Source organism: Nonomuraea deserti (genome assembly GCF_004348685.1).
Taxonomy (GTDB): Bacteria; Actinomycetota; Actinomycetes; order Streptosporangiales; family Streptosporangiaceae; genus Nonomuraea; species Nonomuraea deserti.
Genome location: NZ_SMKO01000031.1, coordinates 1 through 57,671 on the forward strand (window position 1 = coordinate 1; position 57,671 = coordinate 57,671).

Sequence of the window (57,671 nt, forward strand, 5' to 3'; positions counted from 1 at the left end):
CTCTCCCGCAGCCCGTCCGTCGGCCCGTCCAGCGCTTCCTCCCGCAGCCCGTCCATCGGCTCGTTCAGCGGCTCGTCCATCGGCTCGTCCAGCGGCTCGTCCAGCGGTCCGTTGAGCGGCTCGACCCGGCGTCCGGCGGGCAGTTCGACGGCCGTGACGGCCGGGCCGTGCGCCAGCTCGTCCACGACGAGGCCGGGCATGGTCAGCTCGCGCTCCCGCGCCTCCTCGCCGGCCAGGCGGCCGGGGCCGCCGGCGACCGGCTCGCGGGTGACGACGTGCAGGAACCGTACGCACACGTCGACGGTGTCGCCGGGCTCCGCTTCGACGAGGCATTCCATACGCATCCGCCAGCGGTTGCCGTCGTGGGCCCGGCCGTACGCCTCGGGGTGCACGCCGCCGATCGTCCAGCGGTGCCGGTTCTTCAGCGACGACTCGCGGTACGGCCACAGCAGGTAGCCCTCATACAGCACGGCCCGGGCGATCTGCCGTACCTGATCCGTCTGCGGGTCCATGCGCGGTCAGCCTCCGCTCGTTTCCAACAGTGACCTGACCGTGTCGTCCCATCCGAGCAGGGTGTGCCGCACCCGGTGCGCGTACAGGCGGTCGAACGTGTCGCGATCCAGCCGGATCCAGGCCGTGCGCGGGAAGTGGCGGTCCATGAGCTCCTTCCACGCCAGCACCGGCATGCGGTGGCCCGCCTCGGTGTCCCACGGCAGGCAGGCCGCCTGCAGACGGCCGTCGTCGAGGTAGAAGACGGTCCCGGTGAACAGGAACCGCAGCGGCACCTCCCCGCCGGGCAGGCCGTGCAGGTAGGTGGCCGCGGCCACGTCGAAGTCGTACGTGCACGGGACGGTGAGCGTCGCCGGGGCGCTGCCGGTGAAGGCGGGCACGTGGGTGACGGTCCGGGCCCACAGCAGGCTGGACACGTTGCGCCCCCACGTCTCGGGCGGGCCGAACAGCCCTTCGAGCCGCCTCCGCGCGTCCTCGTCGTAGTCGCGCGCGTCGGCGTCGATGCGCAGCTGCGTGGCCAGCGTGAGCGCGCGGACCGGCGCGTCGGCGTGCACGCGCAGCCGGAAGTCGAGGGCGGGCGCGGCGGCCGGAGCGGCCGCCTCGACGCCGAGGACTTCGATCCGCACGGCCGGTGCTGTCGGTGGCATCGTGATCAGGCGGGCGACAGGTTGGGCATGTCGGGGTCGATGGGATCGTGTTTGCGGGGATTGATGCCGGTCGAGCGCCGGGCTGTGGAGCTGCCGTCGGGCAGGTGGCCCTCCTGCTTGTCGTAGTTGCCGCGGCTGTTGCCCTCCTTGACGCCCTTCACGTGCGAGGGGGCGTCGGGGTGCACGTCCGGGCGACCCGTCCTGATCGGGTGTTTCCTGCTCACGCTGGGCTCCTGGTGTCGTCGTTGGCCGGTACGGTGACGGACCGGTCGTCGAGGTCGGTGAAGAATCTGGCGAGGTGCGCGCGCACGTCCTGGCCGCCGGTCAGCCCGCGCCAGCGGGCCCGGATCGTCCCGACGAGCGCGTAACAGTCGTCCAGCGGCACGATCCACGCGCCGCGGTCGCGGTCGACGAGCAGGGCCTCCACGTCCTGGCGCAGCTCCGCGAGCACCGGGTTGTCCCGCACCAGAAGGTCCCAGGCCGCCGGGTCGGCGGGCGCCCGCACCGCGCCGGCCGGGCTGGGGTAGAACTGGACGATCCCGCCGGAAGCCGAGTCGCGCACCAAACACACCATGCGCACCGGGGCGCCCAGCCGCGCCCACACCGGCTCGGGAAGGACGAAGCCGCTCAGCCGCCGGCGCCGGTCCGGCACCAGGACGTGGTGCCCGCCACCGGCCGCCACGTGGTCGAACAGCACCTGGCAGGCCCGGCACGCGCAGCGCAGCTCACGGGACGGCAGCTCCAGCAGGTGGCGGTGCACGTCCGGCAGCGCCTCGCCGCACAGCTCGCACACCTCCGCCTGACGGGCCGGCCCCCGCTCACGCGCCTGCGCGGCGAGCCGGCGCAGCAGCCCGGTCACGGTGTCCGCGGGCGGGTGCGCGCGGCCGGGTTCTCGGCTCACGGTGTCCGCGGGCGGGTGCGCGCGGCCGGATTCACGGCTCACGGTGTGCGCGGGCCGGAGCGCACGGCCAGGCTCTCGATCGGGATCAGCGGCGCCTTCTCGCGTTCGACCTCGATGTCGACGTGCTCGATCTCCGGGGCGGCGGCGCGTACCGCCTCCCGCAGGGCCGACGTCGCCGCCGCGGACGAGGAGCGGCAGCCGGCGGGCCGCACGCGCAGCCGTACCAGGTCGTCCTCGACGGCGAGCACCTCGGCTGCGCCGCCGATCACCGCCTCGACGCGGGCCCGCACGTCCAGCGGATGCAGGTCGTGCAGCAGCAGGAGCGGCGCGACCGACTCGTCGGCGGCCAGCCGCGCCGCCTGCTCGTCCTCCAGGATCGCCATGACACGTGCCAGGCCCTCGCCGTACAGGTCGAGCAGCTCCTTGACGAGCTCGACCGCGTCAGGGCCGGCCTCGTCGAGCATGACCTCGATCCTCGCGATGCGATCGTCCATCCGCCCGCCCCTAACCGGAGAGACTCGCGCCGAAGGTGGGGGAGTGCACCTGTTTGAGCTCCTTGCCGCCGCCCAGGTACATGTGCACGCCGCACGGCAGGCAGGGGTCGAAGCTGCGCACCGTACGCATGATGTCGATGCCCTTGAACTCGTCGGGCCCGTTCTCCTCGAAGATCGGCAGCCCCTGCACGGCGTCCTCGTACGGTCCCGGCGTGCCGTACATGTCGCGCGGGCTGGCGTTCCACGGCGTCGGCGGGTACGGATGGTAGTTGGCGATCTTGCCGTCGCGGATCACCATGTGGTGCGACAGCACGCCGCGCACCGCCTCGTGGAAGCCGCAGCCGATCGCGTCGTCCGGCACGTCGAAGTCGGTGAACACCTGCGTGCGGCCGGCCCGCACCTCGCCCAGCGCCTGCTCCAGGAAGTGCACCGCCATCGCCGCCGCGTACGCGACGAAGTACGCGCGGGCCCGGTTGCGCTCGATGGTGTTGGCCCAGCGCGGCACCTTCCACTCCAGCCGCATCTCCGGCAGGGAGCCGCTCTTGGGCAGGTTGATCTCCACGCTGCGGCCCGTGGCGCGCACCGTGCCGGTGTCGACCAGGCCCGCGAGCGCCGTCGACCACAGCCGCGCCAGCGGGCCGCCGCCGGTGTCGAGCGCCAGGTGGTCGCCGGTGCGCTGGTCGTACCAGCGCGGGCTCATCACCCAGCTGTAGTTGCCGTGCTCCAGGTCGCGTTTCTGCGGCTTGGGCAGCGTCGTCTGGTTCCACGGGTGGCGCTGGTCCACCGGGTTGCCGAGCGGGTCGTGGGTGACGAACGTCTCCTCGGACTGCCAGTCGTCGTAGTAGGAGCTGCCCAGCAGGATCCGGATGCCGAGGTTGATGTCCACCAGGTTGGTGGTCAGCAGCTCGCCGTCCAGGACGATGCCCGGCGTGACGAACATGTTCCTGCCCCACGCGTTCATGGTGCGGTAGTCGTAGTCGACCACGGCCGGATCCTGGAAGGCGCCCCAGCAGCCGAGCATCACCCGCCGGCGGCCGACCTCCTCGTAGCCGGGCAGCGCCTCGTAGAAGAAGTCGAACAGGTCGTCGTTCATCGGGACGGCCTTCTTCACGAAGTCGAGCACCCGCAGCAGCCGCACCAGGTAGTCGGTGAACACCTGGGGCGTCGCCACCGTGCCCACGCCGCCCGGGTAGAGCGTCGACGGGTGCACGTGCCTGCCCTCCATCAGGCAGCACATCTCCCTGGTCACCCGGCTGACGTGCAGCGCCTCCTTGTAGACCGCACCGCTGAACGGGTTGAACGCGCGCATGATGTCGGCGATCGTGCGGAAGCCGTGCACCCCGGCGTTCGGCGCCTCCGCGGTCTCCGCCCGGCGCAGCAGGCTGGGGTTGGTCTCCTTGACCATCTGCTCGCAGTAGTCGACGAAGACGAGGTTGTCCTGGAAGAGGGTGTGGTCGAACATGTACTCGGCCGCTTCGCCCAGGTTGATGATCCACTCGGCCAGCGGCGGGGGCTTGACCCCGTACGCCATGTTCTGGGCGTAGATCGAGCAGACCGCGTGGTTGTCACCGCAGATGCCGCAGATCCGGCTCGTGATGAAGTGCGCGTCGCGCGGATCCTTGCCCTTCATGAACACGCTGTAGCCGCGGAACAGCGACGAGGTGCTCTTGCACTCGACGACCTCGCGGTTCTTGAAGTCGATCTTGGTGTAGATGCCCAGGTTGCCGATGATTCTGGTGATCGGGTCCCACGACATCTCCACCAGCTCGCGGGACTCGCCCGCTTGCTGCTTGGCGCCCGCTGTACGGGTTGTCACCTCGCCACTCTCCCTTTAGCCGTTTCCCCAGCGCGCGTCGTACCCGCTCGTCAGCCTGCGGCGGTTGTGACGCCACTTCGGTTCCTTGTTGGCCGTGTTGTTCGTGATCGAGCGCATCCTGCGGATCAGCGAGCCGTACGCGCCGCTGAGTGCCGCCGACACCGATCCGCCGGGGGGTTCGTCCATGAACGGCATGAACTTGTCGGGGAAGCCGGGCATGGTGCAGGCGATGCAGATGCCGCCCACGTTGGGGCAGCCGCCGACGCCGTCCATCCAGCCGCGCTTGGTGACGTTGCAGTTGACCACCGGGCCCCAGCAGCCGACGCGCACCAGGCACTTGGGAGAGTTGTAGTCGTGGGCGAAGTCGCCCTGCTCGTAGTAGCCGCCCCGGTCGCAGCCCTCGTGCACGGTCTTGCCGAACAACCAGGTGGGCCGGAGCATCTCGTCGAGCGGGATGGTGGGGGCCATCCCCGCCGCCTGGTAGAGCAGCCAGGTCAGCGTCTCCATGAAGTTGTCCGGCTGCACGGGGCAGCCGGGCACGTTGACGATGGGCAGGCCGCCGGCCGAGCGGAAGTCCTTGCCGAGGTAGTCGGCCAGCCCCATGCAGCCGGTCGGGTTGCCGGCCATGGCGTGGATGCCGCCGTAGGTGGCGCAGGTGCCGATGGCGACGACGGCCCAGGCCTTGGGAGCCAGCCGGTCGATCCACTCGTTCACCGTGATGGGCTCGCCGGTGGCCGGGTCGTTGCCCATGGACGTCCAGTAGCCGTCGCCGTTGATCCTCTCGTTGGGGATCGACCCCTCGACCACGAGGATGAACGGGCCGAGCTCGTCGTGGTGGGCCTGGTGGAAGGCGGCCATGAAGGCGTCGCCCACCTCGGTCGCCAGGACCTTGTTGTGCAGGTGCACCTTGGGCAGTCCCGGCACGAGCCCCAGCAGCACGTCCTCCAGGCTCGGCAGCGAGGCCGCGGTGACGGAGACGGTGTCGCCGTCGCAGCTCATCCCCTCCGAGGTCCACAGGATGTGAAGCTCGTCCAGACCTGTTGGCGTCTGCGTGGTCGTCATGGCCCAAGCCCCTTTCGTGGCCGGATGCAGAGTTGCTGGTCCGGTGTCGTGATGTGCCCGGACAGTAGCTCTACGTAGCGGACATACCGCCCCGGAAGCCGGCCGAAACCTCGCTGACCTGCGCGGAGGCGGAACCCGCCCGGCTAACGGAAGAGGTCGCGGGCGGCGGCGACGGCTGCCTGGCCGAGGCTGATGCCGCCGTCGCCGGCTGGGACGCCCGCATGGGTGAGCACCCTGAACCCGGCGCACTCCAGCCGCTCCACCGTGCGCTCCGCCAGCAGCACGTTCTGGAAGACGCCGCCGGACAGCGCCACCGTCGTCAGCCCCGTCTTCTCGCGCAGCGCCGTGCAGCACCGCACAATGAGCTCGCGGACGCCGTTGTGGAAGCGGGCGGACACGACCGGCGGGCCGGCGCCCCTGGTCAGGTCCTCCAGCGCCGCCCGCACCAGGTCCGCGCCGGCCACCACGAGCACCCCGTCGTGCCGCGCGATGCCCGCCGGATAGGCGCCGCGTTCCCCGGGGTCGGCGAGCTGCTCCAGCTCGATCGCGGCCTGCCCCTCGTACGTGATCGTGTCGCGCACGCCGGCCAGCGCCGCCACGGCGTCGAACAGACGTCCGGCGCTCGAGGTCGGCGGCGCCGCCGCCCCGCCGCGCCGGGCCAGCGCGGTCACGCTCTCCCACCGGGCCCCAGCGCGCCGTGCCACGGCCGTCGCGCCCGCCGCGTCGTCTTCCGGGCCGTCCAGGCCCGCCAGGTAGGCGGCGGCCATCCGCCACGGCTGCCTGATCGCCACCTCGCCGCCCGGCATCGGAACGGGCGCCAGATGCCCGGCCCGCTCGAACGAGACCAGGTCGGCGAGGAGGAACTCGCCGCCCCACAACGTGCCGTCGGCGCCGTAGCCGAGGCCGTCGAACGCGACGCCGATCACCCGGCCGTGCTCGCCGTTGTCGGCCAGGCACGAGGCGATGTGGGCGTGGTGGTGCTGCACCGGGACCGGTTCGGCGTCCGGCAGGCCCAGCGCGTACCGGGTGGACGGGTAGTCCGGATGGAGGTCGTGCGCGACCACCTCGGGGCGCACGCCGAGCAGGGCCGAGAAGTGCTCGATCCCCGCCGCGTACGCCCGCAGCGTCTCGTAGCCCTCCAGGTCGCCGAGGTGCGGGGACACGAACGCGTGCCGTCCGCGCGCCAGGCAGAACGTGTTCTTCAGCGCCGCGCCGCAGCCGAGGACCGGCCGGGGCGCCTCCCACGCCAGCGTGAACGGGGCAGGGGCGTGGCCGCGCGAGCGCCGCAGGAGCGTGCCCCTGCCCCGGACCACACGCGCCACCGAGTCGTCGGCCCGCAGGTGGATGGGCCGGTCGTGGGTCAGGAACGCGTCCGCCATGCCGCCGAGCCGGTCGAGGGCGGCGCGGTCGTCGTACTCGATCGGCTCGCCGGCGAGGTTCGCGCTCGTCAGCACGATGGGCGCGCCCGTCTCCGCGAGCAGCAGGTGGTGCAGCGGCGTGTACGGCAGCATCAGCCCGAGGAGACGCCGCCCCGGGGCGACCGCGACCGCCACGGCCCCGGAGACGTCCGCGCGGCGCGGCAGCAGCACGACGGGGCGCTCGCGGCCGGTCAGGAGCGCCTCCGCCACCGCGTCCACCTCGCACAGCCTCCTGGCCTGCGCCAGGTCGGCCACCATGACGGCGAACGGCTTGTCCTGCCGCCGCTTGCGCCGCCGCAGCTCCGCGGCGGCCCGCTCGTCGGAGGCCACGACCGCCAGGTGGTAGCCGCCGAGGCCCTTCACCGCCAGCACCCCGCCTCCGCGCAGCACCCCGGCGGCTCCGGCCAGCGGGTCGCCGCCGGCCTGCGGGGTGTCCCGCGCGTCCACCAGCCTGAGCGTGGGGCCGCAGGCCGGGCAGCAGACGGGCTGGGCGTGGAAGCGGCGGTCGGCCGGGTCGTGGTACTCGGCCAGGCAGGCGTCGCACATGGCGAAGCCCGCCATCGTGGTCAGCGGCCGGTCGTACGGCAGGGCCCGGGTGATCGTCAGCCGTGGCCCGCAGTTGACGCAGTTGACGAAGGGGTAGCGGTAGCGCCGATCGGCGGGGTCGGCCAGCTCCGCCAGGCAGTCGGCGCACGTCGCGATGTCGGGCGAGACCAGCGTGCGCGGCGTTCCCGACCGCTCGCTCGGCACGATCTGGAACCGGCCGTCGGACGCGCGGCCACCCCGGGTGACCGTGACACGCTCGATCGCGGCCAGCGGGGGCGCGTCGCGTTCGAGCCGTGTCAGGAACTCGGCGATCCGGTCGCGCTCGCCGTCCAGTTCGACGAACACGCCGCGGGCGTCGTTGCCGACCCGGCCCGCCAGCCCCAGCCGGGTGGCGAGCCCGTGCACGAACGGGCGGAACCCCACCCCCTGGACCACGCCTTCGACCCGGACCCGCACTCCCATCGGGCCAGTGTGCACCTGAAGGCGGCGGGATCCGGGCAGCCCCGCCGACACGTGGCACGCCATGCCGGGGAAGGCGGGGTTCGTACCGCTGGATCGGGGGGAGGGACGGCTGGATCGGGGGAGAGACGGCGGCGCGCCGTGGGTAGGGACAGCGCGACGTCGGAGAGAGGTTGCGATGGCCGGACAATTGGATCAGGCGGGCCACTGCGGGCCCGCCCGTTACCTGCCGATCGCCGAGCACGGCCTGATCGGCGACCTGCGCACCGTGGCGCTGGTGGGCACCGACGGCACCATCGACTGGTACTGCTGCCCGACCTTCGATTCGCCCAGCGTCTTCGGCTCGATCCTCGACGCCGACAAGGGCGGGGCGTTCGAGCTGGCAGCGAGCGTGCCCGCGAAGACCAAGCAGTTCTACTTCCCCGACACCAACGTCCTGATCACCCGGTTCTTCACCGAGGGCGGGGTGGGCGAGATCCAGGACTTCATGCCGGTGTCCAGCGACTCGGGCGAGGCCCGGCGCCACCGGCTGATGCGGCGGGTGATCTGCGTGCGCGGGTCGATCCCGTTCCACGCGCGGGTCGCGCCCCGGTTCGGCTACGGCGCGCAGCCGCACCGCGTTCGCGAGCACGACGGGGTGGTGCTGTTCGAGTCGGAGGACCTGTCGCTGGCGCTGACCGCCACGGTGCCGGTCGAATGCGACGACCTGGACGCCAGAGCGGCCTTCACCCTCGAGGAGGGCGAGTCGGAGGTGTTCGCGCTCGACCAGGTCGGCGGCGACGTGATGCCGCGCGGGTGCGCGTACTCCGAGGCCGAGGACGAGTTCGCCGCCACGGTGACGTTCTGGCGGCGGTGGTTGTCCGCCTCCCGCTACCGCGGCCGGTGGCGGGAGATGGTGCACCGGTCCGCGCTGACCCTCAAGCTGCTCACGTACGCGCCGACGGGCGCGATCGTGGCCGCGCCGACGACGAGCCTGCCCGAGCAGATCGGCGGCGAGCGCAACTGGGACTACCGCTACCTGTGGGTGCGCGACGCCGCCTTCGCCGTCTACGCCCTGCTCCGGCTGGGGTTCACCGGCGAGGCCGAGGCGTTCATGAACTTCCTGACCCGGCGCGTCACCCAGTGCGTCGACGGGCCCTCAGGGCCACTGCAGATCATGTACGGCATCGACGGGCGTACCGACCTGCCCGAACGCGAGCTCGACCACCTGGAAGGACACCAGGGCTCCGCCCCCGTGCGGGTCGGCAACGCCGCCGCGGGCCAGCTCCAGCTCGACATCTACGGAGCGCTCATCGACTCCATCTACCTCTACGACAAGTGGGGGCAGCCCATCTCCAGCGACCACTGGGACGAGGTCTGCGGCCTGGTGGACTGGGTTTGCGACCACTGGGACCAGCCCGACGAGGGCGTCTGGGAGACCCGCGGCGGGCGCAAGAAGTTCGCCTATTCGCGGCTGATGTGCTGGGTGGCGATCGAGCGGGCCATGCGGATGGCCAACCGGCGCGGCCTGCCCGCCGACATCCCGCGCTGGCGGCTCGCCCGCGACGCGATCTACCGCAAGCTCATGCGCCGCGGCTGGTCAAAGGAGCTCAAGGCGTTCGTGCAGTACGAGGACGGCGACGTGCTCGACGCCGCCGTCCTCATGATGCCGCTGGTGAAGTTCATCTCGCCCACCGACCCGAAGTGGCTGGCCACCCTCGACGCGCTCACCGCCGAGCTGGTGTCCGACTCGCTGGTCTACCGCTACGACCCGCAGGCCAGCCCGGACGGCCTGCGCGGGGAGGAGGGCACGTTCTCCATCTGCTCGTTCTGGTACGTCGAGGCGCTCGTGCGCGCGGGCCGCGTGGAGGAGGGCAGGCTGGCGTTCGAGAAGATGCTGACCTACGCCAACCACGTGGGCCTGTACGCCGAGGAGATCAGCCGCAGCGGCGAGCAGCAGGGCAACTTCCCGCAGGCCTTCACCCACCTGGCGCTGATCAGCGCGGCGTTCAACCTCGACCGCGCGCTCGGTTGAGGCTCAGCCCTCGGCCAGGTGGGTCCTGGGCACGTCGGCGAGCGGCTCGCGCCGGTCGCACGCGTCGAACGCGAAGCAGCCGGCCAGCCGGTCCCCGCGGACGCTGATCCACTGCATGTGCTCTCCTCTAGGACGGCGCGGGCCCCGTGCTGTCGCGGATGAGCAGCCGGGGCTGGAAGCGCACGTTGTAGCCGCCGCTCTCGCCGTTCATCAGCGCCCACAGCCGGTCCCACGCCTGCCGGCCCAGCTCGTTCTTGGGGATCGACACCGTGGTCAGCGGGGGAGTGGTGTAGCGGGCGAACGGGATGTCGTCGAACCCGGTGACGGACACGTCGCCGGGCACCCGAACGCCGAGCTCGTGCAGGCCGGTCAGCGCGCCGGAGGCCACCATGTCGTTGAACGCCACCACCGCGCTCGCGCCGCACTCCAGCACCGGGCCGGCCGCGGCGTGGCCGTCGTCGAACATCGAGCCGCACGGCAGCTCCGTCAGCGTGAACCCCGGGGTGCCGGCCGCCGCGGCGCGCAGCGCGGCGAGCCGCAGCGCGTGGGAGGAGCTGGCGTCGGGACCGCTCAGGTAGGCCAGGTGGCGGTGGCCGAGACCGGTGAGGTGGGAGACCAGGTCGTTGATGCCCGCGACGTTGTCGACCGACAGCGACGGGGCGGCCAGGCCGGGGACGTCCCGGTAGACGAGCACGAAAGGCGCCAGGCGGTCGCTGAGCTCGCGCAGCCGCTCGTCGGGGGCGCGGGGCGAGGCCAGCACGATCCCGTCGGAGTTGCGCCGCGCCTCGATCGCCAGGATCGTCTCCTCCTCGGCGTCCTCGTTGGACTCGGCCACCAGCAGCTGGCGCCCTGCCTTGCCCGCGGCCTGGCTGAGCCCGCGCAGCACGCCCTGGAACAGCGGGTTGGCCAGGTCGGGGACGACGAGGGAGATCGTGCCCGTGCGGCCGAGCGCGAGGCTGCGGGCGGCCACGCTCGGCTCGTAGTCGAGCGCCTGCGCGGCCGCGCGCACGCGGGCGGCGAGCTCAGGTTTGACGGTGGTGGAGCCGTTCATCACCCGGGACACGGTGGCGCGGGAAACGCCCGCGGCCTCGGCGACCCGGCTGATGGTCGCCGCGCCCGCCGGCCGTGGCCCGCGCCTCCCCGCCGGTCCCGGCTGGGATGCCGGCTCTTCCCGGTCCTCTGCACGCTCTCCCGTGCCTGCCCTCATCCGCTCCCCCTGCACGCTCCGGCCGTTCCGCCTGCATGCATTAAATCGCCGAGCCGTGACGAGCGCGCCCGCGGCCGGGCGCGCTCGCAAGATACCGGTTTCTCAATACCGCTGCAACCGGTTGCCGCATGGGTCGGAAGGAAAATGTTGTCCGGCGTTGCCGCAGCTCAGTGCTTCGCTCGACAAGCGTTGACACCCTCTTCCGGCTCTGTTAGAAACTGGTTACTCACAGGCCGGACGGCACCTTGGCCCCGGTCGCCCTGACACGCGCAACCCCCGCGCGATTGGCAAAGGGTGGTCTATGAGCAACCGTTTGACCCCGGCCATCGCCCCGCCCGAGCGAGAGCCCCCTCTCGCGCGCGGGAGGCGGCGGCGACGGCGGTCCTCGCCGAGCGGCCCCGCGCGCGACCGCATCGGCTACCTCTTCCTGACGCCGTGGTTCATCGGCATGGCGCTGTTCACCGTGGGGCCGATCCTGGCCTCCCTCTACCTGTCGTTCACCGAATACACCCTGCTCAAGCCGCCCGAGTGGCTGGGGCTGGACAACTACCGGCAGATGCTGGAGGATCCGCGGCTGCACAAGTCGCTCGCGGTCACGTTCGTCTACGTGTTCGTGTCGGTGCCCGTCCAGCTGGTCCTGGCGCTGGCGCTGGCGCTGCTGCTCAACCGGGGCGTGCGCGGGCTGGGCTTCTACCGCTCGGTCTACTACCTGCCGTCGCTGCTCGCGGGCAGCGTGTCCGTCGCGATCCTGTGGCGGCAGATCTTCGGCAAGGAGGGCCTGGTCAACCAGGTGCTCGCGACCGCCGGCATCGAGGGCGTCAGCTGGGTCGCCCACCCCGACTTCGCCCTGGGCACGCTCATCGTGCTCAACGCGTGGACGTTCGGCGCGCCGATGGTGATCTTCCTGGCCGGGCTGCGCCAGATCCCGCACTCCTATTACGAGGCGGCGGAGGTCGACGGCGCGGGCCCGGTGTCGAGGTTCTTCCGCATCACGCTCCCGCTGCTGACGCCGATCATCTTCTTCAATCTCGTGCTGCAGCTGATCGGCGCCTTCCAGAGCTTCACCCAGGCGTTCGTGATCAGCGGGGGTCGGGGCGGCCCGTCCGACGCCACCCTGCTCTACACGCTCTACCTCTACGAGCGCGGCTTCGGCTCCTTCGACATGGGCTACGCCTCCGCGATGGCGTGGGTGCTGCTGGCCATCATCGCCGTCCTGACCGGACTCAACTTCCTCTTCGCCAAGCGGTGGGTGTTCTATGGCAACTGAGCTGAGGCCTTCGCGCCGCCGGTCGTGGCGGCTGCCGAAGCACGTGCTGCTCATCGGCTTCGGGCTGGTGATGCTCTATCCGCTGCTGTGGATGGTGTCGAGCTCCGTCAAGCCCACGGAGACGATCTTCCGGGACCCCTCGATCTGGCCGACCGAGCTCGACCTGGCCAACTACATCGACGGCTGGGGGGCGCTGAGCCACCCGTTCCACTTCTACCTGCTGAACTCCGCGGTGATCGCGATCCTGGCGGTGGCCGGCAACCTGCTGTCGTGCTCGCTGGCGGCCTATGCGTTCGCCCGGCTGGAGTTCCGGGGCCGCAACCTCTTCTTCGCCGCGATGCTGGCGACCCTGATGCTGCCCATCCACGTGCTCATCGTCCCCCAGTACGTGCTGTTCTCCCAGCTCGACTGGATCAACACCAACCTGCCGCTGGTCGTGCCGAAGTTCCTGGCGCACGACGCGTTCTTCATCTTCCTGATGGTGCAGTTCATCCGTGGCCTGCCCCGCGAGCTCGACGAGGCGGCCCGCATCGACGGCTGCGGCCACATCAGGATCTACTGGCGCATCATCATCCCGCTGTCGGTTCCCGCGCTGGCGACCTCGGCGCTGTTCACGTTCATCTGGACCTGGAACGACTTCTTCAGCCAGCTCATCTTCCTGACCGATCCCGAGCTGTGGACGATGCCGGTGGCGCTGCGGTCGTTCATGGACGGCCAGGGTGAGACGGCCTGGGGCGAGCTGTTCGCCATGTCCATCGTCGGGCTGATGCCCATCTTCGGGTTCTTCCTCGCCGGTCAGCGTTACCTGACCCAGGGCATCGCGACCACGGGCTTCAAGTGATCCCGGCGCGGCGTGTCCCGCGGGCACCCCTCCACGGGCGATTAAAACGTTCTATCTCAGGAGAAAGGAAAGGGCCGATGTCACGAAGGTCCACAAGGCTCGCGGCGCTCTGCCTGGCCGGCGTCATGCTGGCGGCCTCCGCCTGCGGCGGCGGGTCGTCGGAGAGCGACGACGGCACCGTCGAGCTGCGCTTCGGCTGGTGGGGCAACAACGACCGCGCCGATGCCACCCAGAAGGTCATCGACGCGTTCCAGGCCAGGAACCCCGGCATCAAGGTCAAGGGCTCGTACACCGACTTCAACTCCTACTTCGACCGGCTGGCCACCGAGGTGGCCGCCGGGCGCGCGCCCGACGTCATCACGCTCGGCGGCGCCTACCCGCGCGAATACGGCGACCGCGGCGCCCTGCTCGACCTGTCCAAGGTGAACCTCAAGATGGACAAGATCGGCGCGGCGGCGCTGGGCAACGGCAAGTTCGGCGGCGTCCAGTACGGCGTGCCCTCCGGGGTCAACGCGATCGCCACCGTGATCAACCCGGCCGTGTTCGAGAAGGCGGGCGTGGAGGTGCCCGACGGCGACACCTGGACCTGGGACGACTTCGAGCGCATCACCAAGGAACTCGCCGGCAAGCTGCCCAAGGGCACGTTCGCGCTGGCCGACCCCACCAGGACCGACATGCTGGACGTGTACTCACGCCAGCGCGGCGAGGCCCTCTACACCGCCGACGGCAAGGTCGCCATCAGCGCCAAGACGCTGGTCGACTGGTGGACGATGACGCTCGGACTGCGTGACGCCGGCGCGACCCCGCCCGCCTCGCAGACGGCCGAGCTCATCACCCAGCCCGCCCCGGAGCAGTCGCTGATGGGCCGCGGCCTGGCCGCGATGCAGTTCGACTGGAGCAACCAGCTCACCGCGCTGACCAAGGCCGCGGGGGCGCCGCTGAAGCTCATCCGGGTGCCAGGCGAGACCGGGGCCACCCAGCCCGGCATGTGGCTCCAGGCGTCGCAGATCTACAGCATCAACGCCAGGAGCGAGCACCCCGAGGAGGCGGCCAAGTTCGTGGACTTCCTGGTGAACAGCGCCGACGCCGGGAAGATCATACTCGCCGACCGCGGCATCCCGGCCAACTCCGACGTGCGGGAGGGCATCGCCAGCGTGCTCGGCGAGGAGGAGAAGGCCCAGGCCGAGTTCATCGACGGCCTGACGCCCAAGGCGGGCCCGCCGCTGGTGATCGGGCCCGCGGGCTCCACCGACACGCCCAAGATCCTCGACCGGGTCAACGCCGAGGTGTTGTTCGACCGGCAGAAGCCGGCCGAGGCGGCCGCCGACTTCCTCCAGCAGGTCGGGACGGCGATCCAGCAATGACCGGGGCCGGGATCGACCGCCGTGCGCTCGTCGGCCGGCACGCGGTCGAGGTGACGCGGATCGTGCCGGAGTCGCCGCTGTCGGTGGGCAACGGGGAGTTCTGCTGCACGGTCGACGTCACCGGGTTGCAGACCTTCCCGGACAGCCACCCGGTCGAGGACCGCACCGCCGCCGGGCCGGGGACGCTGCTGGCCACCATGTCCGCGTGGGGCTGGCACAGCGTTCCCGGCGCGTACGACCTGTCGGAGACGACGCGCGCGTACGACACGCCGCGCGGGCCGGTGCCGTACGTGGACATGGCAGGCGATCTGAGCGGCTCGGGCGAGTCGCCCGCCTCGGCCGCCGAGGCGTGGCTGCGGGCCAACCCGCACCGGCTGGACCTCGGCCGGATCGGGTTCGTCGCGACCGGCGGCCCGCCGCTGACCTCCGGCGACCTCACCGGGATCCACCAGCGGCTCGACCTGTGGACCGGCGTGATCACCAGCCGTTACCTGCTGCGTGGCGCGCCGGTCCGGGTCACCACCGCCTGCCATCCCGAGCGCGACGTGCTCGCCGTGCGGGTCGAGTCGCCGCTGCTGGCGAGCGGTCTCGCGGTGCGGCTGGCCTTCCCGTACGGGTCGCAGGCGTGGGGGAACGCGGCCGACTGGTCGCGTCCCGGCGCGCACGCCTCGAAGGTGCGCCCCTCTCCGGGCGGGTGCACGGTGGAGCGGGTGCTCGACGGCACCGCGTACGACGTGGCGGTGGCCATGACCGGCGGAGGCAGGGCCGCGCCCGGCGGGCCGCACGAGGTGCTGCTCACCTTCACCGAGCCGGCCGCCGAGCTGGTGGTCGCCTTCACGCCCGCCGCCGGCGGCGAGCTCCCCGGCTTCGGCGAGGTCGTCGCGGCGTCCGGCCGCCACTGGGCGCGCTTCTGGAGCACGGGCGGCGCGCTGGACCTGTCGGGCGGCGACGACGCGCGGGCTCCCGAGCTGGAACGCCGCGTCGTGCTGTCGCAGTACCTCACCGCGATCCACTGCGCCGGCTCCACCCCTCCGGCGGAGACCGGGCTGATGGCCAACAGCTGGCGGGGCCGCTTCCATCTGGAGATGCACTGGTGGCACGCGGCGCACTTCCCCTTGTGGGGGCGGGCAGGGCTGCTCGAACGCAGCCTCGGCTGGTACGCCTCCATCCTGCCGCGGGCCCGCGAGACGGCCAGGGCACAGGGCTGCCCGGGGGCGCGCTGGCCCAAGCAGGTCGGCCCCGACGGGCGGGAGAGTCCCAGCCCGATCGGGCCGTTCCTGCTCTGGCAGCAGCCGCATCCGATCTTCCTGGCCGAGATGGTGCGCCGCGCGGAGGGCCCCCGGGCAGTGGCCGAGTACGCCGGCATCGTGCTGGACACGGCCGCGTTCATGGCCGCCTTCGCGACCGGGGGACCCGGCGGGCACGGGCTGGGGCCGCCGCTGGTGCCGGCCCAGGAGTCGTACGCGGACGTGCGGGCGAGCGCCGCCAACCCGACGTTCGAGCTCGCGTACTGGTCGTGGGCGCTGGAGGTGGCCCAGCGCTGGCGGCGGCTGCTGGGCCTGGCGCCCGAGCCGGTGTGGGCGCATGTCGCCGCCGGCATGGCCCGCCCGCTGGTGCGCGACGGGCTCTACGCCGCGATGGACGCCCCGCCGTACACGGTGCGGGACGACCACCCGTCGATGTTGTACGCCCTGGGCTTCGTCCCGCCCACCCGGCTCATCGACCCGGAGATCATGCGCGCGACGCTGCGCGACGTGCTCGCCACCTGGGACTGGGAGAGCACGTGGGGCTGGGACTACCCCGCCATCGCGATGACGGCGACCCGGCTCGGCGAGCCGCGGACGGCGGTGGACGCCCTGCTGATGCCCGTGGCCAAGAACGCCCACCTGCCGAACGGCCACAACCGGCAGACCGCGTCCCTGCCCGTCTACCTGCCCGGCAACGGCGGCCTGCTGGCGGCGGTCGCTCTCATGGCCAGGGGCTGGGACGGCGGCCCGCCCGCTCCCGGCTTTCCCGCCTCCTGGCAGATCCGCCACGAGGGACTGCTGCCGCTGCCCTGACCCTGCCTGGTCCTCATGAAAAGGGGCAACGGACGGCCCTGATCGGGGAAAGGAGGGTTGAAGCGCCTCCGCCCGGCCAGATGGCAGGGCACGGGGGTGGAGATGGCGAAGCCGAGAGTCGTGGTCGTGGGTGCGGGGTTCGGCGGGTTCTCCTGCCTGCGGGGCCTGGAACGGAGGCTGCCTCCGGGAGCCGCGGAGCTCGTCCTCGTCAACCCTTCCGACTACCACCTCTACACCCCGCTGCTTCCGCAGGTCGCGGCCGGCGTCGTCAACCCGGCGGACGCGGCGGTCCCGCTGCGGGGCCTGCGGCGCACCCGGCTCAAGCCGGGGGAGGCGATCGGGGTCGACCTGGACGCGCGCACGGTGACGGTGCGCGACCGCGACGGGAACGTCAGCGGCATCGGATGGGACCGGCTGGTGCTCGCCCCCGGCAGCGTCACCCGCGCCGTGGACGTCCCTGGCCTCAAGGAGCACGCGCACGGCTTCAAGACCATCATGGAGGCGGTCTACCTGCGCGAGCGAGTCCTGGCGCAGCTCGAACTGGCCGACGGGCTGCGCGACGGGGCCGAGCGCGCGGCGTACACCACCTTCGTGGTGGTCGGTGCGGGGCTGGCGGGCACGGAGTACGTCGCGCAGATGCGGATGTTCGTGCGCTCGGCGCTGGCCGCCTACCCCCGGCTGCGGGCCGAGCACATCCGCTGGATCATCGTCGACCCCGGCCATCGGATCCTCTCGCACCTGGACCCCAGGCTGTCCGAGCGCGCGCTGGCCATCCTGCGTTCCCGGGACGTCGAGGTACGGCTCGGCGCCGCCGTCGACCGGTTGACCGCTGACACGGTCCATCTGAGCGACGGCACCACGGTGGCGTGCCGGCTGCTCGTGTGGACGGCGGGGGTCGCCGCCGACCCGCTGGTGGGCGAGCTCGGCCTGCCGACGGAGAAGGGCCGGCTCGTCGTGGGCGCCGACCTGGCCGTACCAGGACGGCCCGACGTCGTCGCCCTCGGGGACGCGGCGGCGGTGCCCGACCTGACCCGCCCGGGATCGGTGTGCCCGCAGACCGCCCAGCACGCGATGCGGCAGGGCCACGCCGCCGCCCGCAACGTCGCCGCCGGTCTCGGCCACGGGCGGGCCCGGCCGTACCGGCACCGCGACCTGGGCGCCGTGGCCGATCTGGGCGGCGGGCAGGCCGTCGCCGCGCCGTTCAACCTGCGGGTGACGGGCCGGGCGGCGTCGGCGATCACCGGCGCGTACCATCTGTTCGCCCTGCCCGCCGCCGGCAACCGGCTCCGCGTCGCCGCCGACTGGGCGCTGGCGGGCCTGCTCAGCCGCCAGACCGTCAGCCTCGGGCTGGTGCCGGACGCCGCCGCCGAGCTCTCCCGGGCCGAGCAGCTGAGCATTCGGCCTCCCGCTGAGCGGAAGCCCGCCGGGTGAAACTTTCACCCCTTCCTTGACGCTCCCGGCGGAAGCGCTGACAATCACCACGCTCACCGCCACCGGACCCGCGCCTTCTCCCTACCGGGATGTTAGCGATAACAAATCTCCTCGAAAGGACCCCCATGCGACCCCCCAAACGCTCATGGCACCTCGCCGGGCTGGTCACGGCGCTCGTCATGGCAGGCGCCGCGGTGAACCCGGTGACCGCGCACGCGGCGGACATCGACACCAGCGCGTACTACCAGCTCGTCTCCCGGCACAGCGGCAAGGCGATCGACGTGGAGGGCCGGTCCACCGCGAACGGCGCGGCCATCGTCCAGTGGGCCCCCGGCGACGGCACGAACCAGCAGTTCCAGTTCGTCGACTCGGGCGGCGGCTTCTACCGGATCAAGGCGCGGCACAGCGGCAAGGTCATCGACGTGTCCGGCGCCTCCACCGCCGACGGCGCCGAGGTCGTGCAGTGGACCGACACCAACGCCGCCAACCAGCAGTTCAGGATCGCCGACTCCGACGGCGGCCACGTCCGGCTGATCAACCGCAACAGCGGCAAGGCCCTCGACGTGTGGGAGTGGTCGACCGCGGACGGCGGACGGATCTCGCAGTACGCCGACCTCGACGGCTGGAACCAGCAGTGGCGGCTCGTCGAGGTGGACGGCGGCTCGGAACCCTCGACGGGGGCCAAGCAGATGGAGGACCTCGACCGCGGCCTGATCAGCGCGCGCTCCGGGAACGGCAACCTGGTCAGCTGGCGGCTGCTGGGCACCGAGGAGAGCGGCACCGGCTTCAACCTCTACCGCGGATCCACGAAGGTCAACTCCTCGCCGATCACCGGTGCGACCTCGTACCTCGACGGCGGCGCGGACGCGGGCGCCTCGTACACGGTGCGCGCGGTGGCCGGCGGGGTCGAGCAGGGCGCGTCCCCGGCGTCCCTGCGCTTCACCGGCGGCGACCACCTGGACGTGCCCCTCCAGATCCCCTCCGGCGGCACCACCCCTTCGGGCGAGCAGTACACCTACACCGCCAACGACGGCAGCGTCGGCGACCTCGACGGCGACGGCCGGTACGAGATCGTGCTCAAATGGGACCCGTCCAACGCCAAGGACAACTCCCAGTCCGGCTACACCGGCAACGTCTACATCGACGCCTACCGGCTGGACGGCACCCGGCTCTGGCGCATCGACCTCGGCCGCAACATCCGCGCCGGCGCCCACTACACCCAGTTCCAGGTCTACGACTACGACGGGGACGGCCGGGCCGAGGTGGCGATGAAGACCGCCGACGGCACCAGGGACGGCGCCGGCACCGTCATCGGCAGCGCGTCCGCCGACCACCGCAACTCCAGCGGCTACATCCTGTCCGGCCCCGAGTACCTCACCATGTTCGACGGCCTGACCGGCGCGGCCCTGTCGACGGTCGGCTACGACCCGCCGCGCGGCGACGTCTCCTCATGGGGCGACGACTACGGCAACCGGGTCGACCGGTTCCTGGCCGGGACGGCGTACCTGGACGGCGAGCGGCCGTCGCTGATCATGGCCCGCGGCTACTACACCCGCGCCGTGATCGCCGCCTGGGACTTCCGCAACGGCTCCCTGACGAAGCGGTGGACGTTCGACTCCAACTCCTCCGGCAACGGCGCGGCCGCCGGCCAGGGCAACCACCAGCTGTCCGTGGCCGACGTGGACGGCGACGGCCGCCAGGAGATCGTGTACGGGTCGGCGACCGTCGACGACGACGGCCGGCTGATGTACACCACCGGGTTCGGCCACGGCGACGCTTTGCACGTCGGCGACCTCGTGCCCAGCCGGTCCGGCATCGAGGTGTTCACCATCCACGAGTCCGGCAGCCGGCCCGCCGCCGACCTGCACGACGCCCGTACCGGTCAGGTGATCTTCCAGCGGCCGGGCAACGGCGGCTCGGAGGGACCGGGGCGCGGCGTCGCGGGCGACGTGCACGCCGGCAACCCGGGCGCTGAGTTCTGGGGCTCGGGCACCCACATGTCGAACCTGTACAACGCCTCGGGCTCGCCGGTCGGCCGCACCCCGTCGTCGGCCAACTTCCTGGCCTGGTGGGACGGCGACCCGGTGCGCGAGCTGCTGGACCAGACCAGGATCGACAAGTACGGCACCTCCGGCGACACCCGGCTGCTGACCGGCAGCGGGGTGGCCTCGAACAACGGCACCAAGGCCACCCCGGTGCTCTCCGGCGACCTGCTCGGCGACTGGCGCGAGGAGGTCGTCTGGCGCACCGGCGACAGCCGGGCCCTGCGCGTCTACGCCACCACCGCCACCACCGACCTGCGCATCCACACGCTGGCCCACGACCCGCAGTACCGCGTCGCGCTGGCCTGGCAGAACACGGCCTACAACCAGCCGCCCCACCCGAGCTTCTTCATCGGCGCGGGCATGAGCACGCCGGCCAGGCCGGACATCTACGTCCGCTGAAAGGACCACCCGTCGAGGCAGGATCGCCACACGACAAAGACCGGACATGTGCGGTGCCGGACGCGGCCTTCCCGGTGAGGGCCTCGCGTCAGGCGTGCGCGGATGGGCGGTCATGGCGCACGCGAGGTCAGGTGTGTTCCGGGTTGACGCGTTGGCGGGGGAGCACGAGGATCGCCTGACATGGGCTGGAACACATCCGCGTTGTTCGTCCGTGGCCGCTCGATCGACGAGGTCGTCGGCAGCCTTCCCGGCGATGCCGGTTTCGTACCGAGCGGTGAGCGGTTGAGCGCCGATCACGCGTGGCGTCACACCCCTGGCCAACGCCTGTATCTCGCTGAAGCGGGCGGCTGGTGCCAGATGTGGGACACGGACCAGCGGATCTCCCTCGACGTGGGCGACCTGCTCGAGTCCGGAGCGCTCACGACGCTCAAGGGCACCCGGGCGCTCGCGGTCCTGTTCGCCGGCGTGTCGGGCGTTTACGGATGGTGGCTCTACGACGACGGCGCGTTGGTCAGGGGCGTCGTCTTTCAGGACGGCGAGCCCGTGGTGGACGTCGGCGAGCCGCTGGCGGTGGAATCCCGGGCCGGGATTCCACCGTGGGGTCCCGACGAGGACTTCCTGTGGACGGTGATCAACGACGTGACCGGGCTGACCGCCACGGTTGATCAGCTTTTCGACGTGTACGCCGTCGCGGAGCGTTGAAGGCCGCCGGAGCCGCCCGGCTATTTCTCGGCGGCCGGCCGCGCCCGGCACACGGTCCCGGTGGCGGGCAGCCTTCCCGTCACGAGGTAGGCGTCGATGTGCCGGGTCGCGCAGGCGGACCTCCGGTAGGCGGTGTGGCCGTCGCCGTCGTAGGTCAGCAGGCCGGAGCCCTCGATGCGTGCGGAGAGGCTGCGCGCCCAGCGGAGCGGGGTGGCGGGGTCGTGGGTGTTGCCGACGACCAGGACGGGCGGCAGCCCCTTGATCGGCCGCGCGTGCGGGGCGCGGGCCGGGGGGACCGGCCAGCCCACGCAGCCCACGGTCATGTCCCAGAACTCCGACGTGCCGCGCATGTGGGGGGCCGCCTTGACGACCTGCCGCATCCGGTCGCGCACGTCACGGTAATTACGGATGCGGGGGTCGACGTCCGAGCAGAGGATCGAGCGGTAGGCGGCCGTGCTCACCGGGTCGTCCAGCGCCTGGGCCCGCATGGACGCGAAGAGCCGGGCGTCCCCCTGCTCGGCCTGCGTGATCGCGGTGGCCAGCCCTCCGGCGAACTCCGGGGTGTTGGTGAGGAACGCGTAGGCGGTGTAGCGCAGCTCCTCGGCGGTCAACGGCCGGCCGCCTCGCACGCCGATCGGTTCGCGCTCGGCCGTGGCGACCAGGCTGTCCCACACCTTGCCGGCATCGCGGCCGTGCAGGGCGCACGTGGCGGTGTCCGCACACCAGGCGGTGAACCGGCCGAAGGAGTCCTCCACCGCCCCGGCCGCGTCGACGACCAGCCGGGCCGCGGGGATGCCCTGGTCGACCGCGCCGTCCAGGGCCATCGTGCGCACCCGGTCGGGGAACAGGCGGGCGTACCGTGCGCCGAGCATGCTGCCGTACGACTTGCCGAAGAAGCTCACCTTCGCCACGCCGAGGGCGGCCCGCACCGCGTCGAAGTCGCGTGCGACGTCGGCCGTGTCGAGGTGCCCGAGCAGGGGGCCGGTGCCTTTCGAGCAACTGCGGCCGACGGCCGTGTTGGACGCGACGAGGTGCTCGTAGCCGGTCCGGCTTCTCGGGAATCGGCTGATCCCGGGGTCGTGGACGGGCAGTCCGCACCGCACTGCGGGCGTGCTCTCGCCCACCCCCCGTGGGTCGATGCCGACGATGTCGAAGCGGCGGCGCAGCTCGTCGGAGAAGGTGCTGGACGCGTAGTCGCGCACGAGAAGCGCGCCCGGTACGCCCGGGCCGCCCGGATTGTAGAAAAGTGTGCCCACCCGGGAGCCGGGGTCGGTGGCCTTCCGGCGTACGACGGCCAGTTCGATCTTCGCCCCCGAAGGGGCGCTCCAATCGAGCGGCACCTTGATCACACCGCATTCGGCGCCCGGCCGGTCGGCGCAGCCGGTCCATGACAGGCGGCCCGGAACGAGGGCGGAGGGGCGGGTGCTCGCAGCGGCGGACGTCCCGCCGCCCAGGCCGAGCGCCGAGGCGGAGGTGATGGCGACAATGATCCGGAAGAAGTTCACGGAGGAGCATTCTTCGCACCGGCTCCGGCTCGGTCATCGGCCGTTCGGACGACCCTGATCGGCCGAACGGCCCCCATCGCAGGGCCGTGGCGTTCGTGGTGAACTGTCCTGATTTTGACTGAAGCGCCCGAATGAGCCAGCCGGAAACGGGCAGAGGTCGCGTTATGCCAGGAAGGGGATGGCTAGCCCGGTGGCCGGTGATTCGGCAGCTCACGGGCGAGGACGGCAGGAGCGACGCGGCCCGGTCGGCCCGCACCGACGCCCTGCGCCCCCGCACCGAGGAGGCCGGGACCGTAGCCCGCTCGATCTGCCCCTACTGCGCGGTCGGCTGCGGCCAGCTCGTCTACGTCAAGGACGGCGAGGTCACCCAGATCGAGGGCGATCCCGACTCGCCGATCTCCAGGGGGCGGCTCTGCCCCAAGGGCTCGGCCAGCAAGCAGCTCGTCACCCATCCGGGCCGCCAGACCCAGGTGCTGTACCGCAGGCCGTACGGCACCGGCTGGGAGCGGCTCGACCTGGACACCGCGATGGAGATGATCGCCGACCGGGTGGCGCGCACCCGGCGGGAGACCTGGGAGGAGACCCACGAGGGCAGGGTCGTGCGCCGCACGCTGGGCATCGCCAGCCTGGGCGGGGCGACGCTCGACGACGAAGAGAACTACCTGATGAAGAAGCTGTACACCGCCCTCGGCGCCATCCAGGTCGAGAACCAGGCCCGCATTTGACACTCCTCCACCGTCCCCGGTCTGGGGACCAGCTTCGGGCGTGGCGGCGCGACCACCTTCCAGCAGGATCTGGCAGGCGCGGACTGCATCGTCATCCAGGGCTCCAACATGGCCGAATGCCACCCCGTCGGCTTCCAGTGGGTGATGGAGGCGAAGGCCCGCGGGGCCAAGGTCTTCCACGTCGACCCGCGCTTCACCCGCACGAGCGCGCTGGCCGACCGGCACCTGCCGATCCGCGCGGGCAGTGACATCGTGCTGCTCGGCGCGCTGATCCACCACGTGCTGGAGAACGAGCTGGACTTCCGCGAGTACGTGCTGGCCTACACCAACGCCGCCACGATCGTGTCCGAGGACTTCCGCGACACCGAGGACCTCGACGGCCTGTTCTCCGGCTGGGACCAGGAGGCGGCCACGTACGACCCGAGGAGCTGGGCGTACGAGCCCTCGGGTGAGCAGCCCCCGGCCGATCAGGCGGAGGGCGGGCCCAGGGACGCCGAGGCGGCCGGCGCGGACACCTACGGGGCGGGCGGACCCGCCGCGCACCCCAGCCCGCGCACCGACCCGACGCTGACCCACCCGCGCTGCGTCTACCAGATCGTGAAGCGGCATTTCGCCCGCTACACCCCGGAGCTGGTCGAGCGGCTGTGCGGCATCCCGCGCGACGGCTTCGCCGAGCTGGCCGAGGCGGTGACCGCCAACTCCGGCCGCGAGCGCACCACCGCCTGGGTCTACTCGGTCGGCTGGACCCAGCACACCGTCGGCGCGCAGTACATCCGCACCGCCTCGATCCTGCAGCTCCTCCTCGGCAACATGGGACGGCCCGGCGGCGGCATCCTGGCGCTGCGCGGCCACGCCAGCATCCAGGGCTCGACCGACATCCCGACGTTGTTCAACATCCTGCCCGGCTACCTGGACATGCCGCACGCCGAGCGGCACGGCGGCCTCGACCACTACCTGGAGGTGGAGGGCGGCACGACGGGCTTCTGGGGGAACCGGCGCTCCTACGTGGTGAGCCTGCTCAAGGCGTGGTGGGGCGAGGCCGCCACCGAGGAGAACGACTTCTGCTTCGGCCACCTGCCGCGCATGACCGGCGACCACGGCCACTACACCACCGTGATGGGCCAGATCGACGGCACCGTGAAGGGCTACTTCGTGGTGGGGGAGAACCCCGCCGTCGGCTCCTCCGGCGGCCGGGCGCAGCGCCTCGGCCTGGCCAACCTCGACTGGCTCGTCGTCCGGGACCTGACCCTGGTGGAGACCGCCACGTTCTGGCTGGACGGCCCGGAGCTGGAGACGGGCGAGCTGCGCACCGAGGACATCGGCACCGAGGTGTTCTTCCTGCCCGCCGCGAGCCACGTGGAGAAGGAGGGCACGTTCACCAACACCCAGCGGCTGCTCCAGTGGCGCGAGAAGGCGCTCGACCCGCCCGGCGACTGCCGCAGCGAGCTGTGGTTCTACCACCACCTCGGCAAGCTCCTCAGACAGCGGATGACCGACGACGAGATCGACCGGCCGGTGCGCGAGCTGACCTGGGACTACCCGGAGCACGGCGTGCACAGGGAGCCCTCGGCCGAGGCCGTGCTCCGCGAGATCAACGGCGTCGGCCCCGACGGGCGGGCCCTGTCGAACTCCACCCAGCTGCGACCCGACGGCTCCACGGCCTGCGGCTGCTGGATCTACTGCGGCGTGTACGCCGACGAGGTCAACCAGGCCGCCCGCCGCCGCCCCGGCCGGGAACAGAGCGCCGTGGCGCCCGAATGGGGCTGGGCCTGGCCGGCCAACCGGCGCATCCTCTACAACCGGGCCTCAGCCGACCCCGAGGGCAACCCGTGGAGCGAGCGCAAGGCGTACGTGTGGTGGGACGCCGGGCGCGGCGAGTGGACCGGGCAGGACGTGCCCGACTGCGAGATCGGCAAGCCGCCCGGCTACGAGCCGCCCGAAGGCGCCCGCGCCCAGGCCGCGCTCGCCGGGACCGACCCGTTCATCATGCAGTCCGACGGCAAGGGCTGGCTGTACGTGCCGGCCGGCCTCGTCGACGGCCCGCTGCCCGCCCACTACGAGCCGCACGAGTCGCCGGTCGCCAACCCGCTCTACGCCCAGCAGGCCAACCCGGCCCGCCGCACCTACCACCGGCCCGAGAGCCCGTACAACGCGCCGGGGGGACGCTTCCCGTACGTGCTGACGACGTACCGGCTGACCGAGCACCACACGGCCGGCGGGATGAGCCGGCCGCTAGCCTACCTCGCCGAGTTGCAGCCCGAGCTGTTCTGCGAGGTGTCGCCGCAGCTCGCCGGACAGCTGGGGCTGGCCAACGGCGGCTGGGCCACGATCGTGACCAGCCGCGCCGTCGTGGAGGCCAGGGTGCTGGTCACGGGGCGGATGCGGCCGCTGCGCGTCGAGGGCAGGGTCGTCCACCAGGTCGGCCTGCCGTACCACTGGGGCTGGGGCGGAGGCGGCCTGGTCACCGGTGACGTCGCCAACGACCTGATGCCGCTGGTGCTCGACCCGAACGTCTACATCCAGGAGGGCAAGGCCATGACCTGTGACGTGCGGCCGGGCCGCCGGCCGAGGGGCCGGGCGGCGCTGGATCTGCTGGAGAGGTACCGCCATGGCTGAGCGGATGGGGTTCTTCACCGACACGAGCGTCTGCATCGGGTGCAAGGCGTGCGAGGTGGCCTGCAAGGAGTGGAACCAGATCCCCGACGACGGCTTCGTCTTCGAGGCGACCTCCTACGACAACACCGGCATGCTGGGGGCTAGCACCTGGCGGCACGTCGCGTTCATCGAGCAGTCACGGCCGGTGCTCGCCGGCGACGACGAGGGCGTGGACCGGTGGCTGATGTCCTCCGACGTGTGCAAGCACTGCACGCACGCCGCCTGCCTGGACGTCTGCCCGACCGGGGCGCTGTTCCGGACCGAGTTCGACACGGTCGTGGTGCAGGCCGACATCTGCAACGGGTGCGGCTACTGCGTGCCCGCCTGCCCGTACGGCGTGATCGACCGGCGGGAGGGCGACGGGCGGGCCTGGAAGTGCACGATGTGCTACGACCGCCAGCTCGGCGGCCTCGAACCGGCCTGCGCCAAGGCGTGCCCCACCGACTCGATCCAGTTCGGGCCGCTCGACGAGCTGCGGGAGCGCGCCGAGGAACGGGTGACCCGCCTGCGCGCCGACGGGAACGAGGAGGCCCGCCTGTACGGCGAGAGCCCCGGCGACGGCGTGGGCGGGGCGGGGGCGTTCTTCCTGCTGCTGGACGAGCCCGAGGTGTACGGCCTGCCGCCGGATCCCGTGGTGACCACCCGCGACCTGCCGGCCATGTGGCGCTGGGCGGGCGCGGCCGCGCTGTCGGCGGCGGGCGCCGTGGCCCTCGCCTTCCTCGGGCCGTCGCGCGGGGGAGGGCGGCGATGACGCGGGAGCGGGCGGTGGTGCCGGAGGCGGAGTTCCGGTCCTACTACGGCCGTCCGGTGCTCAAGCCGCCCGTCTGGCACGAGCCCCACATGCCTACATATCTCTATTTGGGCGGGATGTCGGGAGCCTCGTCCGCCATAGCCGTCATGGCCCGGCTGACCGGCCGCCCCCGCCTGGACCGCACCGCCCGCGTCGCGGCGGCCGCCGGGGCGTCCCTCGGAGCCGCCCTGCTCGCCGCCGAGCTGGGCAGGCCGGAACGGTTCCTCAACATGCTGCGCATCTTCAAGCCCACCTCCCCGATGAGCGTCGGCTCGTGGATCCTCGCCGCCCAGAGCGGGCTGTCGGCCGCCGCCATGACCGGCGACCTGACCGGCGTCCTGCCGGCCGCGGGCGACGCGGCGCTGCTGGCCACCGGGGTGACCGGGCCGCTGACCGCCACCTACACCGCCGTCCTGGTCGCCGACACGGCCGTACCCGCCTGGCACGAGGCGTACCGGGAGCTGCCGTTCCTGTTCGCGGGCAGCGCGATGGCCGCCGCGGGCGCGATCGCGATGCTCGGCACGCCCCGGGCCCACGCCGGCCCGGCCCGTGCCGTGGCCGCGCTCGGAGCGGCCACGGAGACGGTCGCGGGCGAGGTGATGGAACGGCGGCTCGGGTTCGTCGGGGAGCCGTACCGGACGGGACGGGCCGGACGGCTCCTGCGTGCCGCGCGTGCCCTGACGGTGGGCGGCGGGCTGCTCGCGGTGGTCGCGGGGCGCAGCCGTGCCCTCACCGCCCTGGCCGGGGTCGCCCTCACGGCGGGCTCCCTGTGCACCCGCTTCGGCATCCTGGAAGCGGGCCGCGCCTCGGCCGCCGACCCGAAGTACACCGTCGTCCCCCAACGCCGACGCCTCGACGCGGCCTCGACGCCGGCTCCTGACGGCGACGACCTGCACGCGGGACGGCTCACACACGACGCCGGCTCCGACAGCGACGGTCCACACGCAGCACACCTCACACGCGACGCCGGCTCCTGACGGCCGGCGCGAGGAACGCCACACGCGCCACGGCGTTTCCCTACGGCCGCGCGAGGAAGGCCGCACGCGCCATGGCGTTCCCCCACGGCCGCGCGAGGAGCGCCGCACGCGCGACGCCGGTTCCCGGCGGCGGGTTCCTCGCGAGGGACCTCACGCGCGACGCCCACGTTCCCAGCGCCGTGGGCGATCCGTCCTGGACGGCAGGCTGCCCGAGCCGCGCGGTCAGCGCAGGCGGAGGTGAGGGCCGTCCAGGGGGACCAGCTCGCCGACGACCGGCGCGCCCGGGACCTCGCCCGCGACCAGCAGGCCGCCCGACGTCTGGGCGTCGGCCAGCAACAGGAGCTCGTCCTCGCCGAAGCCGCCGGGGTCGAGCCGGGGCCGTACCCAGTCGAGGTTGCGGCGGGTGCCGCCGCTCACGTAGCCGTCGCCCAGCGCCCGCCGGGCGCCCTCCAGGTACGGCACCGCCGCCACGTCCACCACCGCTGTCACGCCGCTCGCCCGGGAGAGCTTGTACAGGTGCCCGAGCAGGCCGAAGCCGGTCACATCCGTGGCGCACTCCACCCCGGCGGCCAGCGCGGCCCGCGCGGCGTCGCGGTTCAGCGTGGTCATCGTGTTCACCGCCTGCGCGAACACCTCGCCCGTCGCCTTGTGCCGCGCGTTGAGCACGCCGATGCCGAGCGGCTTGGTCAGCGAGATCGGCAGGCCGGGCCGGGCGGCGTCGATGCGCAGCAGCCGTGCCGGGTCGGCCAGGCCGGTGACCGCCATGCCGTACTTCGGCTCCGGGTCGTCCACGCTGTGGCCGCCGGAGACGTGGCAGCCGGCCTCCCGTGCCACGTCCAGGCCGCCGCGCAGCACCTCTTTCACCAGGTCGAGCGGCAGCCGATCGCGGGGCCAGCCGAGCAGGTTCACCGCGACGAGGGGCTCCCCGCCGACCGCGTACACGTCGGACAGGGCGTTGGCCGCCGCGACGCGCCCCCAGTCGTACGGGTCGTCCACCACGGGCGTGAAGAAGTCGGCGGTGACCACGACCGCCCGGTCACCGCCGATCCGTACCACGGCGGCGTCGTCCCCGTCGTCCAGTCCCACGATCAGCTCCCCGGCCGGTGCGCCGGTGGCGCCGGGGTCCGGCGACTTGAGGCCGGCGACGATGGCCTCCAGCTCGCCGGGCGGGATCTTGCAGGCGCAGCCGCCTCCGTGGGCGTACCGCGTCAGCCGGACCTGGCCGTCCTCCACCGGGTTCGCAGATGTCATGGCCGTCCTCACTGCAGTTCGCGGGTGCCGCCGGGTCACCTACCCCGCGGTGGGTAGGTTCTCCCCTGGAGGCGTCTGGGCGCCTGGTGGCCCCCGCGGTCTTCAAAACCGACGAGGTCGAGGTCCTCGGCCTGGCGGGTTCGATTCCCGTCCGCCTCCGCTTATGTTCGGGGACATGGACCGTCGCAGGCTGGTGCCGCGCACCGACGCCGTGCTCGCCGACCCGCGCCTGGTGGAGGCGGGCGGGCGGCTGGGCAGGTCGGTGGTCAAGGCGGCGGTGGCGGCGGCCCAGGATCGGGCGCGGCGGGGCGAGATCGGTCCCGGGGAGGTGGTCGACGCGGCGGTGGCGGCGCTCCCGGCGCACGCGGCGAGCCTGCGCCCGGTCGTCAACGCCACGGGCGTGCTGGTCCACACGAACCTCGGCCGGGCGCCGCTGTCGGCGGCGGCCGTCGCGGCGATGACCGCCGTCGCGGGGCCCGCCGACGTGGAGTTCGACCTGGTGACGGGCGCCAGGGCGCGGCGGGGACGGGGCGCGGTCGAGGCGCTCGCCGCAGCCGTGCCCGCGGCGGCTGACGTGCACGTCGTCAACAACAACGCCGCCGCCCTCGTCCTGGTCGCCACCGCGCTCGCCGCCGGGCGGGAGATCCTCATCAGCCGGGGTGAGCTGGTGGAGATCGGTGACGGGTTCCGCATCCCCGACCTGCTCGCCTCCACCGGGGCGCGGCTGCGCGAGGTGGGCACCACCAACCGCACCTCCGCCCGCGACTACGCCGACGCGGTGGGGCCGCGGACGGGGTTCGTGCTCAAGGTCCACCCGTCGAACTTCCGGATCGAGGGCTTCACCGGTGCGGCCGAGGTGCCGGAGCTGACCGGGCTGGGCGTGCCCGTCGTCGTGGACATCGGCTCGGGCCTGCTGGTCCGCGAGCCGCTGCTGCCCGCGGAACCGGACGCCACCACCATGATCGAGTCGGGCGCCGACCTGGTGACGGCCAGCGGCGACAAGCTGCTCGGCGGGCCGCAGGCGGGTCTCCTCCTGGGCCGCGGCGACCTGGTCGAACGCTGCCGCCGCCACCCGCTCGCCCGCGCGCTGCGGGTGGACAAGCTCACGCTCGCCGCGCTGGAGGCGACGCTGCGCGGTCCCGTGCCGCCGGTGCGGGAGGCGCTGCACGCCGGCCCGGCGGCGCTGGCGCGGCGTGCCGCCGGCCTGGCCGGCCGTCTGGCCGGTGCCGGGGTCGACGCGTCGAGCGTGCCGAGCACGGCCGCCGTGGGGGGTGGCGGCGCGCCGGGCGTGAGGCTGCCGAGTGCCGCCGTGAGCCTGCCCGAACGGCTCGCTGTCCCGCTGCGGACGGGCGATCCGCCGGTCGTCGGCCGGATCGAGCACGCTCGCCTGCTGCTGGACCTGCGCACCGTCCCGCCCGATCGCGACGACGACGTGGAGCGCGCGGTGCTGGCGGCCGCGGAGGTGCGGGGCTGATGCACGTCGTGGCCACCGCGGGGCACGTCGACCACGGCAAGTCCACCCTGGTACGCGCGCTCACCGGCATGGAGCCCGACCGGCTGGACGAGGAACGCCGGCGCGGCCTGACCATCGAGCTCGGCTACGCGTGGACGGCGCTCCCGTCGGGGGAGCGGCTCGCGTTCGTGGACGTCCCTGGCCACGAACGGTTCCTCGGCACGATGCTCGCGGGGGTCGGGCCCGTGCCGGCCGTCATGTTCGTGGTGGCGGCCGACGAGGGGTGGATGCCCCAGTCGGAGGAGCACCTGGTGGCCCTGGAGGCCCTCGGGGTACGACACTGCCTGCTCGTGGTGACCCGGTCCGACCTCGCCGATCCGTCGCCGGTGGTCGCGCAGGCCCTCGCCCGCCTGGACGCGGCCGGCATCGGCGAGGCGGAGGCGGTCGCCGTGAGCGGGCGCACCGGACAGGGGCTGCCCGAGCTGCGGCAGGCGCTGGACCGGCTCGTGGCCGGGCTGCCGCAACCCGATCCGGCCGCGGCGGTACGGCTCTGGATCGACCGGGCGTTCAGCGTGACCGGCAGCGGCACGGTGATCACCGGCACGCTGCCGGCAGGAACGGTCTCGGTGGGCGACGAACTGCTGCTCGCCGGCGAACCGGTGCGGGTCAGGGGGCTCGAGTCGCTGAAGGAGCCGCGGGACACGGTGACCGGGGTCGCCAGGGTGGCGGTCAACCTGCGTGGCCATGACGTCCCGGGCCGCGGGCACGCGCTCGTCACGCCGGGCGGCTGGACGTACACGGACCTGGTGGACGTGCGCGTCGCCCACGTCGGGGGACTGCGGCGCGAGGCCGCCGGGTTGCCCCGGCGGTTGACGGTCCACGTCGGGTCGGCGGCGGTGGCGGCCGAGACGCGGCCGCTCGGCGGGCGCGTCGTGCGGCTGCGGCTGGCCCGGCCGGTGCCGCTGCACCTCGGCGACGTGCTGCTGCTGCGTGACCCCGGGCGTGACCGGTCGGAGGCGCGGGTGCTCGCCGGGGCGAGCGTGCTCGACGTGCGCCCGCCTGCCCTGGGCCGCAGGGGCGCCGCCAGGCAGCGGGCTGCCCTGCTGGAGTCGGCCCTGCTGGAGTCGGCCCTGTTGGAGTCGGCGCGGCCGGACGCGGCCCCGCCGGTGGCCGCCGCGCCCGGCACGGCGTACGCGCTGCGCCTGCACCGGTTGTTGCGCGCCGCCGACCTGCGTGCCATGGGCGTCGCGCCTGACACTCCCGGAACGTCAGGGGAGTGGTACGCCGATCCGGGGCACTGGAGGGATCTGGGCCGGCGGCTCGTGGAGGCGGTGCGGCAGTACGCGGCCGGCCATCCCCTGGACCCCGCCATGCCGATCGAGGCGGCCCGCCACGAGCTGGGCCTGCCCGACCGGAGGCTGGTCGCCACGCTCGTACGTCCGCCGCTCGCGCTCGCCGGAGGGCGGATCGTGGCCGGGCCCGCGGGCCTGCCGGAGCGGGTGGCCAGGGCGGTCGAGCGGCTGAGACGGGACCTGGCGGCGCGGCCCTTCCACGCCCCGGACGCGGGCCGGCTGGCCGAGCTGGGGCTGGGTCCGCGGGAACTGGCCGCGGCCGAACGGGCCGGGAGCCTGCTGCGCGTGGGCGAGGGAGTCGCGCTGTTGCCGGGAGCCGACGCGCGGGCGGCCGAACTGCTGAGCCGGCTGCCGCAACCGTTCACGGTCAGCCAGGCCAGACACGCCCTCGACACCACGCGCCGCGTCGTCGTGCCGCTGCTCGAACACCTCGACAGGGCCGGCCTCACCGAACGGGTGGACGAGGTGCACCGGCGCTGCATATGACACGGCTCGGCGCCCGGCGGGCTCGAACAGCGCCGGGGCCGGCGGGCACCATGCCGTCACCCTTTGATGGGTGTTCAGGCGAGCAGGGTGCGGGCGAGCCCGATGGCGGCACCGCCGGCGATCAACCAGGCGTTGTTGAGCCTGGTCGTCCAGAGCAGCACCAGGCTGAGCACCGCTATGGCCGCGGTCAGCGGGTCGACGACGGCCGTGCGGGCGAGCTGGTAGGAGACCCCGGCCATGAGCGCCAGCGCCGCGGCGTTCACACCGTCGAGCAGTGCGGATGCCCACGCGCTCGAGCGCAGCCAGCCGGTGAGCCGGGTGAGCAGGCCGACGAAGACGAACGACGGCAGGAAGATGGCCACCGTGGCCACGAACGCGCCGATCGGCCCGGCAACGACATAGCCCACGAAGGTGGCGGTGGTGAACACCGGCCCGGGGGTGACCTGCCCGATGGAGACGGCGTCGACGAGTTGCTGCGAGGTGATCCAGCCGAGCCGCTCGACGAAGTCGCCGCGCAGGAAGGCCAGCAGCACGTAACCGCTGCCGTACAACACCGAGCCGATCTTCAGCATGGTGAGGAACAGCTGCGTCAGCTGGCCTCCGGTGGGGTCGGGGAAGAGGGGGGATCCGCCGAAGGTGAGCAGCGGGGCGGCGAGCAGGCCGGGCACCCGGTTCTGACCGCCGGGCGGGCGGCGCGGCAGCCGGACGGCCAACGCGAGCAGCGCTCCGGCCGCCAGGATCAGCAGTTCGTTGGTCCCCGCCAGGTAGGCCGCCAGGGCGGCGAGAGCCAGGACGCCCAGCCACACGGTCTTGATCACCGTGCGCCACAGGCCGAACAGAGCGTGGGCGATGATGGCGATCACCGCGGGGACGACGCCGTACAGGAGGCCCTCGGCCGCGGGCGTGCTGCCGTAGGTGACGTAAGCCCAGGCCAGGGCGGTGACGATGAGCGCGGCAGGGAGGATGAAGCAGACCCCGGCCGCGACGAGACCGCGCATGCGCGCACGGTCGTGGCCCAGGTGGATGGCCAGCTCGGTGGAGTTGGGCCCCGGGATCAGGTTGGTCGCGCCCATCAGGTCGGCGAAGCGCTCGTCGCTCACCCAGCCGCGGCGGCGCACCAGCTCGTCGCGCATCATCGCGGTGTGCGCGGCCGGGCCGCCGAAGGCGATGGTGCCCAGCTTGAGGAACAGCAGCGCCACCTCCCGGACCGCGCGCCGGGACGCCCCCGCCTCGCCGGAACCTCCGGTGACGTGCTCGTTCACCGCTGCGGCCCTTTCTCGGTGTGGCACGGCCTGCGCCGATGGCGCCGTGCCTTGTTCGACGACGGTAGGCGACTATATCAAATCAATTTGATGGATGGCTGACCAGTTGTACAGTTGGCTGACCAATTGGTTATCATCCTGAGCATGCGGTCAGACAAGGGCGATCTGAAGGCTCGTGCCAGGATCCGGAACGCCGCCCTGGAGCTGTTCGGGGCGGAGGGCGCCACCGGGGTGAGCCTGCGTGCTGTCGCCGCCCGCGCCGGTGTCTCCCACGCCCTGGTCCTGCACCATTTCGGCAGCAAGGAGGGCCTGCGCAAGGAGTGCGACGCGTACGTGATCTCGCTCGTGCGCGGCGGCCCCGGCGTCGAGGCGCTGGAGGACACGGCGGGACTGGCGGCGATGCTGGAGGCCGCCGGCCCGGTGCGCCGGTATCTCGGCCGGGCGTTCATGGACGGCACTCCGGAGGCGGCGGCGCTCTACGACGAGATCGTCGAGGCCACCGAGCGGTGGCTGGAACAGGGTGTGGCCGAGGGGTGGGCGCGGCCGAGCCAGGACCCGCGCGCCCGCGCCGCGATCTACGTGACCTGGCTGCTCGCCCCGCTGGCCTTCGGCGAGCACCTGTCGCGGGTGCTCGGCGTCCCGGACCCGCACGACATGGATGCCACGTTGCGTCACTCGCGCGCCGGCATCGAGATCTTCACCGGCGGCGTGTTCGCCGACGACCGCGCCCTGACGGCCTGGGAGGCGGTCAGGAAGGAGCGGCGGGCGCGGTGACGGCGCTGCCGCCATGACCATCTTCGCCCCTCGAGGAGACATGACCATGACCGACATCGCCGGCTTGATGACGGCCCCCGACAGAGACGCGTTCCTGGCCGAACTGGCCCGGCAGGGGCCGGTGTGCCGCGGCACCTACGTCGACGGCACACCCGTCTGGCTGGTGACCGGCTATCCCGAGAGCGTGGCGGTGCTCACGGATCCGCGGTTCAGCAGCGACGTCACCCGGCAGTCCAGGATCGACCTGGCCGCCCTCGCCGGGCTGCCCGACGACGTCGCCCCGTACCTGCTGCACACGCTGGGCGTCTACGATCCGCCCGACCACACCAGGCTGCGGCGGCTGGTGTCACGCGAGTTCACCGCACGCCGGGTGGAGAGGATGCGCCCGCGCATCCAGGAGATCGTCGACGCGTTGTTGTCCGGTCTGCCCGAGGAGTTCGACCTCATCGAGCGCTTCGCCCACCCCCTGCCCGTCCAGGTGATCTGCGAGCTGCTCGGCGTGCCGCCGGCGGACCGCGGCACCTGGCGTTCCTGGGCCGCCGACCTCGGGGCCCCCGATCTGGAAAAGGTCGCGGCCGGAGCCAGGGCCCTGGTCGGATACATGTCGGAGCTGATCGACGCCAAGCGGGCGGCTCCTGGTGACGATCTGCTGTCGGGGCTGGTCAGGGTGCAGGAGGCCGACGGCGACCGGCTCAGCGACGAGGAACTGATCTCGATGTCGATCAGCATCCTGATCGCCGGGCACGAGACCACCGTCGGCCTCATCAGCCAGAGCGTCTGGCTCCTGCTCACCCGCCGCATCGATCCCGGTGACATCTCCTCCGCCGTCGAGGAGTTCCTGCGCTTCACGGGGAGCGCGGAGATCGCCGTCATGCGTTACTCGCTGGAGCCCGTGGAGATCGGCGGCGTGACCATCCCGCAAGGGGAGGCGGTGCAGGTCGTGTACGCGGCCGCCAATCGCGACCCGCGCCGCTTCGACCAGCCCGGCCGGCTGGACCTGCGCCGCCCCGACAACGCGCATCTCGCCTTCGGCCACGGCATCCACTACTGCCTGGGCGCGGCGCTGGCCCGGTGCGAGACCCAGATCGCCCTCGCGACCCTCCTGGACCGCTTTCCCGGGCTCACCCTGAGCGTGCCCGCCTCGGAGATCGGCTGGCAGCCCGGGATGAAGCGGGCCCTGACCTCCCTGCCGGTCCGTACGGCGCCCTGACCCCGCCGCATCGCGGGCCGGCCGGAACGGGTCACACGGCCCGCCCCGGCCGGCTTGTTCGCGGTCAGCGAGGCGGCCAGAGCAGCTGGAGGCGGCGCACTCCCGTCATGGTCGGGGTGGGGATGAACTCCACGGGCTCGTCAGGGTCGGCCCGCAGGGGGTCGAAGCGATCGAGCAGGATGTTGAGCGCGACCCGCCCTTCCAGCCGGGCCAGGGGAGCGCCGAGGCAGAAGTGGATGCCGCGGCCGAAGGCGAGATGCGGGTTGGGGTCGCGGCCGGGGTTGAAGACGCCGGGGTCGGGGAACTGCCGGGGATCCCGGTTCGCCGGTCCCAGCCAGGCCATCAGGAGCTGATCGGCGGGTATCGTCACGCCGCCCAGGTCGGCCTCGCGGGTGGTGGTCCTGGCGAGGGCGGCGAACGGGGTGAAATAGCGCAGGGACTCCTCGATCACGGCCGGAACGGTGGAGCGGTCGGCCCGGACCCTGTCCTGCTGCTCGGGGAAGGCGTCGAGGCACAGCACCGTGTTGCCGAGCAGCATCGTCGTGGTGATGTGCCCGGCCAGCAGGAGGACGATCGCGAAGTTGACCACCTGGTCGTCGGGCAGCCGCTCGCCGTCCACCTCGGCCTCGACCAGCTTGGTGAGCAGGTCGGCGCGCGGTCGCGTTCTGCGCTCCGCGGCGTGGGCGGCGAGATAGCCGGACATCTCCTTCCACGGCTTCAGCACCGCCTGAACCTCGGCGTCGCGGTTCTCCGGCCGCTCGGTGAGTGAGATCTTGCTGTCCCGCTCGAACAGCGCGTCGGCCCACTGCTTGAACAGGGCCCGGTCGCTGCTGGGCACCCCCAGCAGTTCGGCGATGACGATGACGGGGAGGGGGTAGGCCAGGTCGGTCACCAGCTCGAACCGGCCGCGCTCGGCCGCCGCGTCGAGCAGCTCGCGGGTGAGGGCGGCGATCCTCGGTTCGAGATCCGCGACCACCTTCCGGGTGAACGCGCTGCTGACCAGCTTGCGCAGCTTGCCGTGCTCCGGCGGGTCGATCTGGGTGATGAAGCCCTCCATCGAGAACTCCTCCGCCTCCGGCATCATCTGCTTGGGAATCACGCGCATGGTGTCGGAGGAGAACGTCGCGGGGTCGCTCAGGATCTCGTGCAGTTCCGGATACCCGTAGACGTTCCATATCCCGGTGGCCGCGTCGAACTCCACCGGCCGGCCCGATCGCGGCCCGTGCAACCAGAAGTGCTGCCGGGGAATGTCGTATCGCTGGACGATGTCGGCCATCGCCTCTCCTTAGTCGTAGATCCACTTTCGGTAGGGCGGAACCAGTTCCGTGAAGATCGAGATGAACTCGGTCGCCGCCGCGGTGAGCACCTCACGCGAGGGCTGCTCCGCCGGCTCGAACACCTCGCGCACGGCGAAGGCGAGCGCGTCGGCCCTGCTCTCCTCGTCCAGGGCGGATTCGGTGCTCTCAGAGCCGTCGAGGACGTAGAAGCCCGTCTGCACGGCGGTCATCGTGTACGGCAGGTTGGGCACGTCGGTCCTGAGCAGCCCGTACCTGTCGGCCACCCGGAAGAAGCGCTCGGCCGCGAGGAGGTCGTGGCTGCGCATGGGGTGTTTGGCGAGCTTGCCGAGCAGATCGAGGTCCGTGGTGAGCACGGCTCGAAGGAGCGGCTTCCTGCACATGCCGAGGAAGGCGACGCGCGCGAAGCGGTGCGGCTGCACGTTCGCCGGATCCTCGCGCATCAGCGCGGCGAACTCCTCCACGAGCTCGATGGACTCGCGCAGCAGCAGCGCATCGAAAAGCTCGTGCTTGGTGCGCCAGTGCAGGTAGACGGTGCCCTTGCCGACCTCGGCCCGTGCGGCGATGTCGTCGACGGTGACCTTGCGGTAACCGTGCCGGAGCAGCAACTCCCCGGCCGCGTCGAGAATCCGGTCCGCCCGCTCCCGCAACGGATACTCCTTTGACTGGATATGAAATCTGGTCAATGAGTCACACTACGCCGATCGCGGGTGCGGTCAAGGGTTGCTCGGCGAGGAAAGGTGTGAACGTGCGCCACCTGGCCCGGACGCGGCCGGGCCAGCTCGAACCGGGCTACCGGCGGCGGCAGGCCGCCAGCGCGGCCAGGATGACCTCCACGAGCGGCGTGATGTCGTCGTCCAGGGACTCCCCGGGCTGCCACGGGGTGCGCGGGCGCAGGTAGGCGAGCCCGACCAGGCAGTCGACGGCCAGCTCGGTGTCGAGGTCGGCCGGCAGCTCGCCCCGGTCGACGGCGCGGTGGAGCAGCCGGGCTCCCGCGGAGCGGCGGGGCTGCTCCGCGCTGGTCTGCATGGCCGCGGCCAGGCGCGGGTTCCTGGTGGCCTCGGCGGTCAGGTCGGTGAGGACGCGCATGGTCCGCGGGTCGGCCCGCAGCGCGGAAGCGTGGCGCACGAAGCCTTCGACGTCTTCGCGCAGGGTGCCGGTGTCGGGCAGCGGCACGGCCTCGTCGGCCAGGCTGGTGAGGATCTCCAGCACCAGCGGCTCCTTGGAGGCCCAGCGCCGGTAGATGGCGGCCTTGCCGACCCCTGCGCGGCGGGCGATGGCGTCCATGGACATCCGGGCGTAGCCGCTGTCGATCAGCTCGGCCAGAGCCGCCTGGCGGATCGCGTCGGTGAGGTCGGCGCGCAGCACGGCCGCGCCTGCCGGCCGGCGGTCGGGGCCGGAAGTGGCGTCGGGCATCCGGAAGACCCTCCACTCGAGACGGAACGGTTGTGTTCCATCGTAAGGGGAGCTAACGTGAGAGGGAAGGAACGTAACAGTTCCGTCCTGACGTCTCTCGCTGGCAGGTGGTGGCCATGGCAGAATCCGCGGAGGTCCTGGTGGTCGGGGCCGGACCCGCCGGTCTCGCGCTGGCCTGCGCGCTGCGGCTGCACGGGGTGGCCGTACGGGTGGTGGACCGGGCGCAGGGCCCGGCCACCACCTCACGCGCCAACATCCTGCACGCCCGCGGCGCCGAGGTGCTCGACCGGCTCGGCGCGCTCGGCGACCTGCCCGGCCGCTCGGCCCCGTCACTCGTCCTGACCACGTACATCGGCGGGCGGGCCGCGCTCGTCACCCGCTTCGGCGAGGCCGGCCCGGGCACGCCCAAGCCGGCGCTGGTCCTCCCCCAGACGGACATCGAGGCCCAGCTCCGCTCCCGCCTGGCCGAGCTGGGCGTCGACGTGGAATGGGGCACCGCCCTGACCGACCTCGCCGAGGACGACCACGGTGTCACCGCCGTTCTCGACGGCGGGCGCAAAGTGCGCGCCGGCTGGCTGGCCGGCTGCGACGGCAGCCACAGCACGGTCCGCAAGCTGTCCGGCATCCCCTTTCCCGGCGCGCCGCTGACCGACCAGTGGCTCCTGGCCGACGTGCACGCCGGGTGGGATCTCGCCCGCGCCGGTGGACACGGGTGGGCGCACCAGGATGGGCCGCTGTTCGCCATGCCCATGCCCACGCCCGCCGGCGGCGGAGCCGACGACCGGTGGCGGCTGATGGCCTACCTGCCGGGCGCCAAGGACGAAGAGCTCACCGAGCCCGAGATCCTCACGGCCTTCCGCCGCCTGGTGGGCGAGCGCGCCGGCCTCGACGGGGAGAAGATCCGCCACGCGGTCTGGGCGTCGGTCTTCCGCGTCCACCGCCGGCTGGTCGACGCCTACCGCCGGCGCCGGATCCTCCTGGCCGGTGACGCGGCCCACATCCACAGCCCGATGGGCGGGCAGGGCATGGTCACGGGCATGGGCGACGCCGAGAACCTCGCCTGGAAGCTCGCGCTCGTCATCCAGGGCCACGCCGGCGAGCGGCTGCTGGACACCTACCAGGACGAACGCCGTCCGCTCGCGACCGAGGTGCTCCGCAACACCAGCGCCACCACCCGCCTCCAGATCGGGGACAGCCCGCTGCTGCGGCTGCTGATCAAGTGGGTACTGGTGCCGCTGGGCAACCACCCTGCGGTGCAGCGCCGATCCACCCAGATCGCCTCGCAGCTGGGAGTGAGCTACCGCCGCGGTCCCCTGGCCGTCCGCGGCTCCCTGCCCGGGCCCGGCCGCCGTCCACGATCCGGCGACCGCGTTCCCGACCTGCGGTGCGTCGACGCGGACGGCGACGTCACCCGCCTGCATGCCGAACTGGGCGGGCGCTGGGCGCTGCTGGCCACCGCCCGCGCCGCGCCCGCATGTCAGTCGGAGGCGAGCGCGTCCCTGGGCGATCGCGTCGTCGTGCTCACGCCGGCCGGTTGGCGAGACGACGAGGTGTGGCTCGTACGTCCCGACGCGCATCTGGCCTGGCGTGGCCGGCCGGCCTCCGGCGGCCTCGGCCGTTGGCTGCGGGGCGCGCTCCAGCAGGGACGCGCGCAGGCGTGACCGGCGGCGACGTGGCGGGCGTCAGCCCGGTGGCGCCTTCCTCTCCGGTGTTCTCGCGGCCTCTTTCTCGCCGTCGTGGCCGTCGCCGAGCGGGATCTGGTCGCCGCCGTACGCGCGGCTCATCCTGAGCCGGAGGCGGCCGAGCGGGCCCCGGGCGGTCACGGGCGGGACGCGTTCGCCGTCCTCGCGCGCCCCGGGGAGCATCGGGATGGCCGACCTGCCACGCAGGTGTGCATCGACGTCGTCCGACGGCGGTGTGTGGACCTCGATGAACTCCCCGTGAGGCAGGCGCCTGATGACGCCCGACTCCACCCCGTGATCGATGGTGGCGGCGTCCGATCGCTGCAGGCCCAGGCACAGCCGGTAGGTGATCAGGTAGGCCAGCGCCGGGCCCAGGAAGATCAGCACCCGGCCCGCGTACGTCGTCCAGTTGAGGCTGATGTTGAAGAAGGTCGCGATCAGGTCGTTGGCGCCGAGCACCAGCAGCAGGCCGTAGAAGGTGATGCCGGTCACGCCGATCGCGGTGCGGTGCGGGTTGTTGCGGGGGCGGTCCGCGATGTGGTGCTCGCGGCGGTCGCCGGTGATCCAGCGTTCCAGGAACGGATAGAGCACCAGGCCGGTGAGGATCAGGCCCAGCGGCGCCAGCGCCGGGATCAGCACGCTCAGCGGCAGCGTGCCCGCCTGGGCGGTCCCGAAGAGGTTGATCTCCCAGGAGGGCATGATCCGCAGGGCGCCTTCGAGGAAGCCCATGTACCAGTCCGGCTGGGATCCCGCGGAGACGTCCGACGGCGTGTAGGGGCCGTACAGCCAGATGGGATTGATCTGGGTGAAGGTCGACAGCCCCGTCAGTACGGCGGCCGTGAAGAGGAGGTACGCGCCCGACTTGGCCATGAAGGCGGGCAGGAGCGGGGCGCCCACCACGTTCTTCTCGGTACGGCCCTTGCCCGGCATCTGCGTGTGCTTCTGCACCCACATCAGCACCAGGTGGGCGGTGATGAGGGCGATCAGGATGCCCGGGATCAGCAGGATGTGCAGGGCGAAGAAGCGCTGGATAACGGCATCGCCGGGATACTCGCCGCCGAACAGGAAGAACGACAGGTACGAGCCCACCAGCGGGATCGACATCAGCACGCCCTGAGTGATCCGCAGGCCGGCGCCGGACAGCAGATCGTCGGGCAGGGAGTAGCCGGTGAGCCCTTCGACGAGGGCCAGGATGAACAGCCCGATGCCGATCAGCCAGTTCAGCTCGCGCGGCTTGCGGTAGGCGCCGGTGAAGAACACCCGCATCATGTGCACCATCAGGCTGGCGGTGAACAGCAGGGCGGCCCAGTGGTGGATCTGCCGGAGCAGGAGACCGCCGCGCACGTCGAAGGTGATCTCCAAGGTCGAGGCGTACGCCTCGGACATCCCCACGCCCCTGAGCGGCGCGTAGGAGCCGTCGTAGACGACGTGCCCCATGCTGGGCGTGAACCAGAAGGTCAGGAACGTTCCGGTGAGCAGCAGGATGATGAACGAGTAAAGGACGATCTCGCCCAGCAGGAACGACCAGTGGTCCGGGAATATCTTGCGCAGGTTGCGCTTGAGGAAGGGCGCCGCTCCCAGGCGATCGTCGAGATATCTGCTCGGGCCGGCGATGAACTTGGGCACTGTGGTCATGCGTGGCCTCCCCGTGGGCCGCCGTTCCAGCGCGGGCGGGACGCGGGGGAGAACGAACGCCGTCACTCCACCCGCGGCAAGCCGAAGCAACTGGTAAGCCGCATTACCGAAGCGTAGTCTCGCGACCGTCAACGCCGGCTAAGCCCGGCCGGTGCTCCGGGCAAAAGCATGGAAAGCCGGGCACGGGTCAGGCCAGCCGCTCGGAGATGCCCGACAGCTCCGCGTTCTGATCGCGGATGATCCGCCCGGCCAGCTGCAGGGTCGGCTGGTGCCGGCCCGACGTCCTGACCTCCTCGGCCATGTGGACGCCGTGCCGCAGGTGCTCCGCCACCATCGTCAGCCAGCCCCGGTCGAACCCCGGCCCGGCCCGCAACTCCTCGCCCTCCTCGGCGGGCTGCTCGGACGGCACCTGCTCGTTCCACGACTTCAGCCATCCTGTCATCGCCTCGATGTCGGCCTTGTCGCCGGCGATGAGCTTGCCGCTCAGTTCCTTCACCCATGCGGTGGCCGTACGCTCGGCGGCGAGCTCGGCCAGCTGGATGGTCTGCCGGTGATGGATGATCATCTGCTGGTTGAAACGTACGTCGGCAGGCCCGTAGCCGTCCTGCGCGGACGCCGACGCGCCGCAGCCCGCCGCGGCCAGCAGGCCCAGCAGCACGAGGATCGCCATTCTCAAACGCATGTAGCGAGATACGCGGGGCCGTCCGGGACGGTTCAGGTCAGGGCCGGCGTGCAGCGCCGCGCGGCGGGAATGATCCGCGTACCGGCCGCAGGGGGCTAGGCTGGAAGCTTTGAGGGGGAGGAGGGGACATGCGCGGGAGACTGCCTGCCGCACTGGTCTTCCTCCTTTCATGGTTCCTGCCGGCCGTCGCGCACGCGCAGCCCGTCCAGCCGGTCACCACGGTCAAGTCCGCCACCTACGCGGCCGGGCAGCAGCCCGCCGCCAGGCAGCACCCGCTCCAGCCCGCCGCCGCGCGCATCTGGGCCGGCACGCACGGCTTCACCGGCGCCGGCGGCGCGGCGCTGCCCGCCTCCGAGCTCCTCCACTTCCGGCACGCGTGGGCCGTGGTCGTCTCCAGGCCCGCCCCCGAGGCCACCGCGCAGCGCAAGCCGGTGGCGTCGCCTGCCCGCGCGCCTCCCTCCACAGCGCGCTGACGATCTCTTTCCGCACGTCATAGCCTGTGGAGGCTGCCATGTTCCGTGCGCCGTTCTGGCGTGCGGTGACGGCGCTCGCCGTCATCGCGATCTCATCCGTCCTAGCCCTGTCCATGGAGCCGCGCCTGGGTCTTGACCTGCGCGGCGGCACCCAACTCGTCTTCGAGGCGAGAGACTCACCGACCGTGAAGGCCGACGCGGCCGCCACCGACCGCGCGCTGTCCGTGCTCCGCCAGCGGGCCGACGCGCTCGGCGTGGTCGATCCCACGCTGGTCCGCTCGGGAGAGAAGCGCATCATCGTCGAGCTGCCCGGCGTGCTCGACCCGCGGAAGGCGGCCGAGGTCATCGGCCGTACCGCGCAGCTCGCGTTCCACCCCGTGACCGGCGCGGCCGAGCAGGGTGACAAGTCCGCGCTGCCCGACGAGAACGGGCAGCTGCTGAAGCTCGGGCCGGCCGCCATCACCGGCGACGGGGTGAGCGACGCCGCCGAGCAGAGCGACCCCCAGCGCGGCCCCGGGTGGTTCGTCACCCTCGACTTCCGCGACGCCGCCGCCTGGCAGCGGCTGACCGGCGCGGCCGCGTGCGAGCCGGTCGGCGACCCGAAGCGCAGGGTCGCGATCGTGCTCGACAAGGAGATCATCTCCTCGCCGCCGCTCGACCCGTCGGTGGCCTGCAAGGTCGGCATCCCGGGCGGGAGGTCCGAGATCACCGGCTCGTTCACGCACCAGGAGGCCCGTGACCTCGCCGTGCTGATCAAGGGCGGTGCGCTGCCCGTCCCGCTCGCGATGGTCGAGCAGCGTACGGTGGGCCCGACGCTCGGAGAGGCGGCCATCGAGGCGAGCGCCCAGGCGGCGGTCGTGGGGCTGATCCTGACAGCCGGGTTCATCATCGCCGTCTACCGCCTGTCCGGGCTGCTGTCCACGGTCGCGCTGCTCTGCTACGGCCTGATCTCCTACGCGGCGCTGGTGGCGATGGGCGCGACGCTGACGCTGCCGGGCCTGGCCGGGTTCGTGCTGGCGATCGGCATGGCCATCGACGCCAACGTGCTGGTCTTCGAACGAGCCAGGGAGGAGTACCACCAGGCTCCCCGGCGAGGGCTGAAGCCGGCGCTGGCCAAGGGCTTCAAGAACGCCTGGAGCGCCATCGCCGACTCCAACATCACCACCCTGATCGCCGCCGGCCTGCTGTTCTGGCTGGCGTCGGGCCCCGTGAAGGGCTTCGGCGTGACGCTGGCGGTCGGTGTGCTCGCCTCGCTCGTCTCGGCCATGCTCATCACCCGCGTGCTCACCGAGATCGCCATGAGCAGGATCGGCCCGCGCCTGTCGGGCGTCGGCTCGCCCGGCACCGTCAGGACCTGGCTGGCGCGCAGGAAGCCGCAGCTCATGAAGGCCGGGAAGGTGTGGCTGGCGGTCGCGGGCGGGCTGGTGGCGGTCGCCGTCGCCGGGCTGCTCGTCCGCGGGCTGAACTTCGGTGTCGAGTTCACCGGAGGCCGTCTCGTGGAGTTCGGTACGAGCCGCCCGATTCCGGCCGAGGCCGCCGGTGAGGCGGTCGCCCGCGCCGGGTTCCCCTCGGCGGTGGTGCAGTCCAGCGGCGACAGCGTCACCGTGCGCGCCGCCGGGCTCGGCCTGAACGAGGTCGCGCAGATCGAGCAGGCACTGGAGCGGGAAGCGGGCGAGGTGACGAAGCGGCGCGAGGAGTTCATCGGCCCCAGCCTGGGGGAGGAGCTGCGCCGCAACGCGCTCATCGCGCTCGGCGTGGCCGTGGCCATGCAGCTGCTCTACCTGGCGGTCAGGTTCCGGTGGACGTTCGGCGCGGCGACCGTGACCGCGTTGCTCGTGGACGTGTTCGTGGTCGCGGGCATGTTCGCGTGGCTGGGCAAGCCGATCGACGGCGTCTTCCTCGCCGCGATGCTGACCATCGTCGGTTATTCGGTCAACGACAAGGTGGTGGTCTTCGACCGGGTGCGGGAGTTGTGGACGGCACGCCGCAAGGAGCCGTTCGCCACGTCGGTGAACGGCGCGATCCTGCAGACCATGCCGCGCACGGTCAACACCGGGCTCGGCGCGCTGTTCATCCTGATCGCCCTGATGGTCTTCGGCGGCGACTCGCTGCGGGACTTCGCGATCGCGCTGGTCGCCGGCATCGTGATGGGCACGCTGTCGTCCGCCTTCGTGGCCGGGCCGACCGCGATCGTGTTGTCCAGGTTCGACCGGCGGCCGCCGCCCGAGCCCGTCAAGCGCCGCACCCCCGAGGCCCGCAAGGGGTCGGGCGCCGTGGTGTAGCGCGCGCTCAGGCCGGAGCGCCCGCACCGGTCCCCGCGTCGTCCGGGGAGCCGGAGGGGTCGTGCCGTCGGCCGGCCATCGGCCGGAGTGCCCGCACCCCGCGGGTGCTCCGGCCGATTCATGCCTGCGCGCGGCCGCCTGCGGTCTGGCCGGTGAGGGCCGTGATGCCTTCCCGTACGTAGTCGCGCAGCGGGCGGGAGCGGCCGTCGAGGTGCCACTGCTCCAGCGCGCCGAAGTAGGCGCCGAACATGCAGGACCGGGCGATGACGCGAGCTCGCGCCGGGCTCTCGCCCGCGTCGCGCAGCAGGACGGTCAGCCGCTCGGCCTCCTCGTCGAGCGCGCCGTAGACGGCGGCCCGCACGGAGGGCTCCTCCATGACGTAGCGCATCCCCCGCCAGGACGTGCGGCGCCCGCCCCCGGACGCGCCCGGGCCCTCGTCGATGAGGGCGACCAGCCGTTCGAGCGTGCCCGGCAGGTCGCCGGTGTCGATCTGGCCGGAGAAGCGGTCGACGCCGACGGCGGCGAAGGGGTCGGCGGTGAACAGGCCCTCCTTCGTGCCGAAGTAGCGGTAGAAGGTGCGCGGCGACACGCCGGACGCGGCCGCGATCTCCTCGATCGTGACGTCGGAGTAGCCGCGCTCGTCGAACAGGTCCATGGCGGTGTCCATGATCCGGTGGATCGCGTCCAGCCGGTTGCGCTGGCGAAGGGTCAGGGGCACGGGGCCAGCGTACTGCTGCCGCTCGTTTGTCACTAACTGCCGTATTGACAGCATCTGCCAGTTCCTCGACTCTGGATGCACCAGGAGAGGAGGACGGAATGAGACCCTTCGAGATCGTGCTGGTGGCGGCGGAGCTGCTGGCGCTCCTCGTGCTCGCGGTTCCGCCGCTGCGGCGGGCGCGGCACGTGGCGCAGCTCGCCGCGCTCGCCGCCGTGGCGCAGGTGCTGGTGGAAGGGGCGCGCATACCGCTGATCCCCGCGTACGCCCTCGCGGTGGCGCTGCCGGCCGCGTGGCTCTGGCGGACCCTGCGCCCGCCCGTTCCCGCCTGGGCGGGCAGGCTCGGCACCGCGCTCGGCACGATAGGGCTGGTGCCGGCCGTGGCGCTGCCGATCGTGCTGCCGGTGCTGCACTTCCCGCCGCCCGAGGGCCCGCACGGCATCGGCACGCTGACCTACCACTGGAAGGACGCCGGCCGCCAGGAGATCCTCGGCCCGGACCCGGCCGCGCGCCGGGAGCTGATGGTGCAGATCTGGTATCCGGCGCGGCCCGACCCGTCAGCCCCGCGCACCCCGTACGTGGAGGATCCCGGAGTCATCACCGCGGTCGCCCAGCTGGCGGGCGTGCCGGACGCCACCTTCCAGCACATGCGCCAGTCGACCAGCAACGCCGTCACCGCCGCCCCCGCCGTGCCCGGCCGCCATCCGGTGCTCGTGTTCCTGGAAGGGGTGCAGGGCTTCCGGCAGATGAACATGTTCCAGGTCGAGCCCCTGGTGTCCCGCGGATACGTCGTCGCCGCCATCGACCAGCCGTACGCCGCCGGATCGGTACGGTTCCCCGACGGGCGCTCGATCGCCGCGCTGCCACGCGAACGCCTGACGCCGCTCGTCGATCAGAGCCTCGAACCGGCCGCGACGGCGCCGGTGCTGAACGGCCGCCCCCTCCCGGACGGCATGATCCCGCACCTCGCGCAGGACGTGACCTTCACGCTCGCCCGGCTGGCCGAACTCGACCGGGCCGATCCCCGCGGCGTCCTGACCGGACGGCTGGACCTGCGGCGTACCGGAGTCTTCGGCATCTCACTCGGAGGCATCGTCACCGCGGAGGCCTGCGCGCGCGAATCCCGCCTGCGCGCCTGCCTGATCATGGACGCCCCCGTGCCCCGAGGCGTGGTGCGCGACGGCATCGAGCAGCCCGCCATGTGGCTCACCCGAGACGCCGCGACCATGCGCCGCGAAGGCTGGGACGAGGCCGAGATCGAACGGCACCAGGTCACCATGCGGGTGCTGTACGACAAGCTGCCGGGAGCGGGCTACTTCGTGCTCATGCCGGACACCTACCACGGCGACTACACCGACGCGCCCCTCTGGTCACCGCTCATGCGCGCGGCGGGCCTGGCCGGGCCCATCGGCGCCGAGCGGGCGCACTCCGTCATCAACGCGTACACGCTCGCGTTCTTCGACCGGCACCTGAAGGGCGCCCCGGCGGACCTGCTCGACGGGAAGCCCGGGTTCCCCGGCGTGCGATTCGAGAGCCGCGGGTGAACGGCGGCGGCTCTCGCCGTGGCCGCACGCTCGGACCGCCCACGGCGTGCCGCGCACGTCCGGCCGGAAAGCGGCCGACGTCAACAGTGCCGACGTCAACAGTGCCGGGATCAACAGTGCTGGGCTCAACGGGGCCGTACTCGGCGCGGGCGGGGTCAACGGGTCGGGGTGTCAGTTCGGGCCGGCGAAGCGGGACAGCAGGTCGTCGGCGGCGGCGAAGCCGGTCACCACGTCGGCCGCCGTGCGCTGCCGCCGCACCAGGCCCACGGCCTGCCCGGCGTAGACGTAGGCGGTGTCGAAGTCGCCCTCGCGACGGGCCTGAGCCAGCTCCGCCCGCGCCGTCTCGTCGCCGGCCAGCTCCGCCTCCCGGCCCGCCCACCGGTCGAAGAATGCGTTGCGCAGGGCGCGGCCGCCGTACTCGGGGGGCCAGGCGAGCCGCTGGGCCACGTCGAAGACGCGCCCGTACGCGGTTCCGGTCTCGTCGGCGTCGAGGACCCGCTGCCGCGCCGCCTCCGAGGCGGTCGTCTCCGAGCACCCGAGGAAGGCGGTGCCCACCCAGGCGCCCTCCGCGCCCGCGGCCAGGACGGCGGCCAGGCCACGGGCCGTGGCGATACCGCCGGCGGCGAGGACCGGGACGTCCACCGCGTCCAGAACGCTCTGCAGCAGCGGCAGCGTGGCCACGTCTGCGCGCCCGTGCCCGCCGCCCTCGCCGCCGCGGGCGACGACCACGTCCACGCCGGCGCGCTCGGCGGCGCGGGCCTCGTCCGTGGTGCCCGCCTGGACGGCCACGGCGATGCCGGCCTCCCGCAGCGGTTGGACGTACGGGAGGTAGTCGCCGAAGCTGACGGACACCAGGGCGGGACGGGCCGCGAGCACCGCCTCCAGCTGGCCAGGGTTGCCCGGCAGCGCCCAGGCCATCAGCCCGACGCCGTACGCCCGCCCGCTCGCGGCGGCCACGGCCGCCTGTTCGGTGACCCACGAGCCCGGCGCGGTGGGGGGCACGCCGACCATGCCGAGCCCGCCCGCCACGGAGACGGCCGCGGCGAGCCGCCCGTCGCCCACGCCCGCCATCGGCGCGCCGACGAGCGGCACGTCGAGCCGGAAACGGCCGGTCAGCCAGGTGTTCGGCATCCTGTCAGCTCCTTCGGGACTCCGGAGAGCGCCTGCCGCGCTCCACGCCGGTCGTGACCATGGTGCCAACGACCGGCCCGCGCCGCACGGTGCGAAGGTGCGCGGCATGTCGGAGGCAGTGCCGACCGCAGTGCCGACCGCGGTGCCGGCCGCGGTGCCGGCCGCGGCGCCGGGACGCCGCCTGGCGTACCCGGAGCCACGACTCCACCCGGCTGCCCGGCCCGCCGCCTGGGCCGGCCGTCCGCTCTGTCCCGGCCGGTCCCGACGTATCCTGTGCCGGCCGAGCTGACGTGCTCTGTCCCGGCCGGTCCCGACGGCCGCCTACCGGCCGGGCCGGGACGGCGGGGGAGTCACGTCCGCTGCTGGGCCTTGAAGGCGCCGAGCCAGTAGTTGGGGGCGGACGTCCCGTCGCCGCGCGGCTTGACGGTGTAGGTGGCGAAGACGCTGTTGAGCAGCCACGGGTCCTTGTCCGGGCCGAAGTTCCGCACCATCAGGTCGTCCTGCTTGAAGCCGTACGTCGCCACCGCCAGCCGGCCGGTGCCGCGGTAGAGCCGCATCTGGTCGCGCAGGAAGGTCGACTGGCTCGTGAACCACGGGCAGCTGGTCAGGAAGTCACGCCATTTGCGCTGGGGGAAGGGGTCGTCGATGGCGGCCTTGATCACCTGCCAGACCTTGGTGCCGGGGGCGAATCCGTAACGCTGGGCGAAGTCCGCCGCGACGGGGTCCTCCAGGTGCCGTTTCCAGTGCCACACCAGCGAGAACTCGGTGACGAGGAACGTCTGGCCGGCGCGCATCCGCGGCAGGATGTAGTCGAGGAACGGCTGCGTGCTCTCCGGTGCGGGCACGTGGGGATGGATGTCGACGCCGTCGATCTCCGGGGTCTCCCGGACGAAGGCCATCCAGCGCTCCGCGGCGGGCGTGCGGCGGTCGGCCAGGTCGAGCCGGTTGAGCGCGCCCATGTAGAGCCTGGTGCCGCAGCCGGCGCCGCAGTGCTCGCGCCGATAGCCGATCACGTGCCGGGCGACGGTCTCGTAGAAGGCGTTGAGCCGCTCGTCGCGTTCGGCGGGCAGGCTCTCGATGAACGGCTCGTTGCCGATCGTCATGATGTCGGCCTTGCCCATCACGGCGGGCAGCACCCGGTCGAGGCGGGCCAGCTCCGCGGCCATCTCCTTGCTGCCGGGCGCGGGGAAGGACTTCTGGTTGTACGGGAACTTCAGGCTCAGCAGGGTGTCGTAGCCGCGTCCCGCGGCCTCGGTGAGGGTGCGGATCGCGAAGTGATCGGCGGGGTCACCCTCGTCGGCCGCGGGCATCGGGAAGAACCCGCGCACCCATTGGGCGCCGGCCTCCCGCAGCTCGCGGTAGTCCAGCGCGTCGAGGTTCTGGTTGAAGTTCGCCCCGAGGGCTCCGAGGGCGGTCTCGCGGGGCTGGTCGTCCCGCACGGGTCTGCCTCCTTGGACGGTGGCGTGGGCGGTGGTCGAGAAGGCCAGAACCGCGGCCAGAGTGATGATCGGCAGTCGGCGCAGCATGATGGCTCCCTGTGCTGGGGGATGAGCGGTTGTCACCGGCGCACTCGCCGGTCATGTTTGCGCTAACTCGATCGTGCTGTCAATGGCCCCATCGGTGCGGGCTCAGCGGCGCGGCGGCGCGGTGGACGCGCGGACCACCAGCTCGGGACGGACGAACCGGCTGGTGCCGGAGGCCGTCACCGGCCCTGCGGGCGTCTCGATCTGGGCGATCAGATGCTCCAGGCAGCGGCGCCCCACCGCGGCGAGGTCCTGGCGCACCGTGGTCAGCGGCGGGGTGAGGAAGGGCGCGAAGTCGAGGTCGTCGAACCCGACGACGCTCAGATCGCCGGGCACCCGGCGGCCCAGCTCGGCCGCCGCTCGCAGGACACCCACCGCCATCTGGTCGTTGGCGGCGAAGACGGCGGTCACGGAGTCGTCGGCCAGCAGGCGGAGAGCCGCGTCGTAGCCGGACCGCGGCGACCAGTCGCCGACGACGGGCGGCGGGATCGCCCGTCCCGCCCGCTTCAGCAGCCGCTGCCAGGCCGCCCTGCGCCGCTGCGCGGGATTGGACCCGGCGGGCCCCGCCACGTGGTGGACCGTGGCGTGCCCCAGCTCCAGGAGGTGGTCGACGGCGGCGCGGGCGCCGGCCGCCTCGTCCATGCCGAACGTCGGATGCCGGTGCGCCGCCTTGCTGTCGGCGATGACCAGGGGCACCTCGTCGGACAGCTGGAGGTGGGGGGTGTCGAGCACGCGCGCCTCGATCACGATCACGCCGTCCACCGCCCGGTCGGTGAGGCCGCGCACGGCGGCGCGCACGTCCTTCTCCGTGGGGGCGTCGACCACCGCGATGCTCACCGAGTAGCCGCGGGCCTGGGCGCCGGTCGCGACGGCCTCGACGATGCGCACGTTGAGCACGGCGCTGAGGTTGAACGTGACGACGCCGATCGTGCCGAACCGGCCGGTCGCCAGCGCCCGTGCGGCGATGTTGGCGCGGTAGCCCAGCTGTTTCATGGCCGTCTCGACCTTGAGCCGGGTGGCGGCGGTCACGCGGTCGTTGCCGTTCACGACCCTGGAGACGGTCTGGCCGGAGACCCCGGCGAGTTTGGCGACGTCGGCCATGGACGGCCCTCCGGACGCTCTCGTGCCTGGTGCTCGAACCACGCCGGGCGTCTCCCTTCGTCATCGCAGCGGGCGGAGCGCACGAAAAGGCTGGGACGGGCCGGTCAGGGCTGGCCGCCGGCGCTCTCGACGTCGCTCAAGGACGTGTCGCCGCCGACAGCGTACATCCCCGCCCAGGGCCGCGGAAATCGTTCCCGGGCCCTCGTGCGCTCACTCTTCTTGTTTACGCAAACATGCATATCACGACGTCAAGCCGACTATGCCCAGCACAGTGGCCGATGCCGGCCGAGCAGAAACCTCGCCGGCACCATCTTGACGCTGGTGGGCGGCGGACATAGGTTTGCGCAAACATCAATCCGCTTGACCGGGGGATCCCTGATCAGGGACGGGCGGGACAGGTCGCTGACCGAACCGACGAAGAGGAGTCGCCATGCGGCGGCAGCAACGGATCCTTGGAAGCCTGCCCGGCGCGGGGAGCGCCGGGCGACCCGGCATGGGCCGACGCCAGTTCATCGGCGGCGCCGGCGCCGCCGCACTCGCCGCGGCGCTCGCCGGATGCACGGGTGGCGGGCAGATGAGCCGGGAAAGTGGCGGTTCGAGCGGATCCCTCCAGTGGTGGGACCAGTTCCGCCCGTTGACGAAGATGTTGCAGGACGAGCTTTTCGCCCCCTACATGAAGGAGCATCCCGGGGTCACGATCGAGCGGCGCCAGATGGACGTGCCCGACCTGGGCCAGGCCCTGCAGGTCGGGCGGCGCAGCAACCAGATGCCGGACGTGCACTCGCTGGCCGGCCTGGGAACCTCCGCCGCGGCGCTGGTCAGCGAGGGCTGGTTCCAGCCCATCGGCAAGCTCGCCGACTTCCAGGGGAGCCCGGTCGGCGAGTTCCTCTATGACGGCATGCACCGCTTCGACGGCGAGATCTACTCCTTCCCGCCGTTCTCCGGCCGCTGGCACGAGGCGGTGCCGTGGTTCAACACCGCGCTGCTCAAGCAGGCCGGGGTCGACCCCGAGGAGGATCCGGCCACCTGGGACGAGCTGCGCGACGTCGCCCGGCGCCTCACCAAGGGCACCGACGACGGCGTGTACGGGATCGTCGTGCCGAGCAAGGAGACCGAATACCTGGAATTCCTGGTGAACCGGCTGGCCATGACCGCGGGCGCTCCGGGCGGCATCGACTGGACGACGGGCGCGTACGCCTACGACGCCCAGCAGTACGCCGACGCCATCGAGTTCCTGATCGCCCTGCAGACCGACAAGGTCGTGCACCCCGCGTCCGCGTCGATGGGCGCCCGAGACGCCCGCGCCCGCTGGGCGGCCGGCCAGGCGGGCGTGTACCTGTGGGGCGCCTGGTTCATCGGCGGGCTGCGCGTGGACGAGCCGGAGGCCGTGGAACGCGGGGTCGGGACCTGGCACATCCCCTGCCCCGAGACGAGCAGGAACTTCGTCTACAGCCCTCCGCAGTCCGGCACCTTCTGGGTGTCGAGCCAGTCGAAGCGGGCCAAGGAGGCCGCCGAGCTCATGCTGCGGATGACGACCAGGGAATTCCAGGCCAGGCTGGCCGCCGCCATGGACCAGCCACCCGCCCTGGCCGACGTGGTGGAGGAGGCGGAGGTGCACCCGGCCTACCGGCAGTGCGTGGCCAACTTCCAGGACGACGTGCGGATCGCCCCGGCGCCCGAGGTCGGCACGCCCGGCGTCTGGCAGGTGCTCGCCGAGATGCGCGACGTCCATCCGAACCTCGGTGACATCGTCCAGTCGGTGCTGACGGGATCGACCTCCGACGTGGCCGGCGAGCTCCGCCGCTACACCGACGCCATGAGCGCCGAGCGCGAGCGCGCCATCAAGGTCGTCCGCGAGGAGAAGGGCGTCGAGGTCGACACGAAGGCCTGGGTGTTCGCCAACTGGGACAGGAAGGCGGACTACGACCAGCAGGCCTACGCCGAGCGCTGAGCCGAGCCCCGCCTGCGAACAGGAGCGCGATGACAACGACAATCCGGCGGCGCGAGCGTCCGGCCGTGGCGGCCGCCCGGGACCGCGGCGGGCGCGGCCTGCTGCGCCGCCTGCGGCAGGACTGGTGGATCTACCTCTTCCTGCTCCCGACCGTCCTCGGCTACGGCGCCTACACCGTCTACCCGCTGCTGGCCTCGTGGTGGTTCGCCTTCCTCGACTGGCCGGGCTTCGCGACCGCCGGCACCTTCGTCGGCGTCGAGAACTTCGAGCGGCTGATCGGTGACGACCTCTTCTGGAACGCGTTCTGGAACTCGATCGTGTTCCTGGTGTTCGCCGTACCCCTGCGGGTGGGGCTGGCGCTGGCGCTCGCGCTCGTGCTGAACCGGAAGAAGACGCCGTTCAAGGGCTTCTTCCGCACGCTGTTCTTCCTGCCCGTCGTCACCACGGGAGCCATCGTCGGCGTCGTGTTCACCCTGCTGCTCGACGCGAGCGGCCCGGTGAGCCTGGCGCTGGTCTGGTCGGGGCTGATCGACTCGCCGGCGAACTTCGCGGCCGACGCCGGCACCTCGCTCTACGCCGGGATCGCCGTGTGGGTGTGGAAATGGCTGGGCATCACGCTGATCTACTGGCTCGCCGCGCTGCAGACGATCCCGCAGGGGGTGCACGAGGCCGCGATGATCGACGGCGCGGGCGCCTGGGCGGAGTTCCGCCACGTGACGATGCCGCTGCTCGTGCCGTTCCTCGTGATCATCACCCTGATCGACACGGTGGCCGCGTTCAACGTCTTCGACCTCATGCAGACCCTCACCGGCGGAGGGCCGTCCTTCTCATCCGAGGTGATCGAGATCTTCATCTTCCGTACGGCCTTCCAGGCCACCGTTCCCCAGCTGGGTTACGCGTCGGCGGCGGCGGTGCTGTTCGGGCTGCTGACCATGGGCTTCGCGATCGCCCAGGCCGTCGGCATGCGCTGGGCCAGAGGAAGGACCGGCGCGTCATGACGGCGACCGCGCAGGCCGGCCTGACCTGGCGCGCCCGCCTGCTCCGCCGTCCCAGCCCGGGTCAGGTGGTGACGGTCGTCCTGCTGCTCGTGCTCGGCGGCCTGTGGGTCTACCCGTTCGCCTGGCTCGTCTCGGCGTCGTTGAAGTCCTCGCCCGAGATCTTCGGCAGCGGGCTCGCCCTGCTGCCCGAGCGGCCGGTCTGGGAGAACTACGCCCGGGCCTGGAACGAGGTGGGCTTCGCCACGTACTTCGTCAACACGCTCGTCATCACCGTGGGCACCGTGCTGCTCGTCGTCGTGCGCAGCGCTCTGGCGGGCTACGTGCTGGGGCGTTACGACTTCGTCGGCAAGAAGCTGCTCATCGGGGTGTTCCTGGTCACCTTCTTCCTCCCCGAGGGGTACACGATCATCCCGATCACCCAGCTGACCGACCAGCTCAGCCTGCTCAACACGCACGCCGGCGTTATCCTCGGGCTGGGCGCGGGCGGGCAGATCGCCTCGACCCTGCTCTACGCGGGATATTTCCGGCGGCTGCCGAAGGAGCTGGAGGAGACCGCGCGCCTGGACGGCGCCGGACACTTCACGATCTTCTTCCGCGTGATGCTCCCGCTCGCCTGGCCGATCACCGCCACGGTGGTCATCCTCACGTTCCTGTTCGCCTGGAACGTCTACCTCCTGCCGCTGGTGTTCACGCTCAGCGAGCCCGGCCTGCGGACGCTGGCCGTGGGCATGACCGTCTTCGTCGGAGAACGGGGCACCGACTGGTCGGGGATGGCCGCGGCGGCGGTCATCTCGCTGATCCCGGTGATCGCCGTCTTCGTCGTGCTCCAGCGCAAGTTCGTCGACAGCATCGCGGGAGCGGTGAAGCAATGACCGGAACGGAGATCCCTGACATGCCCGTCCCCGCCCGTGAGGCGCTCGTGACGATCGACACCCGCCACCCGGTGGGCCGGCTCGACGACGACGTCTACGGCCACTTCCTGGAGTCCGCCTTCTTCGGCAACATCGAGGGCGGGGTGTTCGACGAAGGGTCGCCGCTGTCCATCGACGACCCCGGCCCGCTCCGCGGCATGCGCGCCGACGTGCTGGAGCTCTGCCGCGAGCTGGCCCCCGGCCCCATCCGCTGGCCGGGCGGCAACTTCACCTCCGCCTACCACTGGGAGGACGGCGTCGGCCCGCGCGACACCCGGCCCCGCCGGCTGGAGCTGGCCTGGGGCGGGCTGGAGTCCAACCGCTTCGGCACCGACGAGTTCCTGGCGTGGTGCGGGGCCGTGGGCGCGGAGCCGTACCTGGTGCATTCCTGCCGGGACGTCGACGAGGCGGTGCGCTGGGTCGAGTACACCAACGCCGCCCAGGAGACCGCGCTCACCGGCCGGCGCGCCCGCAACGGGCGCGCCGAGCCGTGGAAGGTGAAGTACTGGGGGGTGGGGAACGAGGTCTACGGCCCGTGGCAGATGGGCCACCGCCCGGCCGAGGAGTACGCCGCCGCGGCCCGCGAGCACGCCAGGTTCATGCGCCTGGTCGACCCGGAGATCCGCCTGATCGGCGTCGGCATCCCCTGGCAGCAGGAACAGTGGACGCGCCCGCTGATGCGGCAGGCGGGCAACCTGCTCGACTACCTGTCCCTCCACCTGTACGGCGCCAGCACCCACCTGTGGACCGGGGACGACTACGACGACGTCGTCGCCCAGTCCCTCTACTTCGAGCGGGAGATCCACGCCTACTCCCAGCTGGTCACCGCGCTCGCCGCGGAGGCCGGCCTGGACCGCCCGCCCGCGCTCGCCCTCGACGAGTGGAACATGCGCCACCTGGAGCCCGCGGCCTGGCCGGACCCGCTCCCCGGCGACGACGGCGGCATCGCCCCGCGCGAGATCTCCGGCGTGGCGCCCGCTGATCGGCCGGGCCCCGTACGGGTGAACCGGTGGAGCCCGCGTACGGTCGGCGACCTCGTCTTCTACGCCGGGGTGTTCCACGCCGTGCACCGCACCGCGGGCCTGCCGGCGCCCGTGAGCATGGCCAACCCGGTGAACCTGGTCAACGCCAACGGCGTGATCGTCGCCCGTCCCGGCGGCGCCCTGCGCTCGGCCATCTACCACGTATGGCACCTCTACCGGCACCACACTGGCCCGACCGTGCTGCCGTCGCGGGTGGACGGCCCGGCACGGTCGGCGGCGGTCCGCCTCGGCGACAACCGCGGCCCGGACGGGCGGCTGCTCACCGCGCCCATGACCGTCCCCTACATCGACGTGTCGGCCACCCGCGCCGACGACGGCTCCGTGCGGGTCGCGGTCGTCAACCGGCACCGCGACGAGACCGTGCGCCTGCGGATCGTCCTCGACGGCGCCGCGGGCGACACCCCCGTGAGCGCGCGGGTCCGCACCCTCGGGACCGGCGACCTGCACGCCGTCAACACCCTCGGGGCGCCGGACACGGTCGCGGTGCGCGATCTCGGGCAGGTCGAGGCGAGCGACGGCACGTGGGCCGTCGGTCCGCACTCGGTGACCGTGCTCGCCCTCTGACGGACGCCCTCCGGAGGGAGAACCCTGACGGACGCCTTCCGGAGGGAGAACCCTGACGGACGCCTTCCGGAGGGAGAACCCTGACGGACGCCTTCCGGAGGGAGAACCCTGACGGACGCCTTCCGGAGGGAGAACCCTGATCGGCCACCGGGACCGGTCCATGGCCGCGGCGCGGCGCGCCTCTGGCAGGCTGGGGGCCATGCGGTTCCGGGTGCGCGAGTTCGAGCTGGCCCTGATGCACCGGATGCGCGACCTCAACGCCGGCCGGGTGGAGGACGCGCTCGCCGCCATGGGCGCGTCCAGAGCCGAGGTACGGGCCGCGCACACCCACTGGACCCGGCTGGCCCACGCCTCCCGAGCTCCCAAGGGGGCGGCGGTGTTCCGGATGGCGCTCGGCCCGCCCCACCACGCGGGCCCGCGCGCGTTCGGCAGCCTGACCTGCGACGTGCGCCGGTGGATCCTGCCGTCGTGGCCGGGCCTGGAGTTCGAGGTGCTCACGGGGCCCGATGGCGAGGTCTGGAATCAGTGGTTCGTCCGGCCAGGCGGCGGCGTGCGGCTGGCCTTCGCGGACCTCACCCCCTGGACGTGCGTCGTCGCCGATGTGGGCACGAGTTTCCCGGGGGCCACCTCGCTCGAGGGGCAGGCGCCGCACCACTGGTCGGTCGAGTTCGACCACGCGGGCACGGCGTACCGTGCCTGCTTCGTGTACGGCCTCTACCAGCGTCTCGACCGGAGGGACGGCGGACCGGCCGGCTGAGCACCACAGGCGCCGTCCGGCCCGCCGAGGGAGGGCGCGCTACGCCGCGACGCCGGACTCCTTGGCGGCGCGGTCGATGGCCGCCAGCTCCTCGTGGGTGAAGTCGAGGTTGTCGACGGCGGCCACGTTGGCCTCCAGCTGCTCGGGGCTGGACGCCCCCACGAGCACCGACGTGATGCGCGGGTCGCGCAGCGCCCAGGCGAGCGCGAGCTGCGCCACCGTCTGGCCGCGTGCCTCGGCCAGTTCGGACAGCGAGCGCACGAACGCCAGCACCTCCGGCGTCACCCGGTCGGCCGTGAGGAAACGCCCCTCGGCGGCGCGCGAGTCTGCGGGGATGCCGTCGAG

45 protein-coding genes, 1 tRNA gene and 1 pseudogene (1 of these 47 running past the window's edge) are annotated in these 57,671 nt (G+C 72.4%); 25 read left to right on the top strand and 22 right to left on the bottom strand.

Annotation, left to right across the window (positions count from 1 at the left end):
- From E1292_RS14745 to hypF, 8 genes and pseudogenes are all read right to left on the bottom strand, one after another.
- Positions 1-512 (bottom strand): annotated as a pseudogene (locus tag E1292_RS14745) (hypothetical protein); the annotation flags it as partial.
- 6 nt (positions 513-518) lie between these two features.
- Positions 519-1,136: a DUF6084 family protein gene (locus E1292_RS14750; protein WP_132595710.1), complete on the bottom strand. Its 618-nt coding sequence runs from the start codon at positions 1,134-1,136 to the stop codon at positions 519-521.
- A gap of 26 nt (positions 1,137-1,162) precedes the next feature.
- The gene (locus E1292_RS14755; RefSeq protein WP_165974538.1) at positions 1,163-1,381 is read right to left on the bottom strand and encodes a hypothetical protein; all 219 of its coding nucleotides are present in this window, start codon (positions 1,379-1,381) and stop codon (positions 1,163-1,165) included.
- The gene (locus E1292_RS14760) at positions 1,378-2,058 is read right to left on the bottom strand and encodes a DUF5947 family protein (protein WP_132595711.1); all 681 of its coding nucleotides are present in this window, start codon (positions 2,056-2,058) and stop codon (positions 1,378-1,380) included. Before E1292_RS14760 ends, E1292_RS14755 begins: the two co-directional genes overlap by 4 nt.
- 38 nt (positions 2,059-2,096) lie before the next feature.
- Positions 2,097-2,552: a NifU-related iron-sulfur-binding protein gene (locus tag E1292_RS14765; RefSeq protein WP_132595712.1), complete on the bottom strand. Its 456-nt coding sequence runs from the start codon at positions 2,550-2,552 to the stop codon at positions 2,097-2,099.
- Between the two features lie 10 nt (positions 2,553-2,562).
- Positions 2,563-4,368 carry a nickel-dependent hydrogenase large subunit gene (locus E1292_RS14770; protein ID WP_246090119.1) on the bottom strand — a complete coding sequence of 602 codons (1,806 nt, stop codon included), beginning with the start codon at positions 4,366-4,368 and terminating at the stop codon, positions 2,563-2,565.
- Positions 4,369-4,383: 15 nt separating this feature from the next.
- Positions 4,384-5,430, bottom strand: coding sequence for an NADH-quinone oxidoreductase subunit B family protein (locus E1292_RS14775; RefSeq protein ID WP_132595713.1), 1,047 nt, complete (start codon positions 5,428-5,430; stop codon positions 4,384-4,386).
- Positions 5,431-5,573: 143 nt separating this feature from the next.
- Entirely contained in the window at positions 5,574-7,856 is a 2,283-nt protein-coding gene (gene hypF / locus E1292_RS14780; RefSeq protein WP_181958232.1) for a carbamoyltransferase HypF, read from the bottom strand.
- Between the two features lie 175 nt (positions 7,857-8,031).
- Here hypF and E1292_RS14785 point away from each other — a divergent pair, with 175 nt between their 5' ends.
- Positions 8,032-9,867 carry a glycoside hydrolase family 15 protein gene (locus E1292_RS14785; protein WP_132595714.1) on the top strand — a complete coding sequence of 612 codons (1,836 nt, stop codon included), beginning with the start codon at positions 8,032-8,034 and terminating at the stop codon, positions 9,865-9,867.
- Between the two features lie 127 nt (positions 9,868-9,994).
- Here E1292_RS14785 and E1292_RS14790 read toward each other — a convergent pair whose 3' ends face one another.
- Positions 9,995-11,074 carry a LacI family DNA-binding transcriptional regulator gene (locus tag E1292_RS14790; RefSeq protein WP_132595715.1) on the bottom strand — a complete coding sequence of 360 codons (1,080 nt, stop codon included), beginning with the start codon at positions 11,072-11,074 and terminating at the stop codon, positions 9,995-9,997.
- A gap of 301 nt (positions 11,075-11,375) precedes the next feature.
- On the opposite strand from E1292_RS14790, the gene E1292_RS14795 reads away from it, so the two are divergent.
- The 7 genes from E1292_RS14795 (at position 11,376) to E1292_RS14825 (ending at position 21,183) form a co-directional block, all read left to right on the top strand.
- Entirely contained in the window at positions 11,376-12,341 is a 966-nt protein-coding gene (locus E1292_RS14795) for a carbohydrate ABC transporter permease (protein ID WP_132595716.1), read from the top strand.
- Positions 12,331-13,182, top strand: coding sequence for a carbohydrate ABC transporter permease (locus E1292_RS14800; RefSeq protein WP_132595717.1), 852 nt, complete (start codon positions 12,331-12,333; stop codon positions 13,180-13,182). The genes E1292_RS14795 and E1292_RS14800 overlap by 11 nt, the downstream gene beginning before the upstream one ends.
- Positions 13,183-13,259: 77 nt before the next feature.
- The gene (locus E1292_RS14805; RefSeq protein ID WP_132595718.1) at positions 13,260-14,546 is read left to right on the top strand and encodes an ABC transporter substrate-binding protein; all 1,287 of its coding nucleotides are present in this window, start codon (positions 13,260-13,262) and stop codon (positions 14,544-14,546) included.
- Positions 14,543-16,606 carry a hypothetical protein gene (locus E1292_RS14810; RefSeq protein WP_132595719.1) on the top strand — a complete coding sequence of 688 codons (2,064 nt, stop codon included), beginning with the start codon at positions 14,543-14,545 and terminating at the stop codon, positions 16,604-16,606. The genes E1292_RS14805 and E1292_RS14810 overlap by 4 nt, the downstream gene beginning before the upstream one ends.
- Before the next feature lie 102 nt (positions 16,607-16,708).
- Positions 16,709-18,037: an NAD(P)/FAD-dependent oxidoreductase gene (locus tag E1292_RS14815; RefSeq protein ID WP_132595755.1), complete on the top strand. Its 1,329-nt coding sequence runs from the start codon at positions 16,709-16,711 to the stop codon at positions 18,035-18,037.
- A 125-nt stretch (positions 18,038-18,162) separates the two neighbouring features.
- Positions 18,163-20,481: a rhamnogalacturonan lyase family protein gene (locus E1292_RS14820; protein ID WP_181958233.1), complete on the top strand. Its 2,319-nt coding sequence runs from the start codon at positions 18,163-18,165 to the stop codon at positions 20,479-20,481.
- Positions 20,482-20,661: 180 nt separating this feature from the next.
- Positions 20,662-21,183 carry a hypothetical protein gene (locus E1292_RS14825; protein ID WP_132595721.1) on the top strand — a complete coding sequence of 174 codons (522 nt, stop codon included), beginning with the start codon at positions 20,662-20,664 and terminating at the stop codon, positions 21,181-21,183.
- A gap of 20 nt (positions 21,184-21,203) precedes the next feature.
- Here E1292_RS14825 and E1292_RS14830 read toward each other — a convergent pair whose 3' ends face one another.
- Positions 21,204-22,688 carry an alpha/beta hydrolase gene (locus tag E1292_RS14830; RefSeq protein ID WP_132595722.1) on the bottom strand — a complete coding sequence of 495 codons (1,485 nt, stop codon included), beginning with the start codon at positions 22,686-22,688 and terminating at the stop codon, positions 21,204-21,206.
- A gap of 164 nt (positions 22,689-22,852) precedes the next feature.
- Between E1292_RS14830 and fdh the strand changes: the two genes are divergently transcribed.
- Genes fdh through nrfD form a run of 3 tightly spaced genes read left to right on the top strand, consistent with a single transcriptional unit; the run spans position 22,853 to position 27,835 of the window.
- Positions 22,853-26,029, top strand: a complete 3,177-nt coding sequence (gene fdh / locus E1292_RS14840) for a formate dehydrogenase (RefSeq protein ID WP_246090121.1) — start codon at positions 22,853-22,855, stop codon at positions 26,027-26,029.
- On the top strand, positions 26,022-26,819 hold the full coding sequence (locus tag E1292_RS14845; protein ID WP_132595725.1) for a 4Fe-4S dicluster domain-containing protein: 798 nt from the start codon (positions 26,022-26,024) through the stop codon (positions 26,817-26,819). Before fdh ends, E1292_RS14845 begins: the two co-directional genes overlap by 8 nt.
- A complete protein-coding gene (gene nrfD, locus E1292_RS14850) occupies positions 26,816-27,835 on the top strand; it encodes an NrfD/PsrC family molybdoenzyme membrane anchor subunit (protein WP_181958234.1) in 1,020 nt (339 codons plus the stop codon). The genes E1292_RS14845 and nrfD overlap by 4 nt, the downstream gene beginning before the upstream one ends.
- 222 nt (positions 27,836-28,057) lie before the next feature.
- On the opposite strand, the gene selD is transcribed toward nrfD, so the two are convergent.
- A complete protein-coding gene (gene selD, locus E1292_RS14855; protein ID WP_132595727.1) occupies positions 28,058-29,086 on the bottom strand; it encodes a selenide, water dikinase SelD in 1,029 nt (342 codons plus the stop codon).
- Positions 29,087-29,153: 67 nt separating this feature from the next.
- Here selD and E1292_RS51075 point away from each other — a divergent pair.
- The 3 genes from E1292_RS51075 (at position 29,154) to E1292_RS54895 (ending at position 32,377) form a co-directional block, all read left to right on the top strand.
- Positions 29,154-29,247: transfer RNA gene (locus tag E1292_RS51075), tRNA-Sec, on the top strand.
- Positions 29,248-29,261: 14 nt separating this feature from the next.
- Positions 29,262-30,560 (top strand): L-seryl-tRNA(Sec) selenium transferase, encoded by a 1,299-nt coding sequence (selA, locus tag E1292_RS14860; protein WP_132595728.1) that lies wholly within the window; start codon positions 29,262-29,264, stop codon positions 30,558-30,560.
- Entirely contained in the window at positions 30,560-32,377 is a 1,818-nt protein-coding gene (locus E1292_RS54895; RefSeq protein ID WP_132595729.1) for a SelB domain-containing protein, read from the top strand. Before selA ends, E1292_RS54895 begins: the two co-directional genes overlap by 1 nt.
- Before the next feature lie 74 nt (positions 32,378-32,451).
- Here E1292_RS54895 and chrA read toward each other — a convergent pair whose 3' ends face one another.
- Positions 32,452-33,639, bottom strand: a complete 1,188-nt coding sequence (gene chrA / locus E1292_RS14870; RefSeq protein ID WP_132595730.1) for a chromate efflux transporter — start codon at positions 33,637-33,639, stop codon at positions 32,452-32,454.
- Positions 33,640-33,783: 144 nt separating this feature from the next.
- Between chrA and E1292_RS14875 the strand changes: the two genes are divergently transcribed.
- Entirely contained in the window at positions 33,784-34,413 is a 630-nt protein-coding gene (locus E1292_RS14875; protein WP_132595731.1) for a TetR/AcrR family transcriptional regulator, read from the top strand.
- Between the two features lie 46 nt (positions 34,414-34,459).
- Complete coding sequence (locus tag E1292_RS14880) at positions 34,460-35,623, top strand: cytochrome P450 family protein (RefSeq protein WP_181958235.1); 1,164 nt, start codon at positions 34,460-34,462, stop codon at positions 35,621-35,623.
- Between the two features lie 64 nt (positions 35,624-35,687).
- Here the strand turns inward: E1292_RS14880 and E1292_RS14885 are convergent, their stop codons facing one another.
- From E1292_RS14885 to E1292_RS14895, 3 genes are all read right to left on the bottom strand, one after another.
- A complete protein-coding gene (locus tag E1292_RS14885) occupies positions 35,688-36,899 on the bottom strand; it encodes a cytochrome P450 (RefSeq protein ID WP_132595732.1) in 1,212 nt (403 codons plus the stop codon).
- A gap of 9 nt (positions 36,900-36,908) precedes the next feature.
- Positions 36,909-37,568 carry a TetR/AcrR family transcriptional regulator gene (locus E1292_RS14890; protein ID WP_220446831.1) on the bottom strand — a complete coding sequence of 220 codons (660 nt, stop codon included), beginning with the start codon at positions 37,566-37,568 and terminating at the stop codon, positions 36,909-36,911.
- A 142-nt stretch (positions 37,569-37,710) separates the two neighbouring features.
- On the bottom strand, positions 37,711-38,334 hold the full coding sequence (locus tag E1292_RS14895) for a TetR/AcrR family transcriptional regulator (RefSeq protein ID WP_132595733.1): 624 nt from the start codon (positions 38,332-38,334) through the stop codon (positions 37,711-37,713).
- Between the two features lie 116 nt (positions 38,335-38,450).
- Between E1292_RS14895 and E1292_RS14900 the strand changes: the two genes are divergently transcribed.
- Positions 38,451-39,995 carry an FAD-dependent monooxygenase gene (locus E1292_RS14900; protein ID WP_132595734.1) on the top strand — a complete coding sequence of 515 codons (1,545 nt, stop codon included), beginning with the start codon at positions 38,451-38,453 and terminating at the stop codon, positions 39,993-39,995.
- Between the two features lie 21 nt (positions 39,996-40,016).
- Here the strand turns inward: E1292_RS14900 and qcrB are convergent, their stop codons facing one another.
- Complete coding sequence (gene qcrB, locus E1292_RS14905; protein ID WP_132595735.1) at positions 40,017-41,651, bottom strand: cytochrome bc1 complex cytochrome b subunit; 1,635 nt, start codon at positions 41,649-41,651, stop codon at positions 40,017-40,019.
- Between the two features lie 187 nt (positions 41,652-41,838).
- The gene (locus tag E1292_RS14910) at positions 41,839-42,321 is read right to left on the bottom strand and encodes a DUF305 domain-containing protein (RefSeq protein ID WP_165974539.1); all 483 of its coding nucleotides are present in this window, start codon (positions 42,319-42,321) and stop codon (positions 41,839-41,841) included.
- Positions 42,322-42,461: 140 nt separating this feature from the next.
- Between E1292_RS14910 and E1292_RS14915 the strand changes: the two genes are divergently transcribed.
- Complete coding sequence (locus E1292_RS14915; protein WP_132595737.1) at positions 42,462-42,806, top strand: hypothetical protein; 345 nt, start codon at positions 42,462-42,464, stop codon at positions 42,804-42,806.
- 38 nt (positions 42,807-42,844) lie between these two features.
- On the top strand, positions 42,845-45,088 hold the full coding sequence (secD, locus tag E1292_RS14920) for a protein translocase subunit SecD (protein WP_132595738.1): 2,244 nt from the start codon (positions 42,845-42,847) through the stop codon (positions 45,086-45,088).
- A gap of 118 nt (positions 45,089-45,206) precedes the next feature.
- Here secD and E1292_RS14925 read toward each other — a convergent pair whose 3' ends face one another.
- The gene (locus tag E1292_RS14925) at positions 45,207-45,806 is read right to left on the bottom strand and encodes a TetR/AcrR family transcriptional regulator (RefSeq protein WP_165974540.1); all 600 of its coding nucleotides are present in this window, start codon (positions 45,804-45,806) and stop codon (positions 45,207-45,209) included.
- A 98-nt stretch (positions 45,807-45,904) separates the two neighbouring features.
- On the opposite strand from E1292_RS14925, the gene E1292_RS14930 reads away from it, so the two are divergent.
- The gene (locus E1292_RS14930) at positions 45,905-47,347 is read left to right on the top strand and encodes an alpha/beta hydrolase family protein (RefSeq protein ID WP_132595740.1); all 1,443 of its coding nucleotides are present in this window, start codon (positions 45,905-45,907) and stop codon (positions 47,345-47,347) included.
- 171 nt (positions 47,348-47,518) lie between these two features.
- Here the strand turns inward: E1292_RS14930 and E1292_RS14935 are convergent, their stop codons facing one another.
- The 3 genes from E1292_RS14935 to E1292_RS14945 form a co-directional block, all read right to left on the bottom strand.
- The gene (locus E1292_RS14935) at positions 47,519-48,478 is read right to left on the bottom strand and encodes an NAD(P)H-dependent flavin oxidoreductase (protein WP_132595741.1); all 960 of its coding nucleotides are present in this window, start codon (positions 48,476-48,478) and stop codon (positions 47,519-47,521) included.
- Between the two features lie 350 nt (positions 48,479-48,828).
- Complete coding sequence (locus E1292_RS14940; RefSeq protein WP_220446832.1) at positions 48,829-50,004, bottom strand: hypothetical protein; 1,176 nt, start codon at positions 50,002-50,004, stop codon at positions 48,829-48,831.
- 102 nt (positions 50,005-50,106) lie between these two features.
- Positions 50,107-51,102, bottom strand: a complete 996-nt coding sequence (locus tag E1292_RS14945) for a LacI family DNA-binding transcriptional regulator (protein ID WP_132595742.1) — start codon at positions 51,100-51,102, stop codon at positions 50,107-50,109.
- A gap of 430 nt (positions 51,103-51,532) precedes the next feature.
- Between E1292_RS14945 and E1292_RS14950 the strand changes: the two genes are divergently transcribed.
- From E1292_RS14950 to E1292_RS14970, 5 genes are all read left to right on the top strand, one after another.
- Entirely contained in the window at positions 51,533-53,053 is a 1,521-nt protein-coding gene (locus E1292_RS14950) for an ABC transporter substrate-binding protein (protein WP_132595743.1), read from the top strand.
- A gap of 29 nt (positions 53,054-53,082) precedes the next feature.
- Complete coding sequence (locus E1292_RS14955) at positions 53,083-54,051, top strand: carbohydrate ABC transporter permease (RefSeq protein ID WP_132595744.1); 969 nt, start codon at positions 53,083-53,085, stop codon at positions 54,049-54,051.
- Positions 54,048-54,923 (top strand): carbohydrate ABC transporter permease, encoded by an 876-nt coding sequence (locus tag E1292_RS14960; protein WP_132595745.1) that lies wholly within the window; start codon positions 54,048-54,050, stop codon positions 54,921-54,923. The genes E1292_RS14955 and E1292_RS14960 overlap by 4 nt, the downstream gene beginning before the upstream one ends.
- A complete protein-coding gene (locus E1292_RS14965; protein ID WP_220446833.1) occupies positions 54,920-56,569 on the top strand; it encodes an alpha-L-arabinofuranosidase family protein in 1,650 nt (549 codons plus the stop codon). Before E1292_RS14960 ends, E1292_RS14965 begins: the two co-directional genes overlap by 4 nt.
- A gap of 199 nt (positions 56,570-56,768) precedes the next feature.
- The gene (locus E1292_RS14970) at positions 56,769-57,326 is read left to right on the top strand and encodes a hypothetical protein (protein ID WP_132595746.1); all 558 of its coding nucleotides are present in this window, start codon (positions 56,769-56,771) and stop codon (positions 57,324-57,326) included.
- Positions 57,327-57,365: 39 nt separating this feature from the next.
- On the opposite strand, the gene E1292_RS14975 is transcribed toward E1292_RS14970, so the two are convergent.
- Positions 57,366-57,671, bottom strand: the 3' portion of a protein-coding gene (locus E1292_RS14975; RefSeq protein WP_132595747.1) for an aldo/keto reductase. Its footprint extends 669 nt past the window's final position; the window shows 306 of its 975 coding nt (coding positions 670-975); its start codon lies off the right edge, out of view; it ends in the stop codon at positions 57,366-57,368.

Excerpts from the sequence above, each read along its gene's own strand:
- E1292_RS14775 (WP_132595713.1), bottom strand. The coding sequence starts at position 5,430 with ATGACGACCACGCAGACGCCAACAGGTCTGGACGAGCTTCACATCCTG.
- E1292_RS14955 (WP_132595744.1), top strand. The coding sequence starts at position 53,083 with ATGACAACGACAATCCGGCGGCGCGAGCGTCCGGCCGTGGCGGCCGCC.
- E1292_RS14765 (WP_132595712.1), bottom strand. The coding sequence starts at position 2,552 with ATGGACGATCGCATCGCGAGGATCGAGGTCATGCTCGACGAGGCCGGC.
- E1292_RS14900 (WP_132595734.1), top strand. The coding sequence starts at position 38,451 with ATGGCAGAATCCGCGGAGGTCCTGGTGGTCGGGGCCGGACCCGCCGGT.
- E1292_RS14945 (WP_132595742.1), bottom strand. The coding sequence starts at position 51,102 with ATGGCCGACGTCGCCAAACTCGCCGGGGTCTCCGGCCAGACCGTCTCC.
- E1292_RS14805 (WP_132595718.1), top strand. The coding sequence starts at position 13,260 with ATGTCACGAAGGTCCACAAGGCTCGCGGCGCTCTGCCTGGCCGGCGTC.
- E1292_RS14795 (WP_132595716.1), top strand. The coding sequence starts at position 11,376 with ATGAGCAACCGTTTGACCCCGGCCATCGCCCCGCCCGAGCGAGAGCCC.
- E1292_RS14930 (WP_132595740.1), top strand. The coding sequence starts at position 45,905 with ATGAGACCCTTCGAGATCGTGCTGGTGGCGGCGGAGCTGCTGGCGCTC.
- E1292_RS14815 (WP_132595755.1), top strand. The coding sequence starts at position 16,709 with ATGGCGAAGCCGAGAGTCGTGGTCGTGGGTGCGGGGTTCGGCGGGTTC.
- secD (WP_132595738.1), top strand. The coding sequence starts at position 42,845 with ATGTTCCGTGCGCCGTTCTGGCGTGCGGTGACGGCGCTCGCCGTCATC.
- E1292_RS14915 (WP_132595737.1), top strand. The coding sequence starts at position 42,462 with ATGCGCGGGAGACTGCCTGCCGCACTGGTCTTCCTCCTTTCATGGTTC.
- E1292_RS14790 (WP_132595715.1), bottom strand. The coding sequence starts at position 11,074 with ATGAGGGCAGGCACGGGAGAGCGTGCAGAGGACCGGGAAGAGCCGGCA.
- E1292_RS14845 (WP_132595725.1), top strand. The coding sequence starts at position 26,022 with ATGGCTGAGCGGATGGGGTTCTTCACCGACACGAGCGTCTGCATCGGG.
- E1292_RS14935 (WP_132595741.1), bottom strand. The coding sequence starts at position 48,478 with ATGCCGAACACCTGGCTGACCGGCCGTTTCCGGCTCGACGTGCCGCTC.
- E1292_RS14880 (WP_181958235.1), top strand. The coding sequence starts at position 34,460 with ATGACCGACATCGCCGGCTTGATGACGGCCCCCGACAGAGACGCGTTC.
- E1292_RS14825 (WP_132595721.1), top strand. The coding sequence starts at position 20,662 with ATGGGCTGGAACACATCCGCGTTGTTCGTCCGTGGCCGCTCGATCGAC.
- selD (WP_132595727.1), bottom strand. The coding sequence starts at position 29,086 with ATGACATCTGCGAACCCGGTGGAGGACGGCCAGGTCCGGCTGACGCGG.
- qcrB (WP_132595735.1), bottom strand. The coding sequence starts at position 41,651 with ATGACCACAGTGCCCAAGTTCATCGCCGGCCCGAGCAGATATCTCGAC.
- E1292_RS14960 (WP_132595745.1), top strand. The coding sequence starts at position 54,048 with ATGACGGCGACCGCGCAGGCCGGCCTGACCTGGCGCGCCCGCCTGCTC.
- nrfD (WP_181958234.1), top strand. The coding sequence starts at position 26,816 with ATGACGCGGGAGCGGGCGGTGGTGCCGGAGGCGGAGTTCCGGTCCTAC.
- hypF (WP_181958232.1), bottom strand. The coding sequence starts at position 7,856 with ATGGGAGTGCGGGTCCGGGTCGAAGGCGTGGTCCAGGGGGTGGGGTTC.
- E1292_RS14785 (WP_132595714.1), top strand. The coding sequence starts at position 8,032 with ATGGCCGGACAATTGGATCAGGCGGGCCACTGCGGGCCCGCCCGTTAC.
- E1292_RS14910 (WP_165974539.1), bottom strand. The coding sequence starts at position 42,321 with ATGGCGATCCTCGTGCTGCTGGGCCTGCTGGCCGCGGCGGGCTGCGGC.
- E1292_RS14810 (WP_132595719.1), top strand. The coding sequence starts at position 14,543 with ATGACCGGGGCCGGGATCGACCGCCGTGCGCTCGTCGGCCGGCACGCG.
- E1292_RS14875 (WP_132595731.1), top strand. The coding sequence starts at position 33,784 with ATGCGGTCAGACAAGGGCGATCTGAAGGCTCGTGCCAGGATCCGGAAC.
- E1292_RS14965 (WP_220446833.1), top strand. The coding sequence starts at position 54,920 with ATGACCGGAACGGAGATCCCTGACATGCCCGTCCCCGCCCGTGAGGCG.
- E1292_RS14800 (WP_132595717.1), top strand. The coding sequence starts at position 12,331 with ATGGCAACTGAGCTGAGGCCTTCGCGCCGCCGGTCGTGGCGGCTGCCG.
- E1292_RS54895 (WP_132595729.1), top strand. The coding sequence starts at position 30,560 with ATGCACGTCGTGGCCACCGCGGGGCACGTCGACCACGGCAAGTCCACC.
- E1292_RS14885 (WP_132595732.1), bottom strand. The coding sequence starts at position 36,899 with ATGGCCGACATCGTCCAGCGATACGACATTCCCCGGCAGCACTTCTGG.
- E1292_RS14820 (WP_181958233.1), top strand. The coding sequence starts at position 18,163 with ATGCGACCCCCCAAACGCTCATGGCACCTCGCCGGGCTGGTCACGGCG.
- E1292_RS14970 (WP_132595746.1), top strand. The coding sequence starts at position 56,769 with ATGCGGTTCCGGGTGCGCGAGTTCGAGCTGGCCCTGATGCACCGGATG.
- selA (WP_132595728.1), top strand. The coding sequence starts at position 29,262 with ATGGACCGTCGCAGGCTGGTGCCGCGCACCGACGCCGTGCTCGCCGAC.
- E1292_RS14895 (WP_132595733.1), bottom strand. The coding sequence starts at position 38,334 with ATGCCCGACGCCACTTCCGGCCCCGACCGCCGGCCGGCAGGCGCGGCC.
- E1292_RS14950 (WP_132595743.1), top strand. The coding sequence starts at position 51,533 with ATGCGGCGGCAGCAACGGATCCTTGGAAGCCTGCCCGGCGCGGGGAGC.
- E1292_RS14940 (WP_220446832.1), bottom strand. The coding sequence starts at position 50,004 with ATGCTGCGCCGACTGCCGATCATCACTCTGGCCGCGGTTCTGGCCTTC.